This is a genomic window from Streptomyces sp. NPDC046939 (assembly GCF_040644575.1).
GTDB lineage: Bacteria > Actinomycetota > Actinomycetes > Streptomycetales > Streptomycetaceae > Streptomyces.
The window spans coordinates 56,630-114,300 of the sequence record NZ_JBEYWV010000033.1; the positions used below are offsets into that span (position 1 = coordinate 56,630).

The 57,671-nt window shown below is 67.9% G+C and carries 44 protein-coding genes and 8 pseudogenes (1 of these 52 cut by a window edge); 25 read left to right on the forward strand and 27 right to left on the reverse strand.

All coding sequences use genetic code 11. The features are described from left to right. The 4 genes in view from ABZ877_RS30550 to ABZ877_RS30565 are tightly spaced (at most 10 nt apart) and all read left to right on the forward strand, a layout consistent with a single transcriptional unit that may run on beyond the window. Positions 1-178: the final stretch of a TnsA-like heteromeric transposase endonuclease subunit gene (locus tag ABZ877_RS30550; protein ID WP_361077586.1), read on the forward strand. Its footprint begins 560 nt before the window's first position; the window shows 178 of its 738 coding nt (coding positions 561-738); its start codon lies beyond the left edge, outside the window; the stop codon is at positions 176-178. Beyond that, the gene (locus ABZ877_RS30555) at positions 175-2,367 is read left to right on the forward strand and encodes a transposase (RefSeq protein ID WP_361077589.1); all 2,193 of its coding nucleotides are present in this window, start codon (positions 175-177) and stop codon (positions 2,365-2,367) included. The genes ABZ877_RS30550 and ABZ877_RS30555 overlap by 4 nt, the downstream gene beginning before the upstream one ends. Next, entirely contained in the window at positions 2,364-3,611 is a 1,248-nt protein-coding gene (locus tag ABZ877_RS30560) for a hypothetical protein (protein ID WP_361077593.1), read from the forward strand. Before ABZ877_RS30555 ends, ABZ877_RS30560 begins: the two co-directional genes overlap by 4 nt. A gap of 10 nt (positions 3,612-3,621) precedes the next feature. Next, positions 3,622-5,466: a TniQ family protein gene (locus tag ABZ877_RS30565; RefSeq protein WP_361077596.1), complete on the forward strand. Its 1,845-nt coding sequence runs from the start codon at positions 3,622-3,624 to the stop codon at positions 5,464-5,466. Between the two features lie 87 nt (positions 5,467-5,553). On the opposite strand, the gene ABZ877_RS30570 is transcribed toward ABZ877_RS30565, so the two are convergent. Both ABZ877_RS30570 and ABZ877_RS30575 read right to left on the reverse strand, forming a co-directional pair. Next, the gene (locus tag ABZ877_RS30570) at positions 5,554-8,016 is read right to left on the reverse strand and encodes a hypothetical protein (protein ID WP_361077598.1); all 2,463 of its coding nucleotides are present in this window, start codon (positions 8,014-8,016) and stop codon (positions 5,554-5,556) included. A gap of 1,323 nt (positions 8,017-9,339) precedes the next feature. Beyond that, positions 9,340-10,170: a hypothetical protein gene (locus ABZ877_RS30575; RefSeq protein WP_361077601.1), complete on the reverse strand. Its 831-nt coding sequence runs from the start codon at positions 10,168-10,170 to the stop codon at positions 9,340-9,342. A 768-nt stretch (positions 10,171-10,938) separates the two neighbouring features. Here ABZ877_RS30575 and ABZ877_RS30580 point away from each other — a divergent pair. Next, positions 10,939-11,325, forward strand: a complete 387-nt coding sequence (locus ABZ877_RS30580; RefSeq protein ID WP_361077604.1) for a hypothetical protein — start codon at positions 10,939-10,941, stop codon at positions 11,323-11,325. Between the two features lie 83 nt (positions 11,326-11,408). On the opposite strand, the gene ABZ877_RS30585 is transcribed toward ABZ877_RS30580, so the two are convergent. Together ABZ877_RS30585 and ABZ877_RS30590 are read right to left on the reverse strand one after the other, a co-directional pair. Beyond that, a complete protein-coding gene (locus ABZ877_RS30585; RefSeq protein ID WP_361077606.1) occupies positions 11,409-11,687 on the reverse strand; it encodes a DUF6417 family protein in 279 nt (92 codons plus the stop codon). A 274-nt stretch (positions 11,688-11,961) separates the two neighbouring features. Beyond that, positions 11,962-12,888, reverse strand: coding sequence for a helix-turn-helix domain-containing protein (locus ABZ877_RS30590; protein ID WP_361077609.1), 927 nt, complete (start codon positions 12,886-12,888; stop codon positions 11,962-11,964). A 157-nt stretch (positions 12,889-13,045) separates the two neighbouring features. Between ABZ877_RS30590 and ABZ877_RS30595 the strand changes: the two genes are divergently transcribed. Next, a complete protein-coding gene (locus ABZ877_RS30595; protein ID WP_361077611.1) occupies positions 13,046-13,435 on the forward strand; it encodes a hypothetical protein in 390 nt (129 codons plus the stop codon). 334 nt (positions 13,436-13,769) lie between these two features. Here the strand turns inward: ABZ877_RS30595 and ABZ877_RS30600 are convergent. Further along, positions 13,770-14,060, reverse strand: a pseudogene (locus tag ABZ877_RS30600) (transposase); the annotation flags it as partial. Positions 14,061-14,082: 22 nt separating this feature from the next. On the opposite strand from ABZ877_RS30600, the pseudogene ABZ877_RS30605 reads away from it, so the two are divergent. After that, positions 14,083-14,487 (forward strand): annotated as a pseudogene (locus ABZ877_RS30605) (ATP-binding protein); the annotation flags it as partial. A gap of 272 nt (positions 14,488-14,759) precedes the next feature. Here ABZ877_RS30605 and ABZ877_RS30610 read toward each other — a convergent pair. Next, positions 14,760-14,936, reverse strand: coding sequence for a hypothetical protein (locus ABZ877_RS30610; RefSeq protein WP_361077614.1), 177 nt, complete (start codon positions 14,934-14,936; stop codon positions 14,760-14,762). Between the two features lie 189 nt (positions 14,937-15,125). Between ABZ877_RS30610 and ABZ877_RS30615 the strand changes: the two genes are divergently transcribed. Further along, positions 15,126-15,740 carry a hypothetical protein gene (locus tag ABZ877_RS30615; protein WP_361077617.1) on the forward strand — a complete coding sequence of 205 codons (615 nt, stop codon included), beginning with the start codon at positions 15,126-15,128 and terminating at the stop codon, positions 15,738-15,740. Then, positions 15,737-16,306: a hypothetical protein gene (locus ABZ877_RS30620; RefSeq protein ID WP_361077620.1), complete on the forward strand. Its 570-nt coding sequence runs from the start codon at positions 15,737-15,739 to the stop codon at positions 16,304-16,306. The genes ABZ877_RS30615 and ABZ877_RS30620 overlap by 4 nt, the downstream gene beginning before the upstream one ends. Positions 16,307-16,311: 5 nt before the next feature. Here ABZ877_RS30620 and ABZ877_RS30625 read toward each other — a convergent pair whose 3' ends face one another. The 5 genes and pseudogenes from ABZ877_RS30625 to ABZ877_RS30645 form a co-directional block, all read right to left on the reverse strand. Further along, positions 16,312-16,563, reverse strand: coding sequence for a hypothetical protein (locus tag ABZ877_RS30625; RefSeq protein ID WP_361077622.1), 252 nt, complete (start codon positions 16,561-16,563; stop codon positions 16,312-16,314). 11 nt (positions 16,564-16,574) lie between these two features. Next, complete coding sequence (locus ABZ877_RS30630) at positions 16,575-17,072, reverse strand: hypothetical protein (protein ID WP_361077625.1); 498 nt, start codon at positions 17,070-17,072, stop codon at positions 16,575-16,577. A 37-nt stretch (positions 17,073-17,109) separates the two neighbouring features. After that, on the reverse strand, positions 17,110-18,885 hold the full coding sequence (locus ABZ877_RS30635; RefSeq protein WP_361077628.1) for a S8 family serine peptidase: 1,776 nt from the start codon (positions 18,883-18,885) through the stop codon (positions 17,110-17,112). Positions 18,886-19,151: 266 nt separating this feature from the next. Continuing rightward, the gene (locus ABZ877_RS30640) at positions 19,152-21,293 is read right to left on the reverse strand and encodes a hypothetical protein (RefSeq protein WP_361077631.1); all 2,142 of its coding nucleotides are present in this window, start codon (positions 21,291-21,293) and stop codon (positions 19,152-19,154) included. A 441-nt stretch (positions 21,294-21,734) separates the two neighbouring features. Continuing rightward, positions 21,735-21,965, reverse strand: a pseudogene (locus tag ABZ877_RS30645) (NAD-dependent malic enzyme); the annotation flags it as partial. Between the two features lie 197 nt (positions 21,966-22,162). Here ABZ877_RS30645 and ABZ877_RS30650 point away from each other — a divergent pair. From ABZ877_RS30650 to ABZ877_RS30670, 5 genes are all read left to right on the forward strand, one after another. Next, entirely contained in the window at positions 22,163-23,686 is a 1,524-nt protein-coding gene (locus ABZ877_RS30650; protein ID WP_361077634.1) for a hypothetical protein, read from the forward strand. A 75-nt stretch (positions 23,687-23,761) separates the two neighbouring features. Then, positions 23,762-25,522: an alpha-amylase family glycosyl hydrolase gene (locus ABZ877_RS30655; RefSeq protein ID WP_361077637.1), complete on the forward strand. Its 1,761-nt coding sequence runs from the start codon at positions 23,762-23,764 to the stop codon at positions 25,520-25,522. A gap of 182 nt (positions 25,523-25,704) precedes the next feature. Beyond that, complete coding sequence (locus ABZ877_RS30660; protein WP_361077640.1) at positions 25,705-26,538, forward strand: hypothetical protein; 834 nt, start codon at positions 25,705-25,707, stop codon at positions 26,536-26,538. A gap of 81 nt (positions 26,539-26,619) precedes the next feature. Next, complete coding sequence (locus tag ABZ877_RS30665) at positions 26,620-26,817, forward strand: hypothetical protein (protein WP_361077642.1); 198 nt, start codon at positions 26,620-26,622, stop codon at positions 26,815-26,817. 437 nt (positions 26,818-27,254) lie between these two features. After that, on the forward strand, positions 27,255-27,650 hold the full coding sequence (locus ABZ877_RS30670) for a helicase associated domain-containing protein (RefSeq protein ID WP_361077645.1): 396 nt from the start codon (positions 27,255-27,257) through the stop codon (positions 27,648-27,650). Between the two features lie 720 nt (positions 27,651-28,370). Here the strand turns inward: ABZ877_RS30670 and ABZ877_RS30675 are convergent. The 4 genes from ABZ877_RS30675 to ABZ877_RS30690 all read right to left on the reverse strand — a co-directional run bounded on the left by ABZ877_RS30675 (position 28,371) and on the right by ABZ877_RS30690 (position 32,723). After that, a complete protein-coding gene (locus ABZ877_RS30675; RefSeq protein ID WP_361077648.1) occupies positions 28,371-28,769 on the reverse strand; it encodes a hypothetical protein in 399 nt (132 codons plus the stop codon). A gap of 71 nt (positions 28,770-28,840) precedes the next feature. Further along, a complete protein-coding gene (locus tag ABZ877_RS30680; protein WP_361077651.1) occupies positions 28,841-29,233 on the reverse strand; it encodes a helix-turn-helix domain-containing protein in 393 nt (130 codons plus the stop codon). Between the two features lie 550 nt (positions 29,234-29,783). Then, positions 29,784-30,308: a hypothetical protein gene (locus ABZ877_RS30685; protein ID WP_361077654.1), complete on the reverse strand. Its 525-nt coding sequence runs from the start codon at positions 30,306-30,308 to the stop codon at positions 29,784-29,786. A gap of 351 nt (positions 30,309-30,659) precedes the next feature. Further along, the gene (locus tag ABZ877_RS30690) at positions 30,660-32,723 is read right to left on the reverse strand and encodes an NACHT domain-containing protein (protein WP_361077657.1); all 2,064 of its coding nucleotides are present in this window, start codon (positions 32,721-32,723) and stop codon (positions 30,660-30,662) included. Between the two features lie 311 nt (positions 32,724-33,034). On the opposite strand from ABZ877_RS30690, the pseudogene ABZ877_RS30695 reads away from it, so the two are divergent. Continuing rightward, positions 33,035-33,280 (forward strand): annotated as a pseudogene (locus tag ABZ877_RS30695) (transposase); the annotation flags it as partial. Between the two features lie 454 nt (positions 33,281-33,734). Here the strand turns inward: ABZ877_RS30695 and ABZ877_RS30700 are convergent. Continuing rightward, positions 33,735-36,929: an RHS repeat-associated core domain-containing protein gene (locus ABZ877_RS30700; protein WP_361077724.1), complete on the reverse strand. Its 3,195-nt coding sequence runs from the start codon at positions 36,927-36,929 to the stop codon at positions 33,735-33,737. Positions 36,930-37,379: 450 nt separating this feature from the next. Next, positions 37,380-37,802 (reverse strand): hypothetical protein, encoded by a 423-nt coding sequence (locus ABZ877_RS30705; RefSeq protein WP_361077659.1) that lies wholly within the window; start codon positions 37,800-37,802, stop codon positions 37,380-37,382. Positions 37,803-38,125: 323 nt separating this feature from the next. On the opposite strand from ABZ877_RS30705, the gene ABZ877_RS30710 reads away from it, so the two are divergent. Beyond that, on the forward strand, positions 38,126-38,605 hold the full coding sequence (locus tag ABZ877_RS30710) for a hypothetical protein (RefSeq protein ID WP_361077662.1): 480 nt from the start codon (positions 38,126-38,128) through the stop codon (positions 38,603-38,605). 243 nt (positions 38,606-38,848) lie between these two features. Here ABZ877_RS30710 and ABZ877_RS30715 read toward each other — a convergent pair whose 3' ends face one another. Further along, positions 38,849-39,793, reverse strand: coding sequence for an alpha/beta fold hydrolase (locus ABZ877_RS30715; protein WP_361077665.1), 945 nt, complete (start codon positions 39,791-39,793; stop codon positions 38,849-38,851). Between the two features lie 126 nt (positions 39,794-39,919). On the opposite strand from ABZ877_RS30715, the gene ABZ877_RS30720 reads away from it, so the two are divergent. Both ABZ877_RS30720 and ABZ877_RS30725 read left to right on the forward strand, forming a co-directional pair. Beyond that, positions 39,920-40,543, forward strand: a complete 624-nt coding sequence (locus tag ABZ877_RS30720; protein WP_361077726.1) for a TetR/AcrR family transcriptional regulator — start codon at positions 39,920-39,922, stop codon at positions 40,541-40,543. A gap of 140 nt (positions 40,544-40,683) precedes the next feature. After that, a pseudogene (locus ABZ877_RS30725) lies at positions 40,684-40,908 on the forward strand (fic family toxin-antitoxin system, toxin component); the annotation flags it as partial. 582 nt (positions 40,909-41,490) lie between these two features. On the opposite strand, the pseudogene ABZ877_RS30730 reads toward ABZ877_RS30725, so the two are convergent. Next, a pseudogene (locus ABZ877_RS30730) lies at positions 41,491-41,616 on the reverse strand (IS5/IS1182 family transposase); the annotation flags it as partial. Between the two features lie 92 nt (positions 41,617-41,708). Beyond that, positions 41,709-42,749 carry an AraC family transcriptional regulator gene (locus ABZ877_RS30735; RefSeq protein ID WP_361077667.1) on the reverse strand — a complete coding sequence of 347 codons (1,041 nt, stop codon included), beginning with the start codon at positions 42,747-42,749 and terminating at the stop codon, positions 41,709-41,711. 101 nt (positions 42,750-42,850) lie between these two features. Here ABZ877_RS30735 and ABZ877_RS30740 point away from each other — a divergent pair, with 101 nt between their 5' ends. Then, on the forward strand, positions 42,851-44,080 hold the full coding sequence (locus ABZ877_RS30740) for an MFS transporter (RefSeq protein WP_361077670.1): 1,230 nt from the start codon (positions 42,851-42,853) through the stop codon (positions 44,078-44,080). Between the two features lie 154 nt (positions 44,081-44,234). On the opposite strand, the gene ABZ877_RS30745 is transcribed toward ABZ877_RS30740, so the two are convergent. Beyond that, the gene (locus tag ABZ877_RS30745; protein ID WP_361077674.1) at positions 44,235-45,131 is read right to left on the reverse strand and encodes an SDR family NAD(P)-dependent oxidoreductase; all 897 of its coding nucleotides are present in this window, start codon (positions 45,129-45,131) and stop codon (positions 44,235-44,237) included. A 155-nt stretch (positions 45,132-45,286) separates the two neighbouring features. After that, a complete protein-coding gene (locus ABZ877_RS30750) occupies positions 45,287-45,859 on the reverse strand; it encodes a TetR family transcriptional regulator (RefSeq protein WP_361077676.1) in 573 nt (190 codons plus the stop codon). Between the two features lie 493 nt (positions 45,860-46,352). Here ABZ877_RS30750 and ABZ877_RS30755 point away from each other — a divergent pair, with 493 nt between their 5' ends. The 3 genes from ABZ877_RS30755 (at position 46,353) to ABZ877_RS30765 (ending at position 50,129) form a co-directional block, all read left to right on the forward strand. Further along, positions 46,353-47,981: a serine protease gene (locus ABZ877_RS30755; protein WP_361077679.1), complete on the forward strand. Its 1,629-nt coding sequence runs from the start codon at positions 46,353-46,355 to the stop codon at positions 47,979-47,981. Between the two features lie 113 nt (positions 47,982-48,094). Next, the gene (gene cseB / locus ABZ877_RS30760; protein ID WP_361077682.1) at positions 48,095-48,874 is read left to right on the forward strand and encodes a two-component system response regulator CseB; all 780 of its coding nucleotides are present in this window, start codon (positions 48,095-48,097) and stop codon (positions 48,872-48,874) included. A 1-nt stretch (position 48,875) separates the two neighbouring features. Further along, positions 48,876-50,129 (forward strand): HAMP domain-containing sensor histidine kinase, encoded by a 1,254-nt coding sequence (locus ABZ877_RS30765; RefSeq protein WP_361077686.1) that lies wholly within the window; start codon positions 48,876-48,878, stop codon positions 50,127-50,129. A gap of 942 nt (positions 50,130-51,071) precedes the next feature. Here the strand turns inward: ABZ877_RS30765 and ABZ877_RS30770 are convergent. From ABZ877_RS30770 to ABZ877_RS30780, 3 genes and pseudogenes are all read right to left on the reverse strand, one after another. Then, entirely contained in the window at positions 51,072-51,551 is a 480-nt protein-coding gene (locus tag ABZ877_RS30770) for a macro domain-containing protein (protein WP_361077729.1), read from the reverse strand. Positions 51,552-51,732: 181 nt separating this feature from the next. Then, positions 51,733-51,831 (reverse strand): annotated as a pseudogene (locus ABZ877_RS30775) (IS5/IS1182 family transposase); the annotation flags it as partial. A 111-nt stretch (positions 51,832-51,942) separates the two neighbouring features. Then, positions 51,943-52,251: a hypothetical protein gene (locus tag ABZ877_RS30780; protein ID WP_361077691.1), complete on the reverse strand. Its 309-nt coding sequence runs from the start codon at positions 52,249-52,251 to the stop codon at positions 51,943-51,945. A 617-nt stretch (positions 52,252-52,868) separates the two neighbouring features. Here ABZ877_RS30780 and ABZ877_RS30785 point away from each other — a divergent pair. Continuing rightward, a complete protein-coding gene (locus ABZ877_RS30785; RefSeq protein WP_361077694.1) occupies positions 52,869-53,027 on the forward strand; it encodes a hypothetical protein in 159 nt (52 codons plus the stop codon). Between the two features lie 851 nt (positions 53,028-53,878). Here ABZ877_RS30785 and ABZ877_RS30790 read toward each other — a convergent pair. Both ABZ877_RS30790 and ABZ877_RS30795 read right to left on the reverse strand, forming a co-directional pair. Next, positions 53,879-54,270: pseudogene (locus tag ABZ877_RS30790) on the reverse strand (SUKH-3 domain-containing protein); the annotation flags it as partial. Between the two features lie 240 nt (positions 54,271-54,510). Beyond that, on the reverse strand, positions 54,511-55,179 hold the full coding sequence (locus tag ABZ877_RS30795; RefSeq protein ID WP_361077697.1) for a TetR/AcrR family transcriptional regulator: 669 nt from the start codon (positions 55,177-55,179) through the stop codon (positions 54,511-54,513). 57 nt (positions 55,180-55,236) lie between these two features. On the opposite strand from ABZ877_RS30795, the gene ABZ877_RS30800 reads away from it, so the two are divergent. Both ABZ877_RS30800 and ABZ877_RS30805 read left to right on the forward strand, forming a co-directional pair. Next, positions 55,237-56,685, forward strand: coding sequence for an MFS transporter (locus ABZ877_RS30800; RefSeq protein ID WP_361077700.1), 1,449 nt, complete (start codon positions 55,237-55,239; stop codon positions 56,683-56,685). After that, entirely contained in the window at positions 56,682-57,086 is a 405-nt protein-coding gene (locus ABZ877_RS30805; RefSeq protein ID WP_361077703.1) for a cupin, read from the forward strand. The genes ABZ877_RS30800 and ABZ877_RS30805 overlap by 4 nt, the downstream gene beginning before the upstream one ends. The last annotated feature ends 585 nt before the right edge of the window (positions 57,087-57,671 follow it).

The window sequence follows — 57,671 nt, forward strand, 5'->3', positions numbered from 1 at the left end:
GGAGGCCGCGGCCACGCCCGGTCGGACACTGCGTCAGCTGGCGGCCGCCAGCACCTGCCCTCCGGTGGCGCGAGCTCATCTCCTGCACCTACTGTGGCAGCGCCGCCTCGGGGTGGACCTGATGAAGCCGCTTGGCGACCAGTCCGTCATCGTGCCGGGCCGGGAAGCGTTGCCATGATGCTGCCGCTGAGTCTGTCGGTCGGCGCGACCCTGGTCCTGGACGGTCAAGAGTGGTCCGTTGAGCGGCAGGAACCGCACGCCGGCCGGGTGCATCTGGTCAGCTCCTGCGGCGGCCGCCGCTGCGTGTCCCTGCGTTTCCTGGCGAACCACCCGCACTGCCGGGCCTCCTCGACGACCGCCGCTGCGGGCGCCGCGCGGGGCCGCCAGCCCGCGAGTGCGCGCGATCTGTCTCCCGCGCAACTCGACCTCGTCAAGCTGCGTTTCGCCCATCTGATGGAGATCAACACGGGCTTTCGCAGCGGGGACCCAGAGCGCCCGGGCCTGGGCGAGCCGAAGGCTGCCTACGACCCGGAGACCACCACCTTGACCGCACGCCGCCGGGCCAAGGTTGCCGAGCTGAAGGCGTTGGATCGGCACGAGGCGCATGTGCTCGGCTTGGACCGGGTCAGCCTGCACACCCTGATTCGCTGGGAGCAGGCGCGCCGGGCCCGGGGGCTGGTCGGCTGCGCGGATGAGCGGTGGTTGCGCCGCAGCGGCGGCCACCCCAGCATGTCGGCGGAGGTGCGCGAGGCGATGCACGCCGTGCGCCTGGAGACGCTGCACGGGGCGAAGGTCAGCATGCGTACCCGCGAGCGCAAGATCCGTCAGTACGTGCGCGAGCAGTTCGGCGACAGCGTCGCGGTGCCCTCGTACGCGGTGCTGCGCCGGGTGTGGCTCGAGTGGTTCGGTCCGGGACGGCGGCGCCAGCGCTACGAGCGCTCGGCCCAGCTCCCCATGCGGGGCGGCTGCGTGCTGATCGACCGCCCCGGGCAGGTGGTGGCGCTGGATACGACGGTTTTGCCGGTGATGGTCCGCGACAGCGTCTTCGACGAGGCCGTCAAGGTGCACCTCACCCTGGCACTGGACGCGTATACGCACTCCATCTGTGCGTTTCGGCTCACACTGGTCTCCGACACGGCGGTGGATGTCGCGATGCTGCTGCGCGATGTGATGCTGCCGCTGCCGATGCGCGAGGAGTGGGGCGAGGAGATGGAATGGCCCTATCCCGGTCTGCCGGGCGCGGTGGTCGCCGAGTTCGCCGGGCATGCGGTGGCCGGGCTGCCGTTCTTCGCCCCGGAGACGGTCACCGCCGATCATGGCGCCGTCTACCGTAATCACCATCTGGTCCAGGTGCAGCAGAAACTGGGCTGCAGCATCCTGCCGGCCCGCACGTTGCGCCCGACCGACAAGCAGGCCGTCGAGCGGGTCTTCGGCAGCATTCGCTCGCTGCTGTTCGAGATGCTGCCCGGCTATACCGGGATCGACGCCAGCGACCGAGGCGCCGACCCGGAGGGCGATGCGGTCCTCACCCTTCAGGACCTGGAGCACGCGATCGCGACCTGGGTCGTGGCGATCTGGCAGAAGCGGCACCTGGGCGAGTATGCCCCGCACTGGGATCCCGGCGGGGACCACAGCCCCAATTCCCTGCTCGCCGCCTCCTTCGAGCAGGGCGGCTTCGCCCTGGAGATTCCCTCGCCGCAGCTGTACTACGAGCTGCTGCCCGAGCATGCGGTGCGCCGGATCGATGAGCGGCGCGGGGTGAAGATCCGCGGGCTGTGGTACGACGGCCCGGCCCTGGACGCCTACCGCGGGCAGCTCTCCGCCCGCGGCGGAGCCCGGCACAACCGGTGGATCATCCATCGAGAGCCGAGAGACCGGCGCACCGTCTTCTTCCAGGACCCGCTCACCCACGACTGGCACCCGCTGGCGTGGATCGGCCTGCCCCCCACCGGCACGGTCCCGGCCTTCGGCGACCAACGCGTCACCGAGCTGCTGCGGACCGTCAAAGAGGCCGGGCTGCGCCCCCGCACGGATGCCGAACTCCTCCCCCACTTACTGGCGCTGGTACAGATCCTGCATCCGGTCGACCGGTGGGCGACCCGTCTCACCAAGGCCCAGCGCGTCACGATGGCGCGCGAGCGGGAACAGGCCCGCGCCGCCGCCGTCGACCGCGCTGCCGCAAGCCCTTCGCCGCCGCAGAGCCTGACCGCCCGCGCCCCCGCGTCGCCGAGCACCGGGGCAGTCCGGCATCCGGAGGCCGGTGCCCAGGCGGGCCGTCGGCTGCCCGCCCGCCTGGGCGAGGAGGTCCGGCGCCGCAACCTGTTCGCCCTGCCCGACCAGGGCGAGGACCAGGAGGACACCTCGTGACCCCTTCTCCCCCCGCGCCGCCGTTCGTTCTCCCGCCGGACCCGGCCGACCGGCAGACCGCCGATGGCTGGCGTCAATGGCGCCTGCACCGGCATGACTTCGTCCCCGCGCCCCGGCTGACCCGAAGCGAGTTCACGGAGCTGAGCCGCCGTGAGCAGGCCCTGTACGAGCTGCACCGGGAAGCCACCCACAGCAACTTCCCGCTCCAGGAGACACCGATGAGCCGGGCCGTGGCCGAGCTCATGCGCGCGCGGCTGCGCCGCGGCGCCCTCAAGCAGAACCCGACCACACGGCGCGGGCTGATCATCAACGGCGGCGGATGCCAGGGCAAGACCGAGACCGCCTGCGAGGTCGCCGCAGCCTTCGAGGACTCCTGGCTGGCCCTGCACCATCAGCTCCACCCGGGCGCCATCCCCGGCACCCGCGATCTGCACCTCCCGGTCGCCTATGTCCAGACACCGGTGACGGCCAAGCCGAAGAGCACCTGCAAGGCGGTGCTCGACTTCTACGGCGTCGATCACAAGCGCATGGACCTCCCGGCCCTGATCCGGGCCGTGCGCCGGCACGTACATGCCCACGGCACCCGGGTGATCCTCCTGGACGACATCACCCGCCTCAAGCTGCACCGGCTCGACGACCAGGACGTCTTCGACCTCATCAAGGGCTTTATGGACATGAGCGCCACCCTCATCCTCATCGGCGTGGACGTCCCGGCCTCCGGGCTGCTGCGCGACGCCGTCCGCGATCCGCGAACCGGCGACTGGGTCCTGCCCGCCCCGCCCGCCGGAACCCCGGCGAGCGAGGGTGCAGAGACCCAGCACCAGCGGCGCTTCACCCAGGTCCATCTCGGCCCGTTCGGCTACACGAGCGCCGCGGAGGTCACCGCGTTCACCGAGCATCTGATGGGTGTCGAGGACCACCTGCGGCTCTTCGACGCGGCACCGGGCATGCTGACCTGCGGCGACATGCCCGCCTACCTGCACGAACGGACCGGTGGGGTGGTCGGGTTGCTGGAATGTCTCATCGAGGACGGCGCCGAGGCCGCCATCGACAGCGGCGAGGAGCAACTCACCGTGGAGCTGCTGGACCAGATCGCCATCAGCGTCGAGGGCCTGCCGAACCGGGACGCCGCCGCCGGGGAGATCCCGCTCCTGCCACCCCGGCACCCGGCGCCCACCGTCAGGCCCCCGGTGCGCAACACCGTCCTGGACGACCGCACCAGCGCCGTCACGCTCCCCGGGTGAGGGGACGGCCATGTCCGCTTCCGCCCCGGCACCGCTGCCCTGCAGTCTCGATCCCCTGCCCGACGAGTGCCTGCCCGGGTTCATTCTGCGTCTGTCCCACCGCCTGGAGCGCAGCCCCGCCCGGCTGCTCGTCCTCACCGGCCTGACCGCTGCCGTTCCGCGCCGGCCCGGTGGCCGGCCCGGCTACACCCTGACGATGCGACTGCCACCAAGGATCAGGGACGCCTTCGCGCACGCGACCCGGCTCACCGCCGCCGAGGCCGATGCGCTGTGTCTGGCCTCCTTGCGGCCGCGCTATCCGGTTCCGGACCTCGACGCGGTAGCGCGCGGTGGGCAACAGCGACCCGACTGGTGGGTGTTCCACGCCGCCAGCCGCTACTGCCCGCAGTGTCTGGCCGGGGACGGCTCGGCGATCCAGCAAGCACACGGCGGCGCCTGGAAGCGGGCGTGGCGCCTTCCGGTCTCCTTCTCCTGCACCACATACACGCGCTTCCTCGAGCACAGCTGCCCGCGCTGCGGCCACCTCGCTCTCCACCACGGCGGCGCCGGCACGCCCTTCCTCCCGCAGTCCACGCTCATCGAACATCCCGCCGTCTGCCGGATACTGCTGCCCTCCCCACGGCAGCGGGTGCCCTGCGGTACCCGGCTGGACCAGCACACCGCACGCCAGAGTCCGCCTTCACGGCACCTCCTCGCGCTGCAGCACCGGCTGGATGAATTACTGCAAGACCAGGGGCCGCAGACCACGACGAGCATCGGCCAGCAGGTCGCCGCGTCCACGTACTTCACCGACCTGCGCGTCGCCACCCACCTGGTCATCAGCACCTGGCCGCACGGGCGCCCCCTGGTCCAGCCCAGTGGGCTCGCCGACACCGTGGACGACTACCTCACGGCCAAGGGATCCGCGGTGAGCCGGACCCGCCCGCAGGACGCCCGGGTCACCGCCGCGTTGTTCACCGCAGCCGACACGATTCTCCAGTGCGACAGCGTGGCCGAGTCCCGCGACACCATCAGCCAGCTTCTGGAACCTGCCCGCCGCGAACGCACCGGCGGACGGACCCACTGGATGCTCCGCTTCGCCACCGACGACCTACCGCCGCACTCGCCGGCCCTACGCGCCGCCGTCCTCCCGCTCGTGCGCCGCTACACCCGCCACGGGGTCCGCGGACGCCGCGCCGGAAACGACGAACTCGGCTTCGACACCGCCCACGTGCCCCAGCACCTCCCCTCCGACCTGGCCCACCGGCACCTGCGCCCTCTCGTGCCGGGCAGGCGGGTCCCCCTGGGGCTTCACCGGACCGCCGTCGCCAGGCTGGTGCAGTCGGTTCGCGGCGGACCCCTCGGCGACGCCGCCCACTACCTGGGACTGCCCACCGCCACAACCGTCAAGGGCAACCGCATCCTGCGCGTGACCGACACGGTGCGCGCGCTGGCCGCTTCGGACGCCTTCGAAGCGGCCCTAAATGCCCTCACCCGCGACCTCGCCGCACAACCACTGATCAACTACGAGCGCCGACGCCGCACACTGGAGCACTGGACCCTCTCCGACGCGGACTGGCAGCAACTCTGCGCCGACGCCCTATGCCGTGCATCCCAGCAGCCGACACGCTGGCGGCCCCAGGAGACGGACCTGCAGGCGGCCTCCATCCTCATCTGGAGCCGGGCCACGCAGGGCGAACAACGCCTGGCACCACAGACCGCCGTGAGATACAACCTGCAACGGCTGAGGACCTTCGCCCACAGCACCGCGCCGGTCTACCGCGCGCTGCGTACCGAGATCGAGACCTACGCCGACCACCTCGCAGGCTCCGTGGACACCGGACAACAGGCGGATCCAACCCTGCGCAGGGTGTGAACTGCTCCGCTCTCGGTTGCGGTTGGATGCGGTGGCGTCCTTCGAGTGACTCGTAGTGGCCGGCATCCGGTGGGGCGTGGCTCGTTGTCAGGCTGTCACCGGCAGGATGATCGCCGACGGATGGCCGATGCGGATGCCCGAGGTCAGACGGATCCAGCGGGCGCCGGGGTAGAGGAGTACGGCCGCAATACTCTCGGGATCAATTTGCTCCTCCGGGGGACGGCCGAGGTTATGGTCGCGCAGGACGAGGAGGTCCAGAGACGCGATCTCGCACGATTCGCACAAAGAAAGCGGCAAGAACTCAGTCTCATTGGGTTCCATTTCAGCCTTAAGTAGCCTTCCAGACCACGGCCCCGTGATCACGAAGACATTGACGGGGCCAAGGCTGCCGTTGGTGATGCTGAAGGCGCGCACGGCATTGGCGGGTACCACGGGGGTGACCGGGACCTGCTCTCGGAGGGAGCCGCCCCTGCCCTGAACGAGCAGCGAGTACTCCACAGGCTCGGTCACCGGCGAGGTCGGGGTATGTTGCGCCGTACCGGTCGTGGTTCCGCATCGGGGCGCAGTTTGGTCGCTCAATGTTCCGGTTGGCCCGAGCACGGTGATCTGCTCGGCGTGCTCGACGCTCCACGCGAGGTCTACCCTCGCAGGGGCGCAGGGGTGGACTTCGCTGGGGTTGGCCGTGAACGTGATGATCCGGGGCGGCGGCGCCGGGATGTACACCGGTTGAGCTGCGAAGGATTGACGACCGCAGTGGGTCCAGCGCAGCGTGCGGATGCCGGGCAACTGCATTACGAAGTCCACTTGGGCCATGGTGCCCGGCTTGAGTATGGTCACCGTGCCCAGTTGCCCCCCTCCCTGACCGGGCCACATTAGAGCGGCTTCGATATGGGCTGCGTCTTCCCCCAGACAGGTGCCTTCGACGATCAATGACACGGGGGCGCAGGTATCCAGCGGGAGGCCGTCCGCGGTGCGGATCACGGTGATCACTGGCTCGCCGGCTACCTCGGCACGTAGAAGGGCAGGCGGATATCCAGGTACTGTCAACTCGATCTCAGCGCTGCCGCATTCGTGTCCTGCAGGCAGTTGCAGGACTGCACTGTCGGTGTCCGGGGCGATGGTCGCTGAAGCGCCCGCGATCCGTGCCGGGGCGCTCGACGCCGCCGTCATCGTCAGGCCCTCCGAGGGCGCGGGACAGGACAGGCGCACGGCAACCTCCACCGTGCCGCCGGGGTCCGTGCAGGGGCCGGTCAGTACTTCGGTGTGGATCTTTCGATAGCGGTGCACGGTCACGGAGCGCTCGGACCGCCCGCAGATCCCGCCGTGTTCCAGGCGGGATTCAACGGTCAGGGTGTATCGCACGTCCTCCGCCTCGTAGACCTGCCACTGCCCGGTCGCAGGAAGCGCTGCCCGGACGATGTCGCCGTTGTCGTCACGTCGCAGCGTGGCGCTCAGCCTCGTCCGCGTTCCCGTGCACACCTTGGCAGTTGACTCCCAGAGCAGTCGGACCGGCGTGCAGGCCTCAGCCGTCAGCTCGCTCCTACCGTCCGGTCCAGTGAAGGTCTTTATGTCTGGCGGGCCGAGAAGGGTGAAGGACTGCTCCGGCTTCCATATGAAGTTGGGAAAGGTGGCCAGGGAGTTGTTCGGGAAGTGCGGGCGGCACTGCTCGCCCAGGGCGCGAAGCTGTGTGACGGCCGTCGGCTCGAACCCGTGTATCCAGCCGACCTCGTGGCAGCCGGGGCGCAAGTTGGCGGGAATGTTGATGCGGATCTGGAAGGCGGTCCAGGCGGCGATGGTAGCGGGGTGTGTGTCGATGGCGAGGGTGGTGATGGCGTTGGCCGTCTGGGGTGGGAATAGGGTGCCTGCGGCGGGGCGGAGGATCAGTGGCCCGGTGAAGCCGTGACACATCTCCGTCGGGGTGATGCTTCCGATGGGCGGGAACACTGGCGGTGCTCCCAACGACTCCCACGAGAAGTTCAGGATTTCGCCTACGCAGACCTGCTGTTCGGACAGGCACGGCAGGGTTGGCATGCGCCATCCCTCGGGCCAGCGTGTCCAGTCGGCGCCGCGCACCGGGTCTGCGAAGTGCGGGGCCTCATGCGGGGTGTCCAGCCAGGCGCGCGCACCTTGCAGGGCTTCCTCAAGCGGGGCGGCGATCCGGTACCAGGCGGCGAACGCCCGCTCCACGAACGGGCCCGCCAATTGGCCGGGTCCGCCCGCCACCTGCACCCCCGACCAGGCAACCGGGCCGGGGTCCAGATGGGGGCCCAGACAACTGCCGCCGCCGGGAAAGTCCGGCGGTGCGTCGGGCAGCGGCTTGCCGACCTTCCCCAGGGGCATGCCGCCCAGGCGTGGCCGCAGGCCGGCCAGCGCATCAGGACGGCCCAGGCTGGCCGCACGGAACTCGGCGCCCAGGCGAGCGGCAGCGGCTAGCGCCTCCTGGAGCGGCGCTAGGTGCTGTTCCAGGGGCCATCCGCGCTCACGCAGCACGGCGGCGGTCTCGGCCAGCAGATGATCGCTCTCCCGGTCTCGCATCAGTATGGGCATCATGGGCAGCACCCATTGCTCGTCGACGTGCAGCAGCGCTGGTCAGCGGGGCAGCAGTACGCCTTTCCCTTGGCTTCCGGGAATGGGCCAGTGTTGTTTGACCAGGGTGGACAAATGCGTTGGGGCGAGGTGGGAGCTCTATTAGTCCTAATGTCGTAGCAGCAGGCGACCTTCGTTTTGGGGTCGTCGCTAAGAGTTGTGCATCGACTAGTGGGAATGCAGCACGCCAAAGTGATGTGGGTGGAAGGGTCTTTGCATTCCGTAGTGCCCTGCGGGCATAGGCATTTCCCACCCACGCAGACCGTGGCCCCTGGGCACCTATTGCCGCAGGAACCGCAGTGAAGGGAATTGGAGTTGATATCGGTGCACTCATTATTGCAGCACTGGTCGGAGGGGCAGCAGTGGCCCTGTGAAGGATCCCCGCACAGCGCAAGACCACCCGGGCATTCGCATACGCCGTTGAGACAGACCATGTCTCCGGGGCACCGGAGGCCACATCCTCCGCAGTTCGTCTTATCGGTACGGGTATTCGTGCAGGCACCCGCGCAGCAGCTTTCACCGGGCTGACAGACGCTCCCCTGGCAGCAGCGGGCAGACGGGGTGCACACGCCGTCGGGCCCGCACGGAGGACTGCCCGGAGGGCAGGTGCACACGCCGCTGATGCAGCGCCGCCCCTTAGTGTTGCAGGGATCGTTGCACCCTGCGCAGTCGGTGGACGTGCCCAGGAGAGTCGGCCGTCCGTTGCAGCACCTACGACCAGGTTTGACTGCATCGCCGCAGTTACGGCAATGAGCGTCCGTACCGAGGACGGTACAGACGCCACCACAACACACCTCGGAGGACGGATCGCACTCTGGGCCTGAACAACTGCCGCAGAAGAGCGAGTCGTTGAGGAGGTCGGCACAGTAGCCGCCGCAGTCCACGAGCGGCGCCGGACAACGACAGGCGCAGTCCAGGAGCCCTCGGACCATCCGGTAGTCGGGACAGGGCCCTGCCGCCACGTCCCGGCACGCGGCCAGAGCCTCCTCCAGCGCCTGGCTGCACAACGTCTGCCAGTTCTGTTTGCAGCCCTCGCACGCCGCGATGCTTCCCCTACAGTCCGAAGAACAGGCGCGATCGACCCCCGCCACACAGAAGGCGTGGTCGTCTGTCGCCATTTCCTCGCAGCCAAGACGTGCAGCCACATCGCAACTGTCCGCCGTCATGGTGAAGCGGGCTGTGCCGCTGTGCGGCGGCGGAGCAGGGACGGCCGCAGCTTGCGGCAACGCCGCGGCCGCGGTGAATGCGGGAAGGCGGGACACGGGAAGGCACCCGGTGGCCGGGGCGTCAGCCGTAGACCGGTGACAGCGGGCCGGCCAGGAAGGGGAAGACGTCGGTGACGTCGACCAGGCACTGCCAGTGCTCCGTCATGTCCGTACGTCGATCACGCACCGTCAGCTGCACGGCCACCACCCGCCGCTGCCCCGAAACGGCGCCCCGCCGGGCCTCCACACCGACGAACGACTTGCCGGAGCGAGCCGCCTCGAAGACAGCGCTGTACACCTTTGGATAGCGCAGGGCCACGTAGTTCAGCGCACGGTGCTCGTCGCTGCGCCCCCAGTTCCCCGCCCGTTTTGTGAAGCGTGCGAACACATCGGTCGCAACTGCACGAAACCCGTCACGTGTACGGCTGCCCGCTTCCTCCTCGGTCTCCCGACTTTCCTCCGTCCCGCTTGAGGAAAGCTGCGCCTCGACCGGGAGGGGCAGCGCGTCAACGAATTCCTGCTGGGTGAACGACATGAACTGCTGCATCGACAGAGCTGGCAGGCCAAGCGCCGAGGCTTCTGCGGGCACCGCTCCGCCAGCGGGAGGCGTACTGCCGACCACGACGTGCAGCACCTCCTGTCCATTCTCGGGCAAGGATGCCAGCAACTCGGCAATGTCCTCATCATCACGCGGAACGATCAGGTACGACTCCACGTCCTGCACAGTCAGAACCCAGCACACCTGGCGCGCCACATAGCGGTTCTCCGGACGCTCAAGAACCCGACGGAGCAACCCGACATCCCACTCCACGCGCCCGAGGGCCGCGTCTGCGCTGCTCAGCTGGTCGAACTCCTTCTCCGCCCCCAGGCTGGCGAACCGCGGCGCCAGCCGGCCCACCGCGTACACCGCCACCGCCAGCTCGTGCGTAGTGGCTGAGCTCTGCGCTTCGGCAGCGCAGCTCAGGCAGGTCGCCGCAGCCGGGGAAGAAGCGGATAACCCACCGAAGGGTGAGCTCCCGGACCCGGCGGGCAACGCACCTCCCTCCATGGAGCCGAGAAACGACCCAGCTCCCGCATTCCCCAGAGGTAACGTTTGCTTCGCGTCACTCATCGCCCCCACCAACCTTCCGAGAAGCAACAGATCTCAGGCTGTTTGGTCCCGGTTCACGGGCGCGGCTCAAGTCGCATCCAGGCGTTCAGACGCCGCGCCCGGTCCTTACACGGCGGGCACGGGGCAATTCCCACCCGAGCGGTGGCCCGAGCCACGACCTGCCCCAGCCCCACGGGCTCGGACACCAGCAGCCTTGGCAGCCGCACCCGGTGCCGCGCCGACGTACGGGGTGACGCCGACTCACTCGTCTCTGGATGTTCCGGCAGCTTCGCCATGCAGTGCAGTGTGAGGCCACCAGTTGTCCGCGCCAAGCGGCAATATGCGTATTTGGCGGGAGTACGTACGGTGTCAACACCCTGGCTGCTGCTGCCGCGGCCGCTTCGTGCCCGACGTCTGGTGGGGCCCCCTTGATTAGAGCGCGGCCAGGGACGCTGAGCACGCTAATAGCCCAATGCATCGTCGCTTCCGACTTGCTCGACCAGGTGCCATCTACCTCGAAAAGTCACAGCAAGCTGCACAACAGCCTCCATAACCATGTCCCGCCACAGGATCGCACTAACATTCCATTTCATGGCCGACGTTTCCGAACCCAACTTCCCCGCCGATCTGATCGACGCACAGCGCGAGCTCCTCGGTGTGCAAGCCGAGCTGCACGCCCTGCAGAAACGACTCGCCTGGTCCCTCGAGCCGGCCGAGGCCATCTCATCGACCGACGGGTGGCGGCGCTTCAAGCGGCCTGCAACGGGCGACTGGACCGAAGACGAGGCCGCCTCCTACGACCGGCTGCGGCTTCGGGCGCGCGACCTGGCCACCACGATCATCTGCCACACCCATTGGTCCCAGTTCGACGGAGCCGAGGTCACCAAGATGCGCAGCCTGCTGAAAAAACTGCCGACCGTGCAGCCCGTGATTCCGGTCGCCGGTGGCACAACGGATGACGTGACGGCAGCTGCCTGACGCGGCACCCTGGCCTGCCAGGCACGCCAGGCTATGCGCATGTGCCGGCGGGGTGACATGCGCTCGGGGGCAGACTGCACGGGCTAGCTCTTTGATGGAATGCGCCCGGTGATCTCGCGGGCGAACCACTCGGCTTCCTGGGACAGTTCGTCCTCGCCCTCAGCAGCGATCAGTTCGAGCAGGCGCAACAGGTGCTGCGCCTCGTCGAGGGTGAGCAGCGCCAGGCGGTGAACGGTGGCGTCCTGGGCCGGGATGTGCGAGGTGAGCGCAGTGGGCTCGTGTGCGTGCATGGCCGTTCCAACGTCCCAGAAGCGCCCAGGATGCGCATGATCCAGCTGAACGGGTTGCAGGCCGTCAGGCACGGGTGCCAAGGGCGCTGATCCCCGGGTAGGGCACGTGGGTTGTCAGGCGTCGTTGCCGGGGCTCTACTGCTTGAAGCGAACTTCGAGAGATTCCTGAACGCCGAGAAGCATGCTCCGGTCGTGCTGCTCGGCGCGGGCCAGGACGTTACCTCGCGCACCTGGTGCTCGGTCGCGGTGTTCAGGCGGTTCGTAGGGTTCCAGGGCCCAGGGCCTCGATCGCCGGTCAGGTCCGCGCCCGAAAGACCAGGTCAGACAGCGAACTCCTGCTGGAGTACTAGGCCCTCCGGCCGCGGCGTAGGTCGCTGACGGTTTCACCGAACTCGCGTTTCAGGGCCCTGCCGAGGTGTTTGGTGTCGTGTACGCCCCATCGTGCTGCGATGGTGGCCGTGGAGACGTCTGAGGAGGCGGAGGCGAGGAGATCCCTGCGGATCCGTAGCAGGCGTTCGTGCCGGACCCAGGCGGTGAAGGTCAGATCGCCGCCTCTGAACAGTGCGTGCAAGTGCCGGACTGAGATGCGGTGTTGGCGCGCGACCGTCTCCGCACTGAGCTGAGAGTCGCCAAGGTGGGCCAGTGCGTAGGCGCGGATACGGTCGACAAGTTCGCTGGTGACGGAAGCCCGCTCAGGGGTGGTCTCGGAGAAAGCAGCGAGGAGCAGGGCGGTGAGCGCGTCGGCCAGATGGGTACGCGCTACACCCTGGCGCGGGAGATCCTCGTTGACTGCGGACAGTGCGTGGCCGAGGAGTGAGCCGATTCCGCCCTGGGGGGATATGGGGAGCACGGTGCGCCGGCTGATGGAGTGCGCATGCCTGCCGAGGCTTGCCCAGGGAACGCACAACACGGTCATGTCGCTGGGGTCGGCACCGATGAGCCGGTAGGGCCGGGTGTTGTCACAGGCGAACAGTTCACCGGGTTTCACCGTCGTGGTCCGGTCGTCCTGGGTCGCCGTAAGCGGGCCATGATGGTGCAGAGTGAAGTGCATCCACTCCACGTCGCTGGAGGTGATGCTGCGGCTGCCCCGTGTCACCGTTGCGGCAGTGGCCTGGATACGGGCGACGACCACAGGTCCGATGGCTGTGTGGTTGACCACGGCATCGAACTCCTGCGGGCCGGGACCGGTAACCCGCAAAGGCGCGAACAAGGATGAGGCAACCGCCTCGAACGCCTCAGTTCCTGTTAAGTGAAGATCGTGACGGTCTGTCATTCCAATGCACCCCCGTCGTGCACGGGCACTCTACTGCCGCGTTGTGCACCGTGCACGAACTGGGGAGTCACCGTGCGCGGACTGGTGCTCGCGGGCCACGGAATATGCCTACAGTCATCAATGCGCGATCTATGGATGGCTGACAATGGAGGGATCCATGAGGGGAAGTATTCGCCGAGCCCTGGTGATGGCATTGACAGCCGCAGCTGCGGTTGTGACAGCGGTCGGTCCCGCTCAGGCACAGGCCGAGAAAACCCGGTACAACTGTCCCGACGGAGCCGTCTGCCTGTACGCCGAGGGTGCACCCTTGTCATCGACGCCCACCCACATCTGGTACAGCTACGGCGCGCACAACTTGAGCGGCCAGTACAACAAGCACTGGATCTACAACAACCAGTACGGCTGGAACGCTCTGGCAGAGCTGTGCACCGGATACAACGGGACAGGCGACTGCGGCGACAGGCTGTGGCCGCAGGACGGGGTTTGGAGGGATCTCACGCCAATCAACTCGGTTGTCCTGCGCCTGTACTATCCAGGTGAAGGCTGAGCAGTGAGCAGCTCCTGCATGCCTGGTCAGGGGCCACGTTGACGGAGTTCTTCACACTCTGGGTGTCGATCCCGGATTCAGCGGGCTCGCGCTGGCAGGAGGCCGGGGCCTCTGCTGCTGTCTCCAAGCCGGCCGCCGCGCCCGGCAGCGCTACCGGCCCGGCCGAGGATCCGTGCCGCCCCAACCGAATAAGCGTCCAGGTGGTTCGGCCGAACCACCTGGACGCGTCGCCGCGTCTCGAACGGAGATCCCCGAGACGGTTCGGCCGAACCGTTTGCGAAGTTCTACTTGCAAAGAAGACCGCGAAGGGGACCCGTAAGTCCGCTTACTGGCCCTAACAAAGCCTCTGGGCATGGCGGTGGGTGATCAGGCAGACGGCGACTCCGAGGAAGGCCTCGTGAATGTCGTCGCGTCGTTCCCAGCGGATGCGCAGGCGGCGGAAGCCGTGCAGCCAGGAGATGGTGCGCTCGACGACCCAGCGGAAAGTGCCCAGGCCGGTGCCGTGTGGCTGACCGCGTTCGGCGATCGCGGGCCGGATGCCACGCTGCTGAAGCAGTCGGCGGTACTTGTCGTGGTCGTAGCCGCGGTCGGCGAAGAGCATGTCGGGCCGTCTGCGCGGCCGGCCAACAGCTCCCGCCACTGCCGGGCTGCCGCACCACAAAACGCTCGACGTGTACGACTTCGCCTTCCAACCCGAACTCGATCCCCGCCAGATCAAAGATCTCGCCAACCTCGCCATCGTCGAGGCCAAGGCCAACGCGGCCCTGCTGGGCCCGCCCGGGGTTGGCAAGACCCACATCGCCGTCGCGCTCTCGGTCTCCGCCTGCCGGGCCGGCTTCTCTGTCTACTTCACGACCCTTGACGACATGGTCCGCCAGCTCAAAATTGCCAAGGCGGCCGGACGACTCAACAGCAAATCCCGCACCGACCTTCGGCCCCGACATTCTCGTCGTCGACGAAGTCGGCTACCAGCCCCCCCTCGAACGCGCTGAGGCCACCTGGTGTTCCAGGTCATCTCCAAGCGCTACGAGAAGGGCTCCATCATCCTGACCTGACGTCGTCTCCATCAACGGCCCCAGTTACAGTTCAAGAACCGGCTCGCTGCCATCGGACGCGAGACCGCAGCCTAGACCGCGGGCCAGGCTGGGGACTCATCGAACGACGCGGATGCCTGGCAGCGGAGACATCCCCTCGCCTTCCGCGGTGAGGACTTCTCGCGCCAACTGCCGGGCGCGTCCCCACCCGGTATCGGTCGCCAAGGCCTCCTTGTCCACCTATCCACGTCGGTGACCTGGGACATCTCACTGAAAACTTCATCGATCATCTACAACGAGGGCAACACCTCACGACTGAGCCGGCCCTCATCGGTCAGTTGCCCAGCAAGGCGGAAGGCATCATCAAAGCCCAAGACGATCTCGTCCGGCGGTACGTCGTATTTGTCCAGCAAGGCCACCTGATTCGAAGCAGGCGCCGCAACCACGACGACCGCCTCGATCAGCATGCGACGACGCGCTGAAAGGCCAGAGCTCTCCACAAGGTCATCGTGCCACGACTCCGCTCGGGTCGAGCGAACAGCCCGTCATCTCCCTGAACACGTTTGTCCGTACTCCACTGAGCACCTTCTCGGCCCCGGAAGATTTCCGTGAAGCCGGGGAGTGCCCCACGCGCCGGTGACAGACCGTCACGGGTAGTGGCGTCGGACGTGAGTCATGAGGATGACACGTTGGCGAAGGAGTGGAACTCCTGCTCGACCCGCCGTTGGAGCCGCGTCCTCGTTGCCATCAGCGTGACCGAGGGCGAGATCGACGCGGTGACGTCGTGGGACTCCGGGGTGATCTCCATCGGCTACCAGCAGTGGTCGATGCACACGCCGGAGAGCGGTCCGAGCCTGCTGTCGCGCATCAAGCGGATCGATGATGCCACGTCCACGTACGACGTGCTCGCGCGGGCGAGCGGCATAGACACGACGACATCGACGGCCCCCGGTGCGTCGCCGGCCGGCGACACGGGTACGCCGATCGCGGACGTGCTCGAGAACCGACTGCTGTGGCGATTGCAGCCGTCAGGGCCGGTCCGTGTCGAACTCGGGCCCGATGAGGACCGCGATCCGATCTCGTTCGGCCTCGGCTGGAGGAAGTCGGGCAAGCTCTACTACATCGGCGACCCGGCGGCCACCGTGACCGCCCGGGTCGCGGTGCTTGCGCGCTTCATGCCGGCCTTGTGGCAGGCGCAGGCCGAGCTCGGACTCGCCCATCCCCCATATGCTCTCCGACCTGCGGAAGAACGCGACGGAGATCGGTCTTGACGGAGATCGGTCTTGCCGGAATCACCGGCCTGAAACAGCCCGTGACCGTGCCTCAGCTCTTCCACAGCGAGGCCGCCGTCGCCAGCCTGCTCGACCATCACATCAACGTGCGCCAGACCGAGTTCGGCCCTGCGGTCGGTGTCGCCGTGCGCAACGCGGTGGCGGCGGCGGTCAAGGACCGCGGCACGTCCGGCGGAGGCCCGATCCCCGTCGACACCGAGCTGAGGCTGCGCGTATTCATCGCCCATCAGGGTGCACGCCAACTGCGTCCGCAGCGCAATCCCAAGGAGGCACCTGCGGTGAACGAAGTGGGCGCCATGCGGGCGGCACACCTACCCGCGCCGTGTGAAGCGGTACGGACATCTCACTCACACGTGCCTTCCCGTGGCCGCCGTAGGCCGGCACCGACCGTTCAAACGGCCCGCTGTGCTCCCACCGGCCGGGCCGCCGGCTGCTGGTCCGACGGCGCGGAGCATGAGATGGGCCTCGGCGCCCGGGACGCTCCATCTGCTGAATCAGGTCGAGGACGATGTGGATGCTCACGCCGCGGCGCTTGCCTGCAGTAGCGATGTCAATAGAGGTCGCTCACCGCCCTGAACCCCCCTTCCACTTCAGCCCAGGCGGACTCGACATCCTGAAGCCGGGAGGCTCCGCGCACGCCGCCTGCTTCTTGACCGTCCTCGGCGTAGCGCTCGAGGAGAGCGTCCAGTCGCCACCTCTTCTGGCACACGCGGCAGTACAAGCCGACCCCTCCAGCGTCTCCGACCACCATGGCGACGTCCTCGTGCAGGTTCTCGCCCGACCAGTGCGCGATAAGCGGCATGCTGTATCTCCTCAGCCGACGCTGGTGATCCTGGCGTATGCCTCCGGGTTCTTCTGTGCGATGTCGCCGAGCACGGATTGCGCCTGTTCGCCTTTGGACATTCGGTTCACCACTTCCCGCGCTGTTACAGCGGTCGAGGTGGCCATCTGCCTCGACGACTGCGCATCGGCCTCAGCAGCTCGCCGCTCGGACGCGCTGACGCGTGTGCCGAAGTAGAAGCCGACGATGGTCGTGAGCAGCGGTGACACCAGCCCGACGACGATCACTCGGCGGTCGAACGTGCTGAACGCTCCTCGGGCCTGCTCAGGGCGGGACCCAGTCGACGAACCGACGGTCGACCGGCCCACAGCCGTCGATTCGCGTGGAGCCGGATCGGCCTGTCGGGGCGGATCGGCTGAGGCTCCGATCGCCGTGATGCTGAGCACCCAGAACAGCGCGAGCAGGCCGAGGGCCAAAACCCCGGTCACGATCAGGTTGACGTTCTCACGTGCGTCCTTCCGGTCCCCCACTGTCCTCACCCCTCGGCGTCCGCACCGGTCCGGGCGGTCACGTCGCCTGCATCGCTCGCAGTACGTCGAGTAGCCCGTGCCCTTGAAACGATCGTTCCCGCCCCAGGTCGGTGGCCGACTGACACAGGATTTCCTTGACCCGTTCCGGACGGCCGATCAGTTCTGGGTACCGGGCAAGCAGCATTGCCGCGGCACCGCTGACGTGGGCGGCCGCCTGGCTGGTTCCGACCATGGCTCGCTTCTCACCGCCGGGCACGGGCCCATCAATGTCCACACCTGGCGCGATCAGGTCGGGCTTGAGTCGTCCGTCCGCGGTCGGGCCCCGGCTGGAGACGTAGCTGACACCATGCCGGTGCACGTCAGTCCGGTGCGTTGCCCCGACCGTGATGACGGACTCCGTGTTGCCCGGGTCAGTGATGCTCATCGCGTTGTAGCCGGCGCCGACGGTTCGCGCACGGCCGGTGAAGCCGGCATTGCCTGCCGAGCAGACGACCACCACCCCTGAACGAACCAACCGGTCGCTTTCTACGCACACCGGTGTCCAGCCGCATGCGTGCGCGGCGACTGCCTGGGGCGCCTCCAAGCTGATGTTGACCCCTGCTATGACGATCCGGCCCGCTTGCTCGTTGACATAGCGGATCGCCTGGAGAGCAATGACGAGAGAGAACTCATCCCCCGAGTTGGCCTGGTCGATGACTCGGAAGTCGATCAGCCGGATGCCAGGGCAAAGCCCGCGTACCGCCCGCTCCGGCCAGTCCCCTCCCAGCACGCCGGCGACATGGGTACCGTGCGGGCTGGCCGGGATCCTGTACGGGCACTGCCCCGCGAGTTGCTTGACCACTGCCGTGTCGGCAGACGCGGGTGCAAAGCCTGGTGGCGGCAGGTACTCCAGCGTCGGAAGCGTTCGCCGCCAGTCGATCAAGCCCACTGTCGTCGCGTCTCTGGCAACGAGCTGTCGGGCCGAGACGAAGTCGAAGGAACGGACAACCCTGGTCTGTCCGGGAACGGGCGCGCCAGCGGCGTCACGCAATACGAAGGCGGGGTGCGTCGCGTCCACGCCGCTGTCGACAACTGCCCATACAAGGCCGCTGCAGTCGACGGAGAAGAGCTGCTCGGCCGCGTCGGCCTTTACGGTGGTGCGGGAGCGGGCCGTGGCGGTGCTTACCTCTCGATTCCCTGTCACGCTCGTCACCGGGTACTTCCGGCGCCTGTCGAGGGTATGTGTCGAGGACAGCTGTATCTGTGGCGGCTCCTCCGGCTGCTCGTCGGCAGCGTGGAGAATGGCGTGGATCTCGGTGGCAGGATCGGTTGCCCATCCCGAGGCAACGGCGACGAGCAGCGAAACGAACCAACTGAGCTGCCTGCCGCGTTCGTTGGTGCGGACGTCAGCGTCGATGGAGACGGAGTCCGGATCGTCCGGTGTCATCGTCGAGGCAATCACAGAATCCGGTCCGCCGGCGGCGGCCATCTGAATCTGTTGCAGGGACAGACGCTTGGCCCTGCGCACCAAGCCGCGCAGATTCGTCAGTGGCAGCACGGCGTGCAGCAGGTCGCTGAAGGTCAGTTCAGCGACCACGACCGCTCCCGCAGCGACGATGCGCGCATCCGCGGTGGCGTGTGCCACGAGGTGTGCCACCACGGCTTGCGACCCATGGTCCTGGTGGACTGCCAGAATCACATCGACGCGTCGGCCGCTGGCGCCATGGAGGGCATAGGCCGACCAGGCGTCGAATGTCACCGGGCATTCGGTCACCCACGGCTCCGGCGCGGGGCCAGGCCCATAGAACGCGCGTTCCAGCTGGCTGCCATCCACATCAAGTCCCGCCGTACCTCTGTCACCTGCGTCGAAGTGGACCGGTTGCGGTGACCGCCTGCCGGGCCTGTGCCGCGTCTCTGGGGCCGCGAAGCCCAGCTTGCTGCATCCGAGTTCTGATGGTGGCGTCTTGGTCCCGCTCACACGCGGTTTGGGTCGCTGCCCTTTCGCCACTGATCTTGCAGGGTGAGAGTCGGCTGCTAGTTCGGCGCTTCCGGTTTCGACGGTATGCCGAAGTCTGCGGTGCGTCGGACATGTCTGCCTCCCTACGGCAGACTCGTGGGGCGGTCCCCAGTTCCAGGTGCGGCCTCGGCACCCAGCTCGACAGCGGTCGCGTCGACCGCGGCGACGACCGAGGGCAGGACACCTCGCTCTCGGAGGGTGTCTGCAAGGTTGGACGCCAGGTCGGCTGCCATGGTGCGTTCGCCGAGGCGGCCGAGGACGGGAGCGACCTGCTCGACGTTCCGGGTCACTCCGATGTGTCCCAGAGTGACGGCGGCCCTTCGCGGGTCCGCGTAAGCTTTGCCGAGCAGTGGGACTGCGGCATCGGGCCGGGAGTCGGTCAGGTGGAAGCTGCGCTCGCCGTGAGCGTTCTCGGTCAGGACCCGGCCCGGCAGCGTGGCCATCTGCCCCAGGGAAGCGGCTGCGTGGATGGCGAGCGCGCTGTCGGGCAGCCTTTCGACGACCTCGTGCAGCACGTCGTTGGCGTGATCCATGGAGGGTGCGCCTCCCCGGCTCCCGCCCAAGGCCAGCACCCGGCCCACCTCTTCGGTGTACACGTCGGGAGCCATCAGCTCGGCTTCCCTGCTGACCGGCGGGCGCACTTCTATGGGCATGGGGGCGGACAGGACGTCGCCGGACGGAGTGCGCAGCGCCGCGTAGACGCGGTAGCGTCCCGGTTCGCAGAGCTCGAAGCCGCCGCGTCCGGCTGACAGAAACAAAGGCGCGTACAAGGACTCGCCAGGTTGCAGCACATGTGGTTCGGCCAGCGCGCAGTACCGTATGTACGGTAGCCACTGCCGTGGCTCATGCCGATCCCTGGCGATGACCACGGTCAGCCCATCGCTGCGCAGGATGTTGCGGTCGACAACGGTGGGAATGGAGGACGCGTTCTTCAGCTTGAGTTCCGCCGCCACCGGCTCCAGCGCCTCGAACCTCGGCACTTCGCGATGGACGCGCAACGTGAGTTCCAGGGTGCTGGCCGACGCCTTGCGCACCTGCTGGAACGCGTGGTGGTCGAACCAGGGCGCGTTGCCGGGCTCGACGAAGCGTTCCGGTGCGTGTCGCATGAACAGCAACTCATCGTCGCTGAACCGGTACTGGAAGTCGGCGAAGAACGCGGCGGGGCCGCCGCCGACGAAGTACGGGTAGTTCATGAAGCTGCGCGCCTCCGGCTCGTCAGCAAGCGGAAGCCACGCGGTGCCGAGGCTCTTCTGCCAGGAATGGGCGAGGTTGAGGGCGTGCCCCGTCTCGTGCACCGCCGTCCAAAAACGCATGCGCTGCACGGCTGCGTCCGGTGCTGGGTCGCCGGAGGGAGGCGGGTCGGAGATGAACGAGTCGCTGAAGATGGCGCAACCCTGCCGTTGCGCGGTGCCGATGTCGTCGAACATAATCCCGCCCAGGCTTCTGCCCGACTCATGGCGCGCGGCGAACAGTACCCATATCTGCCACTGAGCCTGATCGGCCCACTTCGACCAGTGCGCTTGCATGGCGTCGTGCATTTCAATGTCGGACCAGAGTGCGTCGCTTCCCGCCTTGTCGATCGGGATGGCGTTGCCCCCAGTGGTCTGGGTCATGGCGATGCCAAAGCGGCTGAAGGCACCCTCGATGGACAGTGTGGTGTTGGGCAGGTCGGCCGGACGGTTCGGGTGTGAACCCAAGTCGTACTGGGTGACTGCGGTGGCGTCGCTCGCCCAGTCGTACTCGACGCCCACATTGCGGAACTCCGCCTGCCGGAAAGCGAAGGTGTGCGTTGAGTCAGGCAGTCCGGAGCCGGTGAAGGTGACCGTCGCCGTCCTCATTCCGCCCTCGGCCAGTTGCACCAGAACGTCGCTGTGCGGCTCCAGGCCGACGGTTCCGTCTCGGTAGGTGATGCTCCCCGCATAGCCCGCGCGGTTCACATCCCAGCTCACGCGCGCGAGCCAGGTGAGGCTGCCACCGATGAGCCGTGAGATGGTGCCGCTGACCGTCATGGTGGGGTACAGACCGTCTACATCGACTCGAAGCTCTTCGAAGAATGAAGGGAAGGGCACCCAAGGCTTGGGCGGCCAGAATGGGGGCCGCGGCGGCAGCGGCCGTGTCTGCCAGCGAGCGTAGACACCACTGCGGTTGGGTCCCGCGTCTGCCGCCGAAGATGGCACGCTCGCGGAACTACCGTCATGGGTTTCGGAGCTGTCTGCAACGGTCATGACGTTGTCCCTCGCCGGAGTGGCTGGAGGTCATTCAGCCTGTACATCACATAGAGGCTGCTTCCCAAACTGTTGGACCCCCTGCTGTCTGTCAATGCGTCGTTCAGCGCACGGCGAAGGGCACGGTCTTCGCCGGGGTGATACGTTCTGGCTCCGGTGTTCTGGACTACTGCTCCTGTTGACTCACGAGGTCACCGGTGGCGCCGCGCAGTCTCCGACCGCGATAGAGACCTTCCCTGCAGCATCAGCTCCGCCGCCCCGGCATGGGGCCTGCAACGCGGCACCGAGTCGCACCTCCCATACTTCAAGCTCCGCACCGGCTGCTTTCCTCGTAGAACACGAACACGCACCGCACATCGACGCGCGGCTGATTCCTCTCACCCGGCACGGCGACAGATTCGCCTCTCGTCCTCTCCTTTCAGCGCTACCACTCGCATCCCACAGCACGAACACGACGGCTCCGGCGGCCATTGCCCGGACGTCGAGGGTGTTCGAGACGAGAACGCCGAGGACGACGTCGGCGCCGGCCACCGCATTCGTGAGGGTGCCGGTGACGCCCCCGGGTCGGTGCTGTCCGCGATCCAGCGCAGCGGCAAGTCCTTGTCGGCATCCCCGAGGTCATGCGCGGTCGGCGTGCACGACTCCCTGAATGTCGGCTCGGCGAGAATGCTCGGTGTTTCGAAGAGATCGTTGCCGGCGTATGGCATTGGTCTGGCGTGACACGGTGTTCTGCGTAATTTTCGTCCGAGATCTGCCGTGCCGGAACGTGCTCTGCTAGGCAGGGAGGCGGCCCCGCGCGGGCACAGCTGGTGCGCCTCGCCGGGCCGGGGGGAATCATGGCTGGTTCCGTGAGCCGTAAGGCACCGCGGGTGCCTGTCACCGATCCCACGCTGGGGGTCGATGTCACCGTCGCGCGGCAAGGGAAGCCGAAGCACCGGCTGGTCGCGATCGGGGATTCCTTGACGCAGGGTTTCCAGAGCGCGGCAATCTTCAACACCGCTCTCTCCTACCCGGCGATCGTGGCGTACGAGCTGGGATGCGCCGAACAGTTCCGGTACCCCCGTTACGACGGGTTCGGCGGACTGCCCTTCAACATCGAACTGTTCCTCCGGGAACTGGAGACTCACTACGGGGCGGCCGTGGACCTGTGGGAGGCCCCGTTCGCGCTCTTCCGGGCGTTGAGTCACATGGATCAGGTCAAGCAGTACTGGACACAAGGGCCCGGCAGCGTCGTGCCCTCGACCACAGCTGTCATGCACAACCTGGCCGTGTTCGGCTGGGACCTGCGCGACGCGCTCTCCAAGTCCGCCGACGCGTGCCGCAAGCGCATCGAGACGCCGAAGGACGACCCGATTATCCAGATCGTTCCGAACGCCGCCGAGCGCGCGGCCCTGCGCGTCCTGCCGACCCAGCCCCCGGCGGCGGCGTCCTTCGGTCAACTGGGTGCGGCCGCCGAGCTCGGCAAGGACATCGATGGCACCGGCGCCGAGCATGGCATCGAGACGCTGGTCATCTTCCTGGGTGCGAACAACGCCCTGCGGGCGATGACCGAACTCAAGGTGGTCTGGAGCGAGGACCCTGGCTTCGACGATCTGGACCGCAAGGGGCGCTTCACCGTCTGGCGGCCGGAGCACTTCACCTCCGAGTTGAGGGCAGTGGCCTCCGCGGTCGCCGACATCAAGGCACGCCATGTCATTTGGTGCACGGTCCCGCATGTCACCATCGCCCCGATCGCCCGCGGCGTGAAAGGCAAGACCGCGCCGGGCTCGGCGTACTACCCGTACTACACCCGGCCGTGGATCAGCGACCGCGATTTCGATCCCGGCCGCGACCCGAGCATCACCGCCGCGCAGGCTCAGCAGGTCGACGAGACGATCGATCAGTACAACGACGCGATCGCCGCGGCGGTCCGTGAGGCCCGGCAGCAGGGCGCGGACTGGTACCTGATGGAGACCTGCGGCCTGCTTGACCGGCTCGCCACCCGCCGCTACGCGGAGGATCCGGCGGCGCGTCCGGACTGGTGGCAACCGTACGCGCTGCCGCCGGCGCTCCAGGCGCTGACGCCGCCGCCGAATTCCCGCTTCCTCAAGGGCGAAGGGCAGCGCCGCTCGGACGGCGGGCTGTTCTCGCTCGACGGCGTCCACCCGACCACCGTCGGGTACGGCATCGTCGCCCAAGAGCTGATCAAGGTGATGCGGCTGGCGGACGTGGAGTTCTTCCGGCCCGACGGAGTCACCACGCGCCAGGACCCGGTGCTCGTCGACTTCGACCGGCTCGTCCGCAATGACACATTGATCAACCGGCCGCCGGGGAACCTTGGTTCGACGCTGCGCACCATTGGTTGGGCCGACGAGGCCGCAGACCTTCTGCGGCGAATCTTTACCGGGTTCTGAGGCAGCGCACGCCTTGTCTGAACGGAGACCGTGATGGGCAACGCACACGCGCCCGTTCCGCCCCAGCGACGCGGAATGGGATCACTCCCCTACGAGGACGGCGCCGCCTTCCGTCTCTGGGCACCCCACGCCGCTTCCGTCGTCGTCACCGGATCGTTCAACGGCTGGCAGCTTGCCGGAGCCGCGATGGACCACGAGGGCGGCGGCTACTGGTACGCGAACGTGCCCGGGGTGAAGCGGGGTGATGAGTACAAGTACGTGATCACGACGGTGGACGGCGCCCGTCTGTGGCGCACAGATCCCTACGCGCAGGCCATGACCGGGTCACATGGCAACTCTCTGGTCGTCTCGTCCGACCACGCCTGGGGCACCGCCCCGTACCGCAGCCCCGACTGGGACGAACTGGTCGTCTACGAGTTGCACATCGGCACCTTCAACGACCTCCCGGGCGGCGGGCCCGGCACCTTCACCGACGCGATCGAACGACTCCCCTACCTGGCGAAGCTGGGGATCAACGCGATCGAACTGATGCCCGCGGCGGAGTTTCCCGGCTCCTCTTGGGGCTACAACCCGTCCGCGCCGTTCGCAGTCGAGACGGATTTCGGTGGTCCCCGGGCACTGAAGACGCTGGTGAACGCGGCGCACGACCTCGGTATCGCGGTGCTGTTCGACGTCGTCTACAACCACCTGGGGCCGACCGACCTCGACCTGTGGCGCTTCGACGGCTGGTACGAAAACGACGGCGGCGGCATCTACTTCTACAACGACGGCCGTGCATGGACGCCTTGGGGTGACACCCGCCCCGACTACGGCCGGCCCGAGGTCCGTCAGTACCTGCGCGACAACGCGCTGCACTGGCTGGAGGAGTATCGACTCGACGGCCTGCGCTGGGACGCCACCTCCTACATCCGCTCGACCGGCCGCGGCGTCGAACTCGCGGACGGCTGGGGCCTGATGCGCTGGATCAATGACGAGATCGACCGTCGCCAGCCCTGGAAGCTCAGCATCGCCGAGGACATGGCCAATGACGCGCGGATCACCGACGCCACCCCGGGCGGCGCCGGCTTCGACGCCCAGTGGGACGACGGCTTCGTTCGCCCCGTGCGCGCGGCGCTCACCGTGCCCGATGACAGGTCACGCGACATGCGCTCCGTCTGCGACGCCATCGAACACCGTTATGACAACGACGCCTTCCACCGGATCCAGTACTTGGAGTCCCACGACGCGTCGGGCGACCTTTCCGGCAACGTCCGCCTGCCCGAGGCCATCTGGCCCCACAACGCCGACAGCTGGTACGCCAAGAAGCGTGCGACGCTCGGCTCCGTCCTCGTGCTCACCTCACCTGGTATCCCCATGCTCTTCCAGGGCCAGGAATTCCTCGCCGACGGCACCTTCGACGACCGAAATCCCCTCGACTGGACCCGCGAGGACCGCTACACCGGCATCGTCCGACTGCACCGTGACCTAATCGCGCTCCGCCGCAACCGCACCGACCGCACAGCCGGGCTGCGCGGGCAGGACACCGTCGTCCACCACGTCAACAACACGGACAAGGTCATCGCCTTCCACCGCTACGCCCACGCCGGCCCCCGCGACAGCACCGTCATCCTCGCCAACTTCGGCAACCGCGCCTACTGCGACTATCTCCTCGGCCTCCCCCGCCACGGCACCTGGCGCATCCGCTTCAACAGCGACTGGTCCGGCTACGACCCCACCTTCAGCAACCACCCCGCTTTCGACCTCTCCGCAGACGGACCGAGCCGGGACGGCATGCCCTGCTCCGGAGCCGTCGGACTCGGCCCCTACAGCGCGATCATCATGTCCCAGGACGAGTGACACCACCGCGAGGCGCGAAGCGCGAACCGTTCGTCGCCACAACTGCAAGTGGCATGTATGGGCTGCGCTGCGAGCACCAACGAAGGCTCGCCAAAAGCGCTGACGTCGACGGGGGCGGTCCTCGGACCGCTCACCGTCGAACCGAACAGCGTACGCCGACTGGGCCGAAGGAGGGGATCGATGTGAGGTACGTGCTGCTATGCCGCCATGGTGCGCACCGCGACGAGCGGTTGACGACCAGCCATCGCGACGGACAAGAAGAATTTCCGATCGACGCTGTCAGCAAGAGGCTGCGTGAGGAACTGGAGCGCGAGGCCCCGCCCGGCCGGCAGGCGATAGCGCTGGAGGCCATTCGTTGTGCCGAAACACCGGTGGCACAAGCCACACTGTGCAAGCTTCTCAACGGTCTGCCAGTCACACATGACCGGTCAGCCCAGGTGGCAATCGAGGAGTCTGATCAGAGGCGAATTCCGATCAAGACGTCGCCTGCGCTAAAAGGACCGCCGGATCTGACACGAACAGACATACAGCGGTTCGCCAAAAGTCTGCTGCAGGCGGCACGCGGCCCGGCCGGGAATGCCGTCCTGGTGGTCGGACATCAACCCACCCTCGGCCGGCTCGCGGACGAGCTCCTTCACGCTGGACGACACATCCCTCTCGGTCGAACATCAACGCCACTGGACCCGTCCGGCATTGTCTGCGTGGCGATCACTGGTGAAGGTGCCCGGAAAAAGGCGTGGATCGCCTGGGCCATCAGTTACGACGACGCGGCGGCAGCTGCCGCCGTGCGTGAAAAAATCACTCTCAAAATGAGCACCGCCAAATCGTTCGGCGGCCTGCTCACCATCGCGCTCACCGTGGTGCTCGGGGTACTTGTCGACAGCAAGAAAGTCGGCACCTTGGACCACCGTCTGCTGCTGTTCCAGCTAAGCGCGGGGCTGTACCTGCTAGCCGCCGGGCTCTACATCGTCACAATGTACAATTACGACTCGTTACTGATGCCGACGCGGTTCTGAGGCGAGGGCGAGAGCAGAAACGACCACCGACCGGCGCGCCGACGATGGCTGGTCGAACGGCCACCCAGCTCGGATGCATGGGTGCTCTATCAGAACATGATGCGCATCTGGCGCAATCTGTTTACCCCTGCGTCCCTGTTTGGGTTCACGGCCACCGTCCTCTTCACCATCGCCGTATTGCACGTCACTCGTTGGGGGATCGGCCTGTCCGTAGTGGTCGCTCTGATCGCCATCTGGTGGATCCACCGCTCGCGACCAATCCTCGGCAGCGAGGATTGAGAGAGGACAGCGAGGACCACAGCAACCCCAATACTGGGCGTGCACGGAGCGATCTATGGGCTGATCGCAAACGGCACCCCGTGCGCCGTGCTGAAGTATCCCCGTGATCTCGGACCCTCGATCGTTATGCCGCGAGGTCGTGTTGGTGCCGTTGCCTGGTCTCGGCTGGGGTAAGGTAGCCGAAGATCTTGTGCTTGCGCAGGCGGCGGCGGTTGTAGAAGGTCTCGATGACCCTGTTGCCCAATTCGGGTGATTCTGTTGACATCGGCTCTCCGGGATGCGGCGGCATAGCTGGTCTTGCTGGTCAGGGGCGTGCGAGGGGAGCCGCCCCAGGGGGGCGAGGTGATGATCGTGTCGATGGGATCGGCTCTGGTGACGGTGTTCCCTCCGGGACGCGTGAGATCGCCCGAGCGGCGTTCCCCAAGGGGTGTCTCGCGATGCGGATCCGCGATCGCCTCGGAGTGGTGTTCTCGGACGAGGAGTTCCGTGAGGCGTTCGGGGACCGCGGTCGTCCGGGTATCTCACCAGGACAGCTTGCCCTGGTGAGCGTCCTGCGGTGCCTGGAGAACCTGACGGACCGGCAGGCAGCACACGCCGCCCGTGAAGGCCATCTCAACGTCCCCCGCAAGCACGTTGAAGAGCTGCCGCTGGAGGCCCGGACCTGCCGCCACCGGACGCGAGACCACACCGGAGGGCACCGTCCTCGTCGATCTGTCGATCTAAGGATGTGGACGGCGAACGTACGCCGCCGCGCCAACAAACTCGCCGACCAACGACGCGCAGCACTCGACCAACTCGGCATGCGCTGGTGGGGGGCCGCGCTCATCACGTAGAAGGCATCACGCAGCGTGGGTTACAACGCCGAGCACCGCTACGAGCCAGGCCCGGTACGGCGCCACCGGACAAACGCGGGAGAGGCCTACGGGGCCATCCCCGCCGGCGTAGGCAATGGTCCCCGGCCCTGAGGCTCCTGGGCAGTACAGGATGTGCTTGATGACGCATCTCCCGATCGACGTCCGGTCTTCCATCCGGCTCTTCGCCTTCTACCTGGCCAGGCACGATCGACCTGGACCTCCTCGACATGGACGGGGTCGACTACAAAGCGCACCTCGTGGCCTCGGCCTCGGCGTTCGAGCAGGTCTTCGCCATCTACACCAACGTCCTTAAGGTCGATGACAGCGGTAAAGTAGTCAACGAGGGGACGCCCAGTACCGGGCAGCACAGTGAATCCGCCGTTACTGTGATCCCGAATACCAGGTCGAGCCGCCGTGTGAGAAGTGGGAACTCGAGCTGCATTGAAACTGCGAAGCGGAAGCCTGCCCACCAAGGCCAGGGAGGCCGTAGTCCAAGTGCGAAGACTCGGAACGCTGGGTCACCGTCCAGCGCATCGTCACCTTCAAGCTGGACCCGTCAGGCTTAGAGTTGATCGTGCCTAAGCATTGGCTACGGTCGCCGTCGGCCGGCTCCTGCATCATGCGCATGTCGTCCTACCCGGGGGTTTGTCCCTGCGGCTGACGCAGGCCCGCTGAGTCCCGCGAGTTGACCCAGTGAGCTCACACGGCCGGCTCCGGCAGATGCCCCAGATACTCGATGACCCGCTCGCGCAGCAGCAGATACTGATCCCAGCGGCGCAACGGACCAGGCGGACGCTTGACCACTCGAGCCGCGGTGACCACCTGCCCCGACATGAACTGTTCGCGTGTCACGTCGAGTTCGACACCACTGGGCAGCCGATTCCACCAGTGGAAACCGTGCTGGACACCATCGAGATGCACCTCGCCGACCATGAGGTCACCGCCGAGGACATCGTTGATGACCAGGGCCGTGATGTCGCAGTGCCCCCAGGCAGGGTTGTCCAGCATCCAGTCCGGCTGATCGTCCGGCGAGCAGGTATCGGCAGCCCAGCTGGCGCGCAGCGCCCTGTCGAGGTCAAGCAGATTCCACGGAGTCATGGCGGCAGCATCGCAGTCACCACTGACACCTCCTGGTCACACCGGACAGGGAGATGACTCGGGATGCCCGCTCACCCGGAAGGCCCTCTGTGCGTGGACACTGACCTTCCTGCAGCCAGCCCGTCAGGATTCAGCGGTCCGGAGTCTGCCGAATTCGCCTCTGCGGTGAAGCGGCTGGGGTGGAAGAAGTCCCACCGGCCGGCAATCTGGGCCACGGTAGTGCCCGGCGGCTGCTCGGCGCGCAGGTCGGCGTGGACACGCTCCAGGCGCAGGTTACGCAGGTAGAACATGAGGGACTGGCCGTGGTGGGCGCGGAAGGCGCGTTGCAGGGTGCGCAGGGGGATGCCGGCGAGGGTCGGTGTGATGGCGTCGGTCACCGTCAGGACCGGGGCCGAGCCGGGGCGGGTGGTGGTGGCCAGGGCGTCGGAGTACTGGTGCGGCAGGGCGTGCAGCAGGGTGGCCACCAGGGTCTCGCCCGGGCGGTAGGCGACCTGGGGGCGGGGGGCAGCCCGTCGGGATTTTGCATCTCGGTGCCGATGAGCTGGATGAGAGAGGTGAGCAAATGCAACCCGGGGGTATCGGGGTCGAGTTCGGGGCTCGTGATGTGCAGCCGCTGCTGCATGGAGTGGCCCAGTTCCCTCTCCAGTTCGCAGGCGATGGCGTGCTGGTCGATGTAGGCGGTGAAGAAGGTGCTGTGCGGCGGGAACCAGGAGTGGATGGCCGGATCCGGCTGCAGTGCGCACAGCTAGGGTCAGGCGCACGGTTGTATCGCGCTGCTGCAGGACGACGCTGCCGCGGTGGGCGACGCAGGAGGCGTAGCGCTCCTGCAGGCCGGGCCCGTGGATCTCGGTGGGGGCGCCGAAGCTGAAACGGGCCAGCGTGACCGGGGCAGCGGTCCCGACGGTACGCCTCCGGACGCAGAAGCCACAGACGATTCCCCTGGCCCCACCACCCTGCGCTGACCTCGCCAGGACTCCTCTCATGACCGCGGCCAGGGTATCCGGAGCCATCCGATCAATCCGCAGGTTGATTACCTCGGGCATAGGACTCGACTCCGTGCCACGCTGACGGACCGCCCAAGGCCCGCTCAACGTGCTCCTGCGACGGATCAAGAGAGCGTCGGGCCGCGTTGACGAACTTCAAGTGCGCCTCGTGCAGGCCAGTGTGAATCGGCCGAAGCTCGTCGAGATCTGTCGGCTGACGGCCGTGGAAGAGGATGGTGAACTCCTCGATGAGGTCGCAGATCTTGTCGGCCGCGGCGGCGGTTTTGGGACTTGCCACAAGAGACAGCGAGTGCAGTGCCGCATTGAACGGCTCCCAGACGACTGTCGGCGGTCGCCTGTCGAGGAAGGCGTGGCGCAGTTCCATCTCCACGGTGCCGAACGCCTGGAGGAACCTTTCGTAGGCCGCAGTCCGTGATTCCTGCAGCCACTGCCGGTTTTGGCTGCGCCGCCCGACCACGCCGCCTGCGATGACGCCCACAACAGTGGCCGCAACACCACCCGCGGTGGAAATCAACAGCCCCCACGGGACAGCCACCTAACGTCTCCCTCACAGCCGAGATCTCGGCCCGGACGGGGCCAAGTACCGCCGTCAGATCATGCCATGCAGAGCGCGAACTGGGGCCAAGCTGCCCCCGGGGCCATCAAACGCAGGTTCAGTCGCGCACGGACCCGGTGGTGGCCCGAACAGGACGAGTAGGAGCGTGACAAGGGCGGGCACCGTCTGTCACGTCACCGGTTCAAGGATCGTCCTTGGTGTCCCACGCGTCCATTTGCTGGCGCAGCAGGTCAGCCTCCGCCGGGGCACACCGTCCCTGACCATGCGGTCACATTATGACCAGTCATTGTGTCCAGCCCAACCAGTCGAGCCGGGTAGGGAATCCTGCTCTCAGGTTCTCGGGAGAGCCGCGTCGTCGCTGCTGGACTGCTCGGCGAGATAGCGCTGCAGGCCGATGTGGCGGAACTGATAGACCGTGCCGACTTGGCGCAGCACGCCGCGGTGTTCGTGCGCGTCCTGGAGGAACGCCATCAACGACCACGGGACGCGGTTGCGCATCGTCAGGCAGACCCTGGTTACGGCGAACTGCGGCCATGCCGTCTCTCGTAATCCGGCGAAGAACCCTGCCGCCAGACCCACGGTGAGCCCAACAGCCAGCCCGCCACCGATCCCGAACGCGGGTATGCCCCAGAAGAAGCCCTTCAGCCCCCACGTGAAGATGCCCCAGGCCCCGAACCCCAGGACGTACAGCGGCACGATCTGGAGGAAGATCCGGCGGTCTTGCACGACCAGCGTTCCCGGCCCGACCCTGACAGCCAGGTCAGCTCGCTCCAGCGTCAGCCTTCCCGTGAGCCTTTCCCAGAGCAAGACCCCGGCGACCCCGCCGGCGATCTGGACAACGCGCGCGTCGATAAACAGGTACACACCGAGCGCTGTCAACAGCGCCGCCAGGAGCCCGAAGGTGAGGGCGGACCGGAACCGGGAGCTCGGATACACGACGGTGGCCTCTGCCTTGCTGAGGGCGACGACGGAAGCGCACCCGGACGCAAGGCCAGCGACCACCATGCCGACAAGCCCCATGCCGAGCCCGAAGGCGAGACCGACGACAAGTCCGACAGTGACGGCACCGATGAGACCGGTCACCAGCGCGGCGGTCAGGAATCGCGGCCCGCTGGGCACCGCCGGGCCGAGTTCCCACCAGGCCAGGTCCGTACTGCCACCGCGATGATCTTCCAGGTGCCGGGCAAGGACGGCGAGCGTGTGACGAGCCTGCTGCGCGGACCAGTGGGGCTGCTTGGTGCGCACGTCCCTGTCCTCGTAGACGGCTGTGATGAAGCGGCTGAAAAGATGGCGCTCCAGCTCGTCGCGCGTGCGCAGGACCGTGGTGTCGCACAGCTCGTCCGGATGCGGAGTCGACTCGGTTGCCCCGACTCGTGGCGGCGGGGCGTAGATGGTGCGCGCGAGGAACAGGCCCAGCGGTGTGCTCAACGTCTGACCGACGGGAGTATCGCTCCCCAGACCGGCGATGACCGCATCCCATCGCTCGGGATGGGGAAGGCCGCGGCGCAGGTAGTCGGCGGCGGGGCCGGGGGTGAGCGGTACCAACTGGATACCGACGGCACCGTCGAGCCGCCTGGCGTCCGGCTGACTCAGGGCGGCGCGGTAGGCGTCGGTGCGGCTCGACAAAACCAAAGGTCTCGTCCGCCAAGCCCTGTTGATCTCGTGCAGGGCCATGGCATGCAGGACGGGCGGAATTTCATCGAACCCGTCCAGAAGCGGCAGAACAAGTCCGCGATCCACCAGTGCCTCGGCCCGGTCGAGCTCCCGCGACTCCGCGGAGGCAGGATGCCTGAGGTCGACGTTGTGGTTGCGACGCAGTTGCTCAGCCATCCACTCTTTCAGACCGTCCTCGTGAGGGTTCCAGGACGCGAGAGAGAACCGCACCGGCACCGGGCCGCTACTCCCCGGTCGCGCCAGTTCCTGCAGCAGACGGATCAGCAGCTCGGTCTTGCCGGATCCTGGCTCGCCCAGCACCACAAGGCGGCGTGTGGGCACCCGCCGGGTGAAAACCTCGCCGATCTGCGTGTAGGCACCCTCCAGCCCTGCCACGTCCACCGGCCAGGCGTCGGCATCACCTGATGAACCACCGGGCAGGCCACGGGCAATCCTGACCACGTCCGCCCAGCCTTCGACCAGTCCGGACTCGGCGGGGTGCCAAGCGACGGGCAGCGCAGAGGAGTCGACCACTTCGTGCTGGGTCGCCTTGGCGTCCGCCTCCCGCTGAACGTCGGCTGCCAACTGCTGCACCACCACGTCCAGGCCCTTCGCGGCGTCGGCGCGGGCCGCGTGGAAACTGGCCACGCTCAGAACGAGCGTCACAGCCGTCACAACCATCGCGAATAAGGTTGAAACCCTCTCCTGCCCGACGTACGACCCCAGTCCCACCGCCAGCACTACGGTGGCTCCTGCCGTCAGCCACAGTCGGTTTCTCAGGCTTTGTGACCCTTGGTTGATCCCCCGCATGCGCACAGTAAGTCATCATGCCGGACCTCACGCAGGTACAGCAGCAGTTGCGACAAGGCCGACCACGCCAGCTGACTATTGGCATGTCAGCATCAGGCACAGACTCTGACCTTGTCATTTATGGTCTGGCGTCGAACGCGGATCGAACTTGGTCAGCGTTTTCGCAGTTCAACGGGCAGGAAGTTGGTCTCCGTCTGATCCTGTGCTCCGTCACAGAGTGGATCAGCGCGAAGGCCGTGACCGTGAGCTTGGTGCACCAGAGCGTCCTGCCGGATGCGTTCGCGGAAGTGCCACACTTCCGCTCGGAGCTGTACGCGTGTCTGGCCGCATGTGACGACGCGTTGTTCGAGCTGTGCGACGCGCTGCTGTGCACGGACGGGCCGGTGCGGACGCTGGTCGATCTCGCGCTCGCGCCCGAACACCGCCGTGGGCATGGAGCTCTGTACGGCGGACTCAACCAGGGCCGGATCGACGTCGCTCGGCTGCGCCGGTGGCGACGCGGGCTGTTGGCCAGGGCGACCAGGGTGTGCAGGATGCCGGCGGACAGGCGGGCGACGCGGCGGCAGTCGACGGTGACTTCGTTGGCGGCGCGCACGCGCGCACACATAAGGTGAGCTCCGACTACCGATATCGGTAGTCGGAGCTTCTCGGACGACGTCGTCAGGCGAAGAACCCGCTTCCCCGAAATCGGATCAGAGGAAAGCTCAGTGCCGTTTGGTCCGGTTCGAGGTGAGCCACCAGGTGATGCCGAAGAAGAAGAGAGTCGCAGCGACCGCAAGCAGTGCAGTCAAAGCGGGGTGCATGCTTATCTCCCTTGACGACGTCGCCAGAAATCGCGCGCGCTGGAGGACTGAGCCCACATTGTGAAGCCTGCCGCAGCGGCGGCCACGATGATGAGAATAACGAGCACCAAGCCGTTCACCTTCTTCTCCTCTTGCGGACCTACAGGATCGCTTTTCCGATGTCGATGACGTCCTTGGCTTTCAGGACATAGTCGATAGCCTTGCTGGCGGACCCACCGTCCTTACCGCCGTAATCAGAAAGGGCCTCAAGGGCCACGTCGGTGGCACATCCACCCGCGAAAGCAGCCACAGCACCGACGCCTGTTTCTGTTGCCCCAGTGAACGCCCCGACTGCCACGCTTTCGCCTCCTCCCTTGAGGCACGACTCGCCGTACTTCGCCCAAGCGATCAGTCCCGACGGGTCGATCCGATTAACGGGGTCACCCTCGGCGTAGAGGTAGGGGTTCTGTTCCTGGCCGGAGGGGTCGGGCTGGGTGAAGCGGCCGATGTTGGGGTCGTAGTAGCGGGCCGCGTAATGGTAGAGGCCGGTGATGTCGTGGTAGCCGCCGGCGAACTGGTAGGGCTGGGCGACCTTTTCGCTGGTCATGGTGGTGCGGGTGACGCCGCGGGGGCTGTAGGCGTACGTGTTGGTCTTCTCACCGGACTCGTCGGTCACGCCGATGACGGAGCCGATGGCGTCGGTGAGGTAGTAGTACGCCTTGCCGCTGCGGGTCATGGAATTCAACGTGCCCCCGGGCTCGCGAACAAATCCCGTGTCCACACCCGCCGTTGAGGCTCCGGCCAGGCCGATGGGCCCGTTGTGGAAGTAGGTGTCCCCCAGGCGGATGCGTTCGCTCTGGTCGGTGGAGCTGTACTGGCCGGTGTAGCTCTTGCCGCCGACGGTGAGGGAGGTGAGCTGGCTGTGGTCCGTCCAGGTCTCACCGGTGCGGGTGTCTTCGGGGGTGGAGGCGCCGGCGGTCTCGTTGCCCACCTTGTCGTAGGACCAGTTGGTCGAGGAGCCGTTCTTGGAGGTGACTTGCTGGGCGTCGTTGATGGTGTAGGTGGTGCCGCCCGGGCAGCCGGCGGCTACGCCCTGGCTGGTGAGGTTGCCGGCCAGGTCGTAGCAGTACAGCCAGGACGAGTTGACCGTGGAGCCCTTCTTCTCCTCGGCGAAGGAGAAGCGGCCCGCCCCGTCGTAGGTGTAGGTCGTCCTCAGGCCGGCGGCGTTGTCGGTCCTGGTGCGGATCTTGTCGCCGTCGGTGCCGGCGTTGGTGCCGTAACCGTAGGTGTACGCGAGGTCGACCAGGGTGCCCTTGGCGCTGGTCGTCTTGATCGCCTTGGGACGCATCGAGTTGTCCAGGGTGTATGTCTGTGTCGTGCCGCCGGGGTACTTGGTGACGGTCCGCTTGTCGTTGCGGTTGTACTCGAACGTGGTCACCCGCCCTTGCGGGTCCTTGAGGGAGGAGAGGGTGTTGACCTCGTTCCAGGTGTAGTCGGTCTTGCCGGCCGGGTCCTGGTAGAAGTCCACGTTTCCGGCGGGCGTGTAGGCGAGGAGGGTCTGCGAGCCGTCCTGCAGGGTGCGGACCGTCTCGCGCTGCAGCGGGTCGAACTCGTACTTGATGGTGCCGGTGGAGTCGTCGCGCTGGCGCAGGTTGCCGTCGCCGTCGTACCAGTAGCGGACCGTGTCGTTGGTGGTCGAGACAGTCTTGATGCGGTCGAGGTTGTCGTAGACGAACACCTTCTTGATGCCGCGGCCGTCGGTGATCGTCTCGGTGCGGCCCAGGCTGTCGTAGGTGTAGGTGGTGGCCCCGAGCGGGGAGGGCGGGGTCGCCTTGGTGAGGTTGCCGTGGTCGTCGTAGGTGAAGGAGGTCTTCACCGTCTTTGACGACGTCATCTTCGTCTCCTGCGCGCAGCGCTGGCCTTCGAAGCCGCCGCAGGTGGGTGTGGAGGGGTTGTAGGTGTAGGAGACGTTGCCGCCGCCGGTGCCGGTCTGGGCGACGGACTTGGTGTTTCCGGCGGTGTCGTAGGTGAACTGGGTTTTCTCGCCGTCGGCGTTGGTGGAGTCCTTGGGCACGTCGCCGCCGGCAATGGTCTGCCAGTTCGACACGGACTGGCCGCCCGTCGGTGACTTGATCGTCTCCAGGTTGTTGCGGGTGTTGAACCCGTAATCCGTGACATTCCCGGCGGTGGACCCGCTGCCCATGGCGTCGGTGGAGGTGTCGATGTTGTGGTTCGCGTCGAACTTCGTCGAGCGCTTGCGGCCGAGCGCGTCGGTGACCTCGGTGACCTGCCCGTCCCCGTCGTGCTTGTACGACGTCGCGTGCTGCTCGGGGTCGGTGGCCTTCGTCGTGCCCGCCGCCGTCGGGCTGGTGGCGGTGTAGCTGTAGGTCCAGGTCGGGCCGGTGTGGCCGTCGCTGTTGAAGCCGGTCCCGCGCAGCATGGAGGTGACGCGGTTGGCGTCGTCGTAGGTGAAGACGGTGACGCGGCCCTCGGCTGTGGTGATCTTGGTGATGCGGCCGGAGGTGTCGTAGCCGAAGGTGGTGGTCTTGCCCTCGGCGTCGGTGGTGCGGGCCAGGTTGCCGTCTGGGTCGAGGTCGAAGACGGCGGTGCGGCCGGAGTTGTCCTTGGCCTGCCACTGCGAGGCGTCCGTCTTGACCAGGTCGATGAAGCGGCCCGAGCGGGTCTCGGTGAGCTTGAAACCCTGATCGTTGCCGGTCTTGCCGTGGCGGGTGACGGTGATGGTGCCCTTGTTGCGGTCGGTGACCTTGGTGAGGCTGCCGCCGGCGTCGTAGGTGTCCTTGGAGCCGGACTTCCAGTTGGTGAGCGTGTAGGTGCCGTCCGTGTTCTTCTTCAGGTCCTTGGAGTAGCCGGCCGGGGTCTTGAAGGTGCCGTCGCTGTTCTTGGTGAAGCGCACGGTGTCGCCGGAGGCGTCGTAGAGGACGATCTCGTTGTCGAAGGTCTCCAGGTAGCGCTCGTACTGCTGCCACCAGCGCTGGGAGACCGTGCCCCAGGGGGCATCGAGGGAGTTGTAGGTGCGGGCCAGGGTCAGGTCCTGCCCGACGCCCGCGATGGAGAAGTCGGTGGCGGCCAGCATCAGGTTGCCGGTCGAGAAGTCGATCCGGGCGGTCAGCGCGTCCGTGATCGCGAAGTCGCTGATCCGGTGCCAGGGCACCGCGCCCTGCCCCTCGGGCACATACACCAGCAGCGTCGGGTCGGCGGCGCTTCGGGCGGCGGCCGGGGTGCCGCCCTGGGCGCGCTTCTTCTGCGCCGCGCGCCACACCGCGACCTCGTCGGTCGGGGTCCGCTCGGCCTCGGACGCCACCGGCCGGTTGGAGCCGACTTTCACCTCGGGCATCGAGAACGACGGGGCGTCCTTGCCCCACGCCGAGGACGGATCGTTCGCGGCGCTCGCGCCGGTGGCCGCGGGCAGCAGCGCCACGGCCAGCGCGCTGGACGCCAGCACCGCCAGCGCGGCCGTCCGCGATCTGTTGCGGGCACGCGAAAGGAGCGCACCTTCAGTGCGTTGCATCAAGACTTCCCCCCACAGGAAGACACATCTCGTTGACCCCAATGGTCACGAGGAGCACACACGTTCACACAAAAACCCCACAGAACAGCGCGGGCTGCCCCCGAAGCCGTTCTTCATGCGGGACGGAACCAGCCCCTCCCCTACCGGTCGGCAAACCGTCATATACCGGCCACGGTTGCGCGTGTCGCGGTCTGAAGTTGTGCGCTGCACGTATATGAGCGGCGAGAGGATGACGGAAAACCCACGACCCCGGGCCCCCGCATGGCACCTTCGACGCTAGGGACGAGGGCCCGAGTCCACACCGGCGTGACCCGGCACCGCAGTTGGCTGATCCTGCTCCGGCGCATTCGCGGCCGCCGGCGCGGCGAACAGTCCCGGCTCCGCCTCGGTCAGCCAGCCCCGCTCGACGTTCGAGCGGAAGCCCTCGACCTTGCTCTTGTCCGTCGACAGGCCCAGTGCCGCACGCAGATGATGTGCCCGCATCGGATGCACCGCGTCAGCGAGGACCTCGACGATGTCCTGGTACACGGGCGGCAGTTCCGCAGCGGCCAGGCCGGGGTGGTAGTCGGGGATCAGACGCACCCCCACCGGCGACCCCGCCGCCGCCCGGACCTCACCCATCAGGCCCGGATCCACCGGCTCGGTCTCCCTTATTTCCTGGCCCGGTACGGTGACGTCACCGGACAGGATGTCCGTCATCGTCTCCCGCGTGATCTCCAGCCGCGCAAGCACCGCTGCATTATCGGCCAGCTGTTCGGTCCTGCAGTTCGCCGATCTGCTCCCGCTCGACAGCTTCCCGCCGCTCGATCTCCTCCTGCCACGAAACCATCGCCACCATTCCGGAAGGCCCAACCAGTCGACACCACGACGATCGAGCACATAGCACCCGCTCAGCAACACCCAGGCCAACGCCAATACGCCCGCACCCCATGGAATTCCGGTCCAACGCTGACCGCCCTCACTCGGGAGCAGGTTGGGGGGCAATGAGTCAGCGCCTCCGCTTACGCGTCGACCGCCCGTAAATGATCATCGCGATGATGACGGCTATCGCCCTCAGGAAAATGATCAACCCCGCGGTCCCGTCGGGCATGAGCCGCCCGCTGTTCGCAAGCGGAATCTGTTCCAACTGCCTCATTGTTCTCCTCTCTGCACCACGCCTACGACCAGGCGTCAATTGCAGAATTCTCGACTTCGTTGCCGATGTACTCAGCTGCAGTGAAGCAGGCAGCGCCTACAACGAAGGCACCTGCTCCCATGGTCGGAGCACCCGCAAGTGCAGCTCCTGCAACCGGCTGGTCGGGAAGCCTGTCGGCAGCGGCGCGCAACACAGCCATGGCTGCCTCGCGGGTCGCGTCGGATCCCCAAGTCGCGCTGCATGTCGCGGTGCCCGCACCGGCAGCGAAAAGCGCGACCCCAGCGCCGAGGCCTTGTCCAACTTCCTCAATGAACAGTTGAAACCGGACGACCCATGGGGATCGTCCGGTCGACCGGGTCGCGCATGATGTACAGGACGGCTTTCAGTTCCGGCTGCCCTTGGCGACCCAACCGAATAGGGCGACCAGGCCTGCGAAAAAGGCAATGAGGAAGAATCGAACAGAGCCGACCACGTCCGCCTTCCGAAGTGGTGAACATCTGCTGTCCGTTCTCAGGCTCTGGTCCACTCTCTGTGGTGTGACCGCGAGTCAGTTTGCGGATGTCGGTACGAGCCGGCGGCACCGCTTGCCGGTTGCTGCGAGGCAGCGTCTTCAAGATTCTCGTTCGCCGGTTTTCGCCTGGTCATGTCCGGTGGACTCCATGAAGTCCAGCATGAGGCGATTCACTTGTTCGGCGTGGTCTATCTGCGGCCCGTGGCCTGTGCCGGCGACGATCTCGACCCGGGAGCCCGGTATCAGCCGGGGAACGCGCTCGGCCTGCCGCCGCGGGTGCAGGATCAGGCTGCGCTTTCCGATCACCAGGTACAACGGCGTGCGAATACCGGCCAGTTCCGCGTCGGACAGGGGCAGGGGCGCCGGGCGGCGAATGCGGAAGGCACGTCTGCTGGCGTGGATCATGGCGCGCAGTTCCGGTACGACCAGTGCGGGCTGGTCGAGCCAGGCCGCGAGGCGGGGGCGCAGCGCCTTGGGGGCGAAGGTGGCGAAGAGGCTGAGGAAGATCCAGGTGAAGAAGCGCAGCCCGATCTTCTCCAGGCCGCCGGGGTCGAGGAGGGTGGCCGAGGCGAGGCGTTCGGGCTTGCGGTGTGCCTGGTTGAGGGCGAGCCAGCCGCCGTAGGAGGAGCCGACAAGGTGTACCTGGTCGAGGCCGAGTCCGGCCAGGGTCTCGTCCAGCCACTGTGCCGCGTGGTCGGGCTGGTGGATCGGGGCGCGCTGCACACTGCGGCCGGGATCTCCCGGGGTGTCGAGCGCGTAGACCGGGCGGGCGGCGCTCAGCGCGGGGGTGTTCGGATACCACATGGCCGAGCAGGAGCCTGCGCCGTGCAGAAGGACAACGGGGGTGCGGGCGCGGGCGGCCGCATCGGCGGGATCGTAGCGGTAGACGTGTGTGGTGCCGAAGGTCGTCTCCACCTCCTGTTCCGCGGACGCGGTGGCTCCCAGGGCGAAGACCGCGTCGCACGCTGCGAAGTACCGCTCGCGTCGGGTGACGTCGAGGTAGCGGCCGACATCGGCCGGAGGACGCGGGACGGACTCGGGCACGGTTCCCTCCAAGAGGTCGGAACAGTTGATGATACGAACGTACCATGATGTGTGGTACAGCTGTATCAATGTGAGGCTGGGGCCCAGCCCCGACAGCCCTGGCTCGTGGAAGTGGAGAAACAGATCGTGCCCAAGCGGGTGGACCATGCAGAACGGCGGACCGAAATCGCGGAAGCTCTTATCCGCGCCTCCGGACGGCTCGGCCTCCATGCGGTGGGGATGCGTGACGTGGCGGCGGAAGCAGGAGTATCCCTTCGGCTGGTGCAGTACTACTTCGAGTCCAAGGAGAAGCTGCTCCTGTTCGGGCTGCGACATGTGACAGAACGTTTCGGGCGCCGCGTGGCCGCCCGCGTCCAGGCCGCCGGGGACGATCCGGGACCGCGCGCGATCATCGAGGCGCTGCTCTGGGCGGCGCTGCCCACCGACGAGGAAAGCCGGGTGTTCCACCACCTGTACACGGCCTACGCGGTCCTGTCGGTCACCGACGCAACGCTCGCGGCTCAGCCGTACATCAAGGAACCCGACACCGCCGAAGCCACCGTCACCAAACTGCTCACACAGGCGGCGACGGACGGCCAGTTGCGGCCTGGAACGGATCCGCACACAGAGGCGATCAGCTTGCTGGCCATGTCCGCAGGACTGGGCACCAGCATCCTGGTAGGCCAGCGCAGCACCGAGTCCGCCGCCGCAGTCCTCTCCTACCACCTCGACCGGATCTTCCTCGACTGTGCGCCCCAGGCGCAGACGTAGCCGTCGGCGATGTCAACGGACCATGACTGTGAGAGTTGCCGGGGGCTTCGGTCTATTTCATCTGGTAGCAGCCTGTAGCGTTGTCGCATGCTCCTGGCGAAGACGTCTGGCCTGCCTGGTACGCAGCCGCGTGCCACCCCTACCTGAAGGCGGCAGCCCTCCTGCACACCCTGGCGCGGCTGCCCTGCCTGGAGCACTCCAACGCCGCCTTCGCCTGGCACGCCACCGAGGCCTACCTGATGCTCCACGAACGACGCCTGGACTACCCGGTCAAGGCCGCCGCCGAGCTGGTGCGCGACGCCGCCACCAGCGCCCAAGGCGTCGCCTCCATCGCACGCCAGCTGCGCGACTGGACCGTCGCCTGAAACCGCCTCGCGCTGGTCGGCATCGTCCCGTGGCCCGGCGGCGAGGCCGCCCCAGCGCGGTGCGCCCGAGCGCGGCCCAGATCCCTCGGGGGCGTGTCTGGTCCTGAGGTCTTCCTCCGCCGCCGGGCCGCGGCGCACTACCCTCAGGCCTCGCTTCGGCGCCGGCTGCCCCGGCGGGATGTGCCTCACTTCACCCGCTGGTGCGCCCGTCGGCGGAACACCCTGCCCGGCACGGCGTTGAGAGGGGTGTGGCTGCGGAGAGGGCAGTGTCCCCGGGCCTCACCTATAGCCGATGGGCACGATCGCCTGCGCTGAAGCCCCATGGAGCCTTCCGCCTGCCACACCCCATGCGGCCCTGGCTGGTCTCCCCCCGTCCAGCCAGGGTCTTTTCTTGTGCCCAGTGGCGGGCGATCGCCGCCCTGCGAGCAAGCCGCGCACCGGCCACGGGCCAGGGCAGCGCGGGTCCGCGGGCTGCACAGAACCACGCCTGGCACCGCGGTGATGAGGTCCCTCAGTGCCTGCTCACACGTTGCCAGCGCCGTCGCCGGCGCAAATTGCGGCATTGGCTCTCCCCCGGTCCGCGGCCAAGACCTCGCGGTCGCCATGGCGATGCCGACCGCCACTCTGCGGCCGCGAGGGCGCCTCCGGCACCACCCGCTGGAACAACTCCCACAGCTCATCCGGTTCCAGCCGCTCAACAATCCCCACACCGTGGGTTACCGACCGCAAGAGGAAGGCCCGTGGTCAGCGCCCCAGACCTGCGGACGCGGGCCTGCGGACGCGGATCTGCGGACGCGCAGCTAGGAACGGGCGGTGTTTTTGCTGGCGCCCGGCGGGTGGCCGGTGACGCGTTTGAAGGCGCGGCTGAAGGCGGCCTGCGAGGTGTAGCCGAGGCGGCTGGCCACGGACTGGATCGGCAGCGTGCCTTGGGCCAGCCACTGCCCGGCGAGGAGCATCCGCAGTTCCGTGGCGTAACGGAGGGGCGGCATGCCGATCGTGGCCTGGAACCGGTCGGCGAACACGGACCGGGAGACATGGCACTCCGCCGCCAACTCGGCCACCGTCCACGGGTGTTCCGGCTTCCGGTGCAGGGCCAGGATCGCGCGGGCCAAGCGCGGGTCGCGCAGCGCGGCCACGAGACCGGCAGAGTTGTCGCAACCGCATTCGACCCAGCCCCGCACGATCATGGCCGCCGCCACCTCGGCCAGCCGGGCGAGCACTCCGGCGAAGCCCACACGACCGGAGCAGACCTCGCGCTTCATGGAGGCGAGGATCGGCATGAGCCCGGGATACCGCGTGCCCGTGGCATCGACCAGCATGACATCGGGCATCAGCGCGCTCAGGCCCTGCATTCCGCCGAGGTCGAAGTCCATGTAGCCGGTGAAGAAGATCGCGCCGGGGTCCGGATGGGTGCTCGGGCAGGTGTCCACGCCGCTCACCGCGTCACCGAGGTGGACCGCGTCGAAACTGTCGATGCCGCGGGCCGGGATGTCCGGACCGGAGAGCAGCTGGTGGGACGCGCCGTGCGGCATGAAGACGGCGTTGCCGGCGGCGAGTTCGTGGAGCGTCCCGTCCTCGGTGCGCAGGACGGCGGAGCCGACGGCGAGGAAGTGGAAACAGGCACGTCCCGGCTTGGCGTCGAAATGGAGCCCGAATCGTGCGCCGACCTGTACGCGGCGGTACCGGACCCCGCGCAGCCGCATGCTCGTCAGTAGCTCGCTGATGAGATCCGACGACAGGCTGTAGTGCTCTCCGGCGTCTGCGGCGGGGGCGCTGTCCGGGGCTCCGTCCCGGGATCCGCCTGAGGAGCCCTCGGAGTACCCGCCCGGGGTTTCGGTCAAATATCGCGGACTTACTGTCATAGCCCATCCTGAATCTCGCATGCAGGCTTGACTCGAACCTTTCACGCGAGTCAAGGGAAGTAAAGAAGTTGAGCAGTGATGTGTGCGGCACGGTGACCGATGCCGGCCGCGGGGAATCCTCCGGTGCACTATCGACGCCGCCCGAACCGGTCTCGTCCTCCTGGGCAGCGGTACTCTCCCTGGCGGTAGGCGTCTTCGGGCTGCTGACGGCGGAGTACCTGCCGGCCAGCCTGCTGACCCCGATCGCCTCCGACCTGGGAGTCTCGCAAGCTCTGGCCGGGCAGGCGGTGACCGTCACGGCGGTGGCGGCGATGCTGTCCGGACTGCTGACCGCCAGCTGGACGAGGAAGATCGACCGGCGGCTCGTGCTGCTCGGCTTCACCGTCCTGCTGATCGTCTCCAACCTGTTGGTGGCCACCGCCACCAACATCACCATGCTGATGCTGATGCGCATACTCCTGGGCATCGCGCTCGGCGGCTTTTGGAGCATGGCGGCGGCCGTAGCGATGCGGCTGGTGCCCGCCCCGCTGGTGCCGCGCGCTGTGTCGGTCATCTTCAGCGGTATCGCGGTGGCGACCATCGTGGCCGTGCCGCTCGGCAGCTACCTCGGCGACCTGGCCGGCTGGCGCAGCACCTTCTGGGCGGCGGCCGGGCTCGGCGTCCTGACGCTGGTCTTCCAGATGTTCGCGCTGCCCCCGTTGAAGCCCCGGGGCACGGCACGGCTGGGCACGCTGTGGGAGGTGCTGCGGCGCCCCGGATTCGGGCTGGGCATCGCGGGAATGCTGCTGGTCCACATCGGGCACTACGCGCTGTTCACCTACATCCGGCCGGCGCTGGAAAGCGTGGTGAAGGTCGATACCGGCAAGCTGACCCTGGTGCTGTTCGTCTTCGGCGTGGCCAACTTCGTCGGCACGCTGGCGGCCGGCCGCCTCCTGGAATTCAGCCTCCGCCTGACGCTGGCACTGACGCCCGCCCTGATGGCCCTCGCCGCCCTCGGCCTGGCCCTGCTACCCGCCGGGCAGGCCGGGTACGTGGCGCTGGTCATCCTCTGGGGCCTCGCCTTCGGCGGTGTATCGGTGGCCTGGTCCAACTGGGCCACGCGCATGGTGCCCGACCAGGCGGAGAGCGCGGGCGGCCTCGTCGTGGTGGGCGTCCAGTCCGCGATCGCGGGCGGGGCCGCGGCGGGCGGCGTGCTCTTCGGTTTCGGCGGCGTCCTGACCGTCTTCACCGTCTCAGGCGCCGTATTGCTCGCCTCCGCACTGCTGATCGCCCTGCGGGTGGCTGCGCCTCGCCGGACCGTGACCGGCTGACCGCCACCCGCCACCCGCCACCCGCCACCCGCCACCCGCCACCGGAAGTTGAGCCAGAACCCGAGAAGCGACAGCCCTCTCTCCGATTCCGGTCCGCGGCGGAGCCGCCGCAGACCGCCCGTCCTGGACGCCGTCCAGGACGGGCGGTCTGATGTCACTTGTGTTGCACGCCGTGCCTCCCGTCCAGGGGCGCCAGCCGCCGACTGAGCTCAAGGACCTGCTCGATGGTCCGGGGGGCGTCGGCGCCACGGAAAACGGGGACCGGACGGGCTCCGGGCCCGATGAGTACGCCGGTCTGCCCCTCGAGTGAGGCATCGGTGGCCGCGAAGACCGACGGCGAGGCGGCCGCCGACGCGGGCCCGGCGGTGGCGCGCGTGAAGGTCCGGCGCACCAGCGGCCACAGCAGGCGCAGGGGCGGGGAGACGATCTTCGGTGAGGTCATGGTGCCGTCGGTCATGCTGGTGGCGGCGCCGCCGGGGTCGGCCGCGAAGACGGTGACGCCGCTGCCGCGGAGGCGTTCGGCCAGGTGAAGGGTGTAGGCGAGGTTGGCGAGCTTGGCCCGGCCGTACCAGTGGAAGCCGTAGTAGCCGCCCGGCGGTTCCACCGCGTCGAAGGTGCGCCTGGCGGCCTTGACGGCGGCGGAGGTGACGTTGACGATCCGGCTCGGGGCGGCCGCCCCGAGCCGGTCGAGCAGCAGCTCGGTCAGCAGATACGGCGAGAGGTGGTTGACGGCGAAGGACGACTCGATGCCGTCGATGGTCTGCCGACGCTGGGGGAACATCGCACCGACGTTGTTGACCAGCACCTTCAGCGGACCTTCGGCCGCCAGGTGCGCGGCCAGCGCCCGCACCTGGTCGAGCGAGGCGAGGTCGGCGGTCACGAATCGCGGTGCGGCCCCGGTCGCCACCGCCGCGATCTCCTCGATGGCGCGCGTGCCGCGCTCGGCGTTGCGGCCGACGACCGTCACGGCGTAGCCCTGCCGCGCGAGTCCCTTCGCGGTCTCCAGGCCGATGCCCCCGGTCCCCGCCGTCACCACTGCCCGCTCGCTCATGACCCCGCCCCTCACTGCCGCACACCAAATGGATAGTTATCCGTTTCGATGGGCGCACGCTAACACAACCGGATAGGTATCCGGTTGGTGCGGGGAAGGCGAACAGCCCGACGGACCGCCGGGCCGACACAGGCAGGGAAGGGGGTGCGCCGCCGTCAGCGCGGGACGCGCAGACCCTCCAACAGAACGTCCAGGTAAAGGTCCCGGCGCGCACCGCCCCCGGCGTGCACCGCATGGTGCACACCGCACAGCAAACGGCGCACGTCCTCGGCATCGACACCGTCTCGGATCGCGCCACTGAGCCGGGCTCGGTCCAGCAGGCCGGCGACCGCCTGGTCGAGCTCGGCCCTCATGTCCGAGGTCTGCGCATGGGCATCGGCCGAAGATTCCAGCACGGCAGCGAAGTCCGGGTCATCCAGCATGCGGTCGAGCGCGAAACGCAGCAGACGGCGCAGGCCCGCGCGCGGGTCACCGGCGGCGACCGCCGCCTGCGCCTGTGCGACCAGTTCCCGGAAGCGTTCCGCCGAGAGCGCCTCGACCAGTGCATGGCGGTTGGGAAAGTGCCGGTAGACCGTCCCGACCCCCACCCCGGCAAGCCGGGCGATGGCGTTCAGCTGCAGTGACGTGTCACCAGCGGCCAGCTGCTCACGGGCGATCCGCAGGATCCGGGCCCGATTGCGCACCGCATCCGCCCGCAGCTCCGTCTCCTGCCCCGCCCTCGATGTCACGACCCCAGCATAAGCAGCCAGCACGACCCAGGCAGAACCGAGCCGAGACGCACAGCCACACACGCCCGACACCGAACGACGACAACGCACACTCAACCCCTGCCAAGCCCGGCGGCTGCAGCACTGTCGCATCTCGTGGTGCGCGGGCTGGACCGGGCATGGGGTGCGACGGTGGGGCGCGGTCGGCGGGAGCGGGAGGGGATCTCACTGGTGTGAGCGGTGCACAAGAGGATCTGCGCAGCCGGGGGTTGGGGTCAGACCAGCGGGGCGATCGGCAAGGAGGCGCGCTTGCGGAGCGTTTCCAGGACCGTCGTCTGGCCTGTTCGGACACGCTGATACACATCTGAGCGGCTGCGACGCCGCGCCTGATACGTGGATGAAACCCGCCGGCGGATCGCTGGGTCCAGGCTCGGGGCCCGGCGGGACGGCTGCTGCCGTTCCGCGTACCAGCCCGCCGGAGAACGGCCAGCGGCAGACGAAAGGGGAGCCACTCATGCACACGTCGACAGGCCGGAGGGCGGTCGCCGCCCTGACGGCAGGGGCCGCGATGACCGCGACCCTGATGGCCGCCTCACCGGCACAGGCCATCCTGGGTGGCACCGAGTCGACCCACGCCTACTCGTTCATGGGCTCGTTCCAGCCGTCCTACCCCGCGCCACCGCGTCCGGACGGGCACGGTTGTGGGGTGGAGGTCCTTGCACCGCGATGGGTGCTGACTGCCAGCCACTGCGCCGGCCGGAACCCGACCAACGCGAAGACGGGTGTCCCGAAGGGCTGGAAGGTCCGGGTGGGGTCGCTGGACACCACGTCCGGAGGCGAGATCGCCGAGGTCGACCACTACTACCGGCTGGCGACGAATCGGGACGAGGGAGGGTTCTGGGGCCGGGACATGGCGTTGATGCACCTGAGGACCCCGGTCAAGGCCAAGCCCGTACGGATCGCTTCGACCACGCCGGCGGACAACACGCCCGTCCGCATCATTGGTTGGGGCATGACCTGCGAGGACACCGGCAACCCGGACTGTTTCCCTGCGCGGTTGAGGGAAGCTGACACCGTGGTGCAGCCGGTCTCGACGTGTCCGTCAGCCAGCAGCGGAGAGTTGTGCATCGGTAGCCAGGACGGCAGCGTCGCCGCGTCGAACATGGACTCCGGTGGGCCCGCGCTGGTCCGCGACGGCAATTCCGGTGATGAGTGGGCCGTGGCCGGTGTGGTCAGCGGCCCCGACGAAACCGGCAAGACGCTGTACACCGATGTCACCAAGCACGCCGACTGGATCAACGGCATCATCAAGGGCACCGACGTACCCCCCGATGATCTGATCCCGGACGTGGAAGGCACGGCGGACCTGGCCAGCTGCACAGGCTCGGTGGTCCGCACCCCCAACTCGCGGCCGCGGGACCCGGCCTTGCTGCTGACCAACGGTCACTGCGTGGAAGGAGAGCGGCCCTCGCCCGGAACCGCGCTGGTGGACCAGCCCGCCGACCGCAAGGTGCCCATCGTCGACCGTCAGGGCTACCCGCGGACCACCGCCCGTGCGAAACGGCTGGTGTACGCGACGATGACCGGCACCGACATCGCGCTCTACCGCCTGGACAAGACCTACGCGCAGCTGAAGGCCGAAGGCGCGAAGATCTTCCAGCTCACCACCACTCCCGTCCGCGCGGGCGACACGCTGGCCCTGACCAACACCGGCAGCCGCCTCAACTGCACCGCGGAGGCCGTGGTCCCGCACCTGCGGGAGGGCGGCTACCAGGAGGACGACTCGATCCGTTACGCCACCAGCGATGACTGCGCTCCCTGGCACGGCAGTTCCGGTTCGGCGCTGCTGGCCCCCGACAACACCACGGTCGTGGGAATCCACAACACCCACAACGACAGCGGCGAGGACTGCGCCGACAACAACCCCTGCGAAGTGGGCCCGAACGGGGAGGTGACCTCCCGGAAGGGCCGTGCCTACGGCCAGCAGGTGTACATGATCACGGCCTGTCTGGCCAAGGGATCGCAACTGGACCTCTCCCGCCGGGGCTGCACACTCACCGGCGCCACGCCCCGTTCCGACCGCCCCGACAGCCGCCCCGGTCACCGGAGTCAGCACAGCGGCCCCCGCTCCCATACATCCTGACCCGATCGGCGACCGGCGAGCCGGGCGGTTCGTGGGCGTGTGGGAGACAGCATCGGGCAGGGCGGGAGCCGGTCGCATAATGAAGCTCCAACTCCTACGTCCGATGGGGAGAGATGTCGGTTCCAGTGGCCGGGGGAAACGCCCTGGCATCCGCGGCGATCCTGCTGGTGGAGGACGACGACGTGATCCGCAGATCGGTCACCATGGCGCTGGAGCGTTACGGCTACCGTGTCACCTGCGCCGGTGACGGCCTGACCGGACTCGAACTGTTCCGGGAAGGCCTCCACGACCTGCTGCTGCTGGACGTGATGCTGCCCGCCCTCGACGGCATCGGGCTGTGCCGCCGAGTCAGGGAGACCAGCATGGACCCGATCCTGATGATGTCCGCCCGCGGCGACGCCCTGGACGTGGTCTCCGGTCTGGAGGCGGGCGCCGACGACTACGTCGTCAAACCCGTCGACACCGCGGTGCTGGTGGCCCGGATCCGCTCGCTGTTGCGGCGTGCGACCTTCACCCCCGCCGCCGCCCCGGCCGTGCCGCACCACCCCCCGACCGAACCAGTGGGCGGTGCGGCGCGGCCGGAGGATTCCGGTCGCCCGGGCGAGCGCGCCCCGCTGGTCTTCGGCGACCTGACCATCGACACCGCCGGCCTCGACGTGTTCCGGGCGGGCGAACCGGTTGCGCTGGCCCCTACCGAGCTGCGGCTCCTGCTGGAGTTCGCCGCCAACCCCGGCGTCGTTCTGGACCGGCACATGCTGCTGCGCAACGTGTGGGACTACGGCTGGGACGGCGACAGCCGCGTGGTCGACCTGTGCATCCAGCGGCTGCGGAGGAAGATCGGAGCCGAGCGGATCCAGACCGTCCGCGGCTTCGGCTACAAGTTGCGGCGCTGACGTGGGCATCCTGCACGACTTGCTGACCTGGCGTTCACTGCGCTGGAAGATCGCTGTGCTCGTCGCCGTGGCCTGCTGCGCCATCGCGCTGACCGTCGGGGTGCTGGTCCACCGCAGCACCCTGGCCCGGTCGATGAACGACGGCAGGGCCAAGGCCGTGACGCAGCTGGCCCGAGACCTGCAGGACCACGAACGGGACGTCACCCCGCCCGACTCGCTTCGGATGGCGCCCGGGGCCATGCCCGACGAGCTGTTGCGCCGACTCCACGGCCCGCAGGGGCTGAGGGACGGATATGCCACCTGGTACGACGGTGACGGCCCCGGGGACCACCCCTCGATGTGGGCGGCACAGATGTACCGAGGCAGCCCCGTGGCGGTGGAGGTCGACATGACGCCCGACCTGCTCACCCGGCGCGCCCTGGACCGGCACATGTGGAAGTACTCCCTGGTCGCGCTGGCCGTCGTCGTACCGCTGTCGGCGCTCGCCGCGGAACTGCCCAACCGCAGGCTGCGGCGGGTGGCGCGGACCGCACGCCGGATCACGGCCGGTGACCTGGCCGCCAGGACCGGGGCCGGCCGCGGCAGCGACGAGATCGCCGAGATCTCCGCCACCGTCGATTCGATGGCTGACAGCCTGCTCGGGCGGCTCCTGGCCGAGCAGCACTTCACCGCCGACGTCGCCCACGAACTGCGCACCCCGCTGATGGGTCTGGTCACCGCGAGCGGGCTGCTCCCTGAGGGAGAGGCCACGGATCTGGTCAGGGACCGGGTGGGGGTGCTGCGGACCCTGGTGGAGAACCTGCTGGAGATCTCCCGGCTCGACGCGGGCGCCGAACAGGCCGACACCCAGCCGGTACCGCTCGGCGAGCTGGTGACGGAATCCGTACGGCGCACCGGGCTGCAGACACAGCTCACCACGTCCAGCGCCCAGACCGCCCAAACCGACCCGCGTCGGCTCGACAGGATCGTCACCAACCTGGTCGTCAACGCCCACCGGCACGGTCGCGCACCCGTCGAGGTCGACGTGGCGGGGACCTGCGTCACCGTACGGGACCACGGCCCGGGTTTTCCCCGCCAGTTGCTCGCCGACGGACCCCAACGGTTCCGCACCGGCGCGTCCGAACGCGGCCGGGGCCACGGCCTTGGGCTAACCATCGCGCTCGGCCAGGCCCAGGTCATCGGGGCGTCGCTGTCCTTCGCCAACGCGCCCGAGGGCGGGGCCGTCGCCACGCTTCGCCTGCCGCCTGCCGATTGACACGTCCTACGGCGGCCCGACTCGGTGGCCGTTGACGCACGTCACGGAGCGCCGCACGGCACGGCGGGCCACGGTGCCACGCGTCGACGCGCCGACGGCTTGGGACTGACGTCCTCTGGCACTGCGACTGCCGAACCTCATCCGCCTGGCGAGAGGAGGCCCGGCTGGCACTGTCAGGTTCGCGGCGAGGGCCTCGGCGAGTGTGTCGATGGCGTGGGCGGCGTCCTCGACCGCCCTCGTGTTCCTGGTCCCCGGTGTCACTGTGTCGGCCAGCTCGCACGCTGCATCGGCCACTGCCGCCGCCGTTCGGTGAAGTGCCGCAGGTACAGGTGGTCCGTCACGTAGTGCCCCCTCGTCAATAGCCTGACGCGACTTCGGACCCCGACCGTATGGGGGCGAAATGGGGAGGCGTAAATGCGGATCGGATCCGATTGGATCGGCGTACCGATTTGCGTCGCTATGCCCGGCTCGGATCATTGGATCAGGCCGTGGGGCGTAAACGACCGTTTCCGCCTCCCCGTCGGATTGGATCGGCGCCCAGACAATCATCGCCGCGGCAGCCAGTGGTGGAGTGTCACATCATGTGACAGCGAACTGCACTCCCTGCATGACTCCTGCTCGCCCCCGATCACCGGCACCGAAGCCCGAGAGCGGGTTCATGACATTGTGTCAAGCACGCGCGGCCCCTTCCCGCCCGCAGGGATGGTCCCGCCTCATCGTCCTCCGAAACTCACCAACCGATCTGCTCCCCGCATGGTCCCCAGCCACGTTCGTGGACCCCTCCACAGGTGGCAAGCTCAGTCGGCGACGTGGCCCGCAACGTCTTCGTGGACGTGACTTGCACGGTCACGGCACGGCAGACGGGGTTGTAGCACGGGTGCGCCCCGCCTCCACGGGGGATGAGAGGCGGGGCGCGGGTTCAGTCTGGCATGGGGGCGTCGGTCAGGTGGGCAGGTCGTACACGGTGACATCGATCCCGCGCGCGCAGAGGTGCTTGTCCAGCAGGGGTTCGATCTCTTCCCAGCGTCCGCCTGCCAGGCCGCAGCCGATGCGCGGCATGTGTACCGAGGCCCCCAGTTGGATCGTGCACTCAGCCAGGGCGCCGAGGGCTTCGTCGATGGCGTTGTAGCGGACGGGTGGCTGTCCGCCTGCCCGGCGGATGCCGTGCTGGCCGATCATGTTGGCGACCCACAGGCCCTCGTTCACCGGCACCAGTTGCACGGCGCCGAGGCGGAAGTCGTTGCCGGCCCGGTCGCGGTACCAGGCGCGGTAGGCGGCCTCCGGCTCGGGCCAGCGCTCGGAGAGAGCCCTGACGAAGCCGCGGCCCCAGGCGCCGATGTCGTTGCAGACGTGCGCGATGATGCGCGTACCGGCGCCCGGCGGGGCGGCCGCGTCGCCTGTGGTGTAGCGGATGGTCACCAGATCCCCTCACTGCTGCGTCGTCCACTGGTCGGCTTGTTGGATACGTGGCGGGCGATCTTGTCGTCCGCCGGTCGCTCCCCTTCCCAAACAGCCAGGTCGTAGCTCATGCGCGGAGGCTCTCACACTGAACTGACGACCAAAAGAAACGATGTCCAAGGATCAGGGGGTGCCGTCCGCGATTCAGAACGGTGTCCGTGCGAAACCGCTTGCCCCGCTGGGGTGCGAGCGAGGGTGCGAGGTGGTCGATGATGCGGTCAAAGGCGACGGAGTCCACCACGCCGCCATCCTCGGCATCGCCCGCCTGCATAGCCCCGCTCTGACCGGATAGGCCCACCGAGCGGGGGGACGAGGGCAGGCCCTGTCGCACTGCAATGACACCGCACATCAACGGTTAATGAAGGTGGCATTCCCACGACTCGATGTCCGGCTCTCCCGGGGGCAGCTTCCCGGTGCAGTATCGGTAGAGCCAGACAGCAGCCCGGCGCTCCGCGTACTTCTCGTTGACCGGTTCTCCCTGTTCGTCCAGTTCGAGGACGTTCGCGAAGATCGCGACGCAGATCTCCATCTGGGAGGGCGACTCGCGCAACTCCTCCCAGTAGTCGATCCCTTCCAGCAACGGGTGGCCCACCGATCCCCGGGTGAGCCGCCCAGCGAAACGTCGCAGGGCTCCCGAAGCACCACGACTGAGATGCGAAGACATGCGGGGAATCTAACCCCAGGCCCCAGGGCTGTTGCGTTCTCAGTGGGTGATCTTGAGGAGTGCGGTGGCGTGACCGATAGTGATCGGCTGCGGCGGCGAGGTTGGCCCAGCCAGCCTGGCGCATCAGGCCGATGGCGAGGTTGCGCAGGGTGGCCATGACGCGGGGCGCGTTGCCGGTGCGCACGCAGGAGGCGTCCTCAGTGAAGGTCACGTCTCTGATGTGGTGCAGTGCCTCCACCGACCGACCAGTGCCCTTGGACCAGTTGGGCCAAGCGGGCGGGGGAAGCCTGGTCGGAAGTGAGGCTGGTGACGGCGTAGACGGTCTTCGTCTGGATCTTGCCGGTCTTCCTGCTGACGCGGCGCCGCTTGATCTCGACGGCCTGGACAGGTGTGGGAAGAGTAGGCCGACCTGGACGGTGCACACCTTCAGGTGCCTCACCTCGCGCCGGCCGTGGGTGGTGATGCGGGCGCGGTCCAGCAGCGGGATCTGCCGCCAGGGCAGGCGGCGCAGTTGCTTGTGCAGGTTCTTCTGGTTGCCCTTGACGACCAGAAGATAGTGCTCACCGACGGCGAGGATCTCCGTCGCAGTCGTGCGCTGGGTGTGCATGGCGTCGGCGATGACGAACCACGCCGCGCAGGTCGAAGCGGGCGAGCAGTGGGGCCAGGGCCGGGATCTCATCGCTCTTGGCGACCACCTGGCGCTGGGCGATGACTGTCTGGCTGCGGTGCAGGGCGGCGGACAGCAGGTGGACCGCGGCGGTATCCGAGGTGCGTGACCCGCGCACCGCCTTGCCATCCACAGCAAGTCCGACCAGGGCGTTCTCGTCCGTGACAGGGTCGGTGGCGTGGCGGGGGATCCAGGTACCGACGGCATCATCGAGCGCGTCGCCGTCCAGGCGGGCCAGCAGCCGTCCCAGCGTGGAGGCGTTGGGGACCGCACGAAACAGGCCCGGCTCGGCACGGACTTCGAGGTCGGCCTCGGCGGCGCACCGGGCGCTCTGCCCGAGCTAGCGCGCGCCGCCCAGCACCGCCACCAGACACAGGCCCAGCAGCGCCCCGAGCCGGTAGCGGCGGCCTCGCACTCTGCGCGGGTCGGGAACCGCGGCCGGGACCTGGGCCAGCGAGGCCAGGTCGGCAGGTACGACCGGCGGGCAGGACGCATCTGCGTCTTCGCAGTAACGCGCGAGGACGTTGAGCAGGGAGGATGTCACGCGGACGCGACTCCAGGTCGATCTTCGGTCTCAGCAACCTTGATCATCTGAAGTTGCGTCCCTAGCTTCCAGCCGGGCTGGTAGCTCGTCAGGCACCAGGACAGGCACGCCGACTCATCTTGCCCGCCTCGAACGCATCAGCCCTTCCTTCCTCAGTGGATCGGTGGAGATCCGAGCCTGGTGAGAGGACTTCGTCCGAGGCGGCACTCACCCCCCCCTGTCGAGTTCCTGGCGCAGCGTGGCGGCGACGCGGGTGAGCGCGGTGGTGAGGTGGCGCCGCTGGGCGGCGGTGAGTGGGTCGAACACGAGCCGTTTGACCTGGGCGACGTGTCGTCGTGAATCCTGCGGGGCTTCACGCCGAGGATCAGATTTTCGAGGGCGTGCGGCATCGGACCGAAGCTGGCGACCCAGGTTTCGACCAGGTAGATCTCACTGTCCTCATCGATACCGAGAAAGAATCGGCCGTGATCGAGCTCGCCGAGCGGGAAGAGACGTCTCCCCAAGGAATCGCTCCACTCGGCGAACCGGTCATCCTCTCTCCATGCCAGCTCCGGGTCCAGCTCGAATGGTTCCGGGCACGACTGACTCCCGGGCCGCCGATGTTCACGCTCAGCCCTCCGAACTCCTGGAGAAACCTCTCCGCAGCGTCGTGCATGACGATGCCGACCGCTTCGGACATGGACCGCCAGCCGGTCGTGTCGACCCGCCTGCCCGCCGTCCATCCCGAAGCCTCCAGGACCTCAAGCACCTCCGGCGACGACTCGCTCATGACAGGCCCAGCCCCCAGCTTGAAACATGAGGCGATCATCCCAGCAGGCGGCCCGAGAGAGAACAGCGTGTTACCGCACCACAAGAAGTTGACCAGAGCCTGAGAACGAACAGCACATGTTCACGACTTCGAGAGGCACCCAAGCGCGTCGCGGATTCGAACGCTGCTTGCGTTTCGCCCCGCGGCGCGGTTGCCGGGTGGACTGCGTCAGAGTCGCGCGGGCGGCTGGGACGCAGGAGTTGAGCAGTCATCCAGCTGCGGGTTCCTCGCTCGCGGTGGTCAACGCGTGACGAGCAGGCCTTGTACGAGCGAGCGAAGGCCGTCGAGGTAGGTGTTCTCGGCGGTCAGGGGGGCCCAGCGGTCGGCGACCTGGGACAGGCGAGGCAGTTCGTCCGGATCGATGTCGGCGAAGACCTGCTCGCGGTAGGTGGGGCGGTCGCCGTCCCTGCGCCGTCGGGCCGCCGTTGCGCGGACCACGATCTCGCCGACGGTGTAGTACCAGATGGTGCGGTATCCGTGCACCGCCTGCTCCGGGGTCAGTCCGCAGTCAGCCAGGCCGTCGACGATCTGCTCGACGAACCAGAGCGCGGACACGGACATGAGGTCGTCGGAGGTCAGTACCTCCACGATCCAGGGACAGGCGGCGAGCGCCCCGTGGAGCGCGGCCGCTGCCGTGACGACCCGCTCGCGGGGTTCGGCAGGAAGATCCGGGCGGCGCAGGGCATGCGTGGCGTAGTCGTCCAGGAGCAGGACGAGCAGCTCCTCCTTGTTGCGCACATGGTGGTAGAGCGCCATCGGTGTGCTGCCGACCTCGGTGGCCAGCCGCCGCATGGTCAACCGGTCCACGCCGTCCGCCGCGATGATTCGGCGGGCGGTGGCGACGACCTCCTCTCGGGAGATCCGAGGGGGGCGCCCCAGGGGTTTGCGCGATGCGGATGGTTGTGGCATGGCTTCATCATCCCCCAGATGTCGACAGCGGAGGTCTTCCGGGGCTACTTTTCTTACATGTACAGAAACGCGCAGCCGAGAGCCGGCGTGGTGCTGGCGGCCGTGGCCGTCGCCCAGTTCGCCGTCGCATTGGATCTATCCGTCGTCAACGTTGCACTGCCCGCGATGCGCACCGCGCTGGGCTTTGCCCCGGTCGACCTGTCCTGGGTCGTGCACGTGTACGCGCTCACGCTGGGCGGCTTCCTGCTGCTCGGCGGCCGCGCTTGCGACCTGTTCGGTCGCCGCAGGCTCTTCGTCATCGGCCTGATCATGTTCGGCCTGTGCTCGCTCGCGGGCGGCCTGGCCCAGGAGCCCTGGCAACTGATCGCCGCCCGGGCCGGACAGGGCCTGGGCGCCGCTGCGGCCGTCCCGGCCACGCTGGCCATGCTCACCACCACGTTCACCGAGGGCCCGCAGCGCGTCCGCGCACTCGGTGTGTGGAGCGGGGTGAACGCTGCGGGCGGTGCGCTGGGCGTGCTGGCCGGTGGCTTGCTGACCCAGTACGCGGGCTGGCGCTGGGTGATGCTGATCAATCTGCCCATCGTCGCGCTGGCCCTCGCGTTCGTCGCGGTCGGCGTACCCGCCGACACCCGCCCCGCACGCCGCGACCGTCTCGATGTCCTCGGCTCCGTCCTGGCCACCGGGGGCGTGGGACTGCTGGTGTTCACGGTCGTTCGCACCGACACGCAAGGCTGGGGGGCGCCCGAGACCTGGGGGATGCTCACCGCCGCGGCCGTCCTTCTCGCCGGCTTCGTCATCACCGAATCCAGGGCCTCCGCGCCCCTGCTGCGGCTCGGCCTGCTGCGCAGTCGCTGGGTCGCCGGCGCCAACGTGCTGGTGTTCTTCTCCACTGCCGGCCAGTTCGCGGCCTTCTACTTCGTGTCCCTGTACATGCAGCAGGTCCTTGCGATGGGCCCGGCGGCGACCGGCTCCGCGTTCCTGCCCTTCTCCGGGTGTTTGATCGCGGGCAGTATCGTCGCGACCAAAATCACCGCGGCGCACACACCCCGCACAGTCCTGGTGCCCGGGGCGCTCCTCGCCGCCGCAGGCCTGGGCTGGTTCGCCTTCATCAGCCCCGACGGCAGCTTCCTCACCGACGTCCTCGGCCCCTGCATCGTCACCGGGCTCGGTGTCGGCCTCGTCATCGCCCCGATCGTCGCCGCCGCGACCACCGGCGTCGCCGCCCGCGAGGCAGGCATGGCCTCCGGCCTCATGAACAGCTCCCGCCAACTCGGCGGCTGCATCGGCCTGGCCGTACTGGCCACCATCGCCGCCCAGCACACCGGTACTGCCACCGGCCCAGTCGCGCTCAACGACGGCTATGCGTTGGGCCTGGTCATCGCCGCCGCCTTGTTCGCCCTCGCGGCAGTAGTGGCGATCGTCGCCCTGCCCCGCACCCGTCCCGCGTCGCCGGCACCGCAGCCGCCCGCCGCCGTAGAACAACAACTGGAAGGAACCTCGTCATGACGACCACGTCGGTCACACCCGTGGACCTCTCCGCCACTGCCCTTCACATCAACCCTGGCGGCGGCATCCATGCCGCCGGCCGGCGCACGGCACCCACTGATCCGGGGGCCTGGCACATCGCCACGTTCCATGTGAAGACCGACGCCGACGTCCACGGAGATCACTGGGAGATGCACCCCGAGGCCGACGAAGCTGTGTGCTGCCTGAGCGGCGGATTCCGCATCTACTTCCGCCCCACGGAAGCCGACGACACTGAAGACATGGTGCGCGTATCCGCCGGCACCGCGGGCATCGTCCCGCGTGGCCGCTGGCACCGCATAGAGCTGGACGAACCCAGCACTCTGATGTCGGTCACCCGGCGCCACGGCACCCGCCTCGAAAAGCGCTCGGAGCTCGGCTGAACCGGCACGCCCGCCGGGGAGCGAACGCGGCGACCGGCAGCCGCTCACGGTGAGACCCCGCAATCGTTCGTGACACGCAGGGCGGCAACGGTCAGCGCGACGGGCGCGGAGTTGCCGCGACTGTGCTGCCGCAAGCGAACAGTGTCAGACGGAAGTACCTCCCGAAGTCGGGTTCTGTCCCACTTCTAGTGGAGATGGTCGGCAGCGTGGTCGCCCGCCAGCGACGGACCTGGTGCGGTGCAGGTCAGGAGGTTTCCGCCTGACGGACCAGAGGCACTCTCGCCTCGCACCACAAGAACAAAGCCACCCACTCGATGCCCGGCTTACTCCCTTCACCGCCCGCTTGCCGGGCCGCGAGCGCGGAGGCCCCGGCCGACGCGCCACGAGAACGACGCCCGCGGCCACACCGAACCCCAAGCACGCGCGCGCCGCCGTCCGCCCGCCGGGGTGCAGTACCAGTAGCTGTGCTGCGCGTGGTGGGTGCGGCCGACCAGGGACAACACCCAGTCGGCGGGCAAGAGCTACGGGGCCGGGAGCAGGGTTCGCCGCGGGGCGTGCAGCGGGGCCGGCTGTCACAGGGGGGGG

Bases quoted from the DNA above. Each gene is read 5' to 3' on its own strand.
- ABZ877_RS30555 (WP_361077589.1), top strand. From the start codon at position 175: ATGATGCTGCCGCTGAGTCTGTCGGTCGGCGCGACCCTGGTCCTGGAC.
- ABZ877_RS30565 (WP_361077596.1), top strand. From the start codon at position 3,622: ATGTCCGCTTCCGCCCCGGCACCGCTGCCCTGCAGTCTCGATCCCCTG.
- ABZ877_RS30570 (WP_361077598.1), bottom strand. From the start codon at position 8,016: ATGATGCCCATACTGATGCGAGACCGGGAGAGCGATCATCTGCTGGCC.
- ABZ877_RS30580 (WP_361077604.1), top strand. From the start codon at position 10,939: ATGGCCGACGTTTCCGAACCCAACTTCCCCGCCGATCTGATCGACGCA.
- ABZ877_RS30590 (WP_361077609.1), bottom strand. From the start codon at position 12,888: ATGACAGACCGTCACGATCTTCACTTAACAGGAACTGAGGCGTTCGAG.
- ABZ877_RS30595 (WP_361077611.1), top strand. From the start codon at position 13,046: ATGAGGGGAAGTATTCGCCGAGCCCTGGTGATGGCATTGACAGCCGCA.
- ABZ877_RS30610 (WP_361077614.1), bottom strand. From the start codon at position 14,936: ATGCTGATCGAGGCGGTCGTCGTGGTTGCGGCGCCTGCTTCGAATCAG.
- ABZ877_RS30625 (WP_361077622.1), bottom strand. From the start codon at position 16,563: ATGCCGCTTATCGCGCACTGGTCGGGCGAGAACCTGCACGAGGACGTC.
- ABZ877_RS30640 (WP_361077631.1), bottom strand. From the start codon at position 21,293: ATGACCGTTGCAGACAGCTCCGAAACCCATGACGGTAGTTCCGCGAGC.
- ABZ877_RS30655 (WP_361077637.1), top strand. From the start codon at position 23,762: ATGGGATCACTCCCCTACGAGGACGGCGCCGCCTTCCGTCTCTGGGCA.
- ABZ877_RS30670 (WP_361077645.1), top strand. From the start codon at position 27,255: ATGCGGATCCGCGATCGCCTCGGAGTGGTGTTCTCGGACGAGGAGTTC.
- ABZ877_RS30675 (WP_361077648.1), bottom strand. From the start codon at position 28,769: ATGACTCCGTGGAATCTGCTTGACCTCGACAGGGCGCTGCGCGCCAGC.
- ABZ877_RS30700 (WP_361077724.1), bottom strand. From the start codon at position 36,929: ATGCCCGAGGTGAAAGTCGGCTCCAACCGGCCGGTGGCGTCCGAGGCC.
- ABZ877_RS30705 (WP_361077659.1), bottom strand. From the start codon at position 37,802: ATGACGGACATCCTGTCCGGTGACGTCACCGTACCGGGCCAGGAAATA.
- ABZ877_RS30710 (WP_361077662.1), top strand. From the start codon at position 38,126: ATGATCATCGCGATGATGACGGCTATCGCCCTCAGGAAAATGATCAAC.
- ABZ877_RS30745 (WP_361077674.1), bottom strand. From the start codon at position 45,131: ATGAGCGAGCGGGCAGTGGTGACGGCGGGGACCGGGGGCATCGGCCTG.
- ABZ877_RS30755 (WP_361077679.1), top strand. From the start codon at position 46,353: ATGCACACGTCGACAGGCCGGAGGGCGGTCGCCGCCCTGACGGCAGGG.
- cseB (WP_361077682.1), top strand. From the start codon at position 48,095: ATGTCGGTTCCAGTGGCCGGGGGAAACGCCCTGGCATCCGCGGCGATC.
- ABZ877_RS30780 (WP_361077691.1), bottom strand. From the start codon at position 52,251: ATGTCTTCGCATCTCAGTCGTGGTGCTTCGGGAGCCCTGCGACGTTTC.
- ABZ877_RS30785 (WP_361077694.1), top strand. From the start codon at position 52,869: ATGACGAACCACGCCGCGCAGGTCGAAGCGGGCGAGCAGTGGGGCCAG.
- ABZ877_RS30795 (WP_361077697.1), bottom strand. From the start codon at position 55,179: ATGCCACAACCATCCGCATCGCGCAAACCCCTGGGGCGCCCCCCTCGG.
- ABZ877_RS30800 (WP_361077700.1), top strand. From the start codon at position 55,237: ATGTACAGAAACGCGCAGCCGAGAGCCGGCGTGGTGCTGGCGGCCGTG.
- ABZ877_RS30805 (WP_361077703.1), top strand. From the start codon at position 56,682: ATGACGACCACGTCGGTCACACCCGTGGACCTCTCCGCCACTGCCCTT.